General features: G+C 44.9%; 56 protein-coding genes (1 of these 56 running past the window's edge). 26 read left to right on the plus strand and 30 right to left on the minus strand.

Features of this window, described 5'->3' with window-relative positions; all coding sequences use genetic code 11:
* Window positions 1-463 precede the first annotated feature (463 nt).
* Window positions 464-2,137: an FAD-binding protein gene (locus QZZ36_RS07205; RefSeq protein ID WP_295079100.1), complete on the plus strand. Its 1,674-nt coding sequence runs from the start codon at window positions 464-466 to the stop codon at window positions 2,135-2,137.
* Window positions 2,138-2,224: 87 nt separating this feature from the next.
* On the opposite strand, the gene QZZ36_RS07210 is transcribed toward QZZ36_RS07205, so the two are convergent.
* The 5 genes from QZZ36_RS07210 to QZZ36_RS07230 form a co-directional block, all read right to left on the minus strand.
* On the minus strand, window positions 2,225-3,961 hold the full coding sequence (locus tag QZZ36_RS07210) for a [Fe-Fe] hydrogenase large subunit C-terminal domain-containing protein (RefSeq protein WP_295079107.1): 1,737 nt from the start codon (window positions 3,959-3,961) through the stop codon (window positions 2,225-2,227).
* Window positions 3,962-3,996: 35 nt separating this feature from the next.
* Window positions 3,997-5,094, minus strand: coding sequence for a plectin (locus QZZ36_RS07215; protein WP_295079112.1), 1,098 nt, complete (start codon window positions 5,092-5,094; stop codon window positions 3,997-3,999).
* A gap of 187 nt (window positions 5,095-5,281) precedes the next feature.
* Window positions 5,282-5,860, minus strand: coding sequence for a hypothetical protein (locus QZZ36_RS07220; protein WP_295079117.1), 579 nt, complete (start codon window positions 5,858-5,860; stop codon window positions 5,282-5,284).
* Between the two features lie 139 nt (window positions 5,861-5,999).
* The gene (locus tag QZZ36_RS07225) at window positions 6,000-7,202 is read right to left on the minus strand and encodes a GGDEF domain-containing protein (RefSeq protein WP_295079122.1); all 1,203 of its coding nucleotides are present in this window, start codon (window positions 7,200-7,202) and stop codon (window positions 6,000-6,002) included.
* 15 nt (window positions 7,203-7,217) lie between these two features.
* Window positions 7,218-8,522, minus strand: a complete 1,305-nt coding sequence (locus QZZ36_RS07230; RefSeq protein ID WP_295079125.1) for a substrate-binding domain-containing protein — start codon at window positions 8,520-8,522, stop codon at window positions 7,218-7,220.
* A gap of 509 nt (window positions 8,523-9,031) precedes the next feature.
* Here QZZ36_RS07230 and QZZ36_RS07235 point away from each other — a divergent pair.
* The 6 genes from QZZ36_RS07235 (at window position 9,032) to QZZ36_RS07260 (ending at window position 15,271) form a co-directional block, all read left to right on the plus strand.
* Window positions 9,032-10,072, plus strand: a complete 1,041-nt coding sequence (locus QZZ36_RS07235; protein ID WP_295079128.1) for a leucine-rich repeat domain-containing protein — start codon at window positions 9,032-9,034, stop codon at window positions 10,070-10,072.
* 20 nt (window positions 10,073-10,092) lie between these two features.
* Window positions 10,093-11,436, plus strand: a complete 1,344-nt coding sequence (locus QZZ36_RS07240; RefSeq protein ID WP_295079130.1) for a serine/threonine-protein kinase — start codon at window positions 10,093-10,095, stop codon at window positions 11,434-11,436.
* 44 nt (window positions 11,437-11,480) lie between these two features.
* Window positions 11,481-12,356: a VWA domain-containing protein gene (locus tag QZZ36_RS07245; RefSeq protein WP_295079133.1), complete on the plus strand. Its 876-nt coding sequence runs from the start codon at window positions 11,481-11,483 to the stop codon at window positions 12,354-12,356.
* 35 nt (window positions 12,357-12,391) lie between these two features.
* Window positions 12,392-13,306, plus strand: a complete 915-nt coding sequence (locus QZZ36_RS07250; protein WP_295079136.1) for a PP2C family serine/threonine-protein phosphatase — start codon at window positions 12,392-12,394, stop codon at window positions 13,304-13,306.
* 63 nt (window positions 13,307-13,369) lie between these two features.
* Window positions 13,370-14,530 carry a proline-rich domain-containing protein gene (locus QZZ36_RS07255; RefSeq protein WP_295079139.1) on the plus strand — a complete coding sequence of 387 codons (1,161 nt, stop codon included), beginning with the start codon at window positions 13,370-13,372 and terminating at the stop codon, window positions 14,528-14,530.
* Window positions 14,531-14,734: 204 nt separating this feature from the next.
* A complete protein-coding gene (locus QZZ36_RS07260) occupies window positions 14,735-15,271 on the plus strand; it encodes a hypothetical protein (RefSeq protein WP_295079142.1) in 537 nt (178 codons plus the stop codon).
* A 334-nt stretch (window positions 15,272-15,605) separates the two neighbouring features.
* Here QZZ36_RS07260 and QZZ36_RS07265 read toward each other — a convergent pair whose 3' ends face one another.
* Window positions 15,606-16,571 carry a glycosyltransferase gene (locus QZZ36_RS07265; protein WP_295079145.1) on the minus strand — a complete coding sequence of 322 codons (966 nt, stop codon included), beginning with the start codon at window positions 16,569-16,571 and terminating at the stop codon, window positions 15,606-15,608.
* A gap of 345 nt (window positions 16,572-16,916) precedes the next feature.
* On the opposite strand from QZZ36_RS07265, the gene QZZ36_RS07270 reads away from it, so the two are divergent.
* A complete protein-coding gene (locus QZZ36_RS07270) occupies window positions 16,917-17,624 on the plus strand; it encodes a LytTR family DNA-binding domain-containing protein (protein WP_295079148.1) in 708 nt (235 codons plus the stop codon).
* On the plus strand, window positions 17,624-18,901 hold the full coding sequence (locus QZZ36_RS07275) for a sensor histidine kinase (RefSeq protein WP_295079151.1): 1,278 nt from the start codon (window positions 17,624-17,626) through the stop codon (window positions 18,899-18,901). The genes QZZ36_RS07270 and QZZ36_RS07275 overlap by 1 nt, the downstream gene beginning before the upstream one ends.
* Window positions 18,902-19,164: 263 nt before the next feature.
* On the opposite strand, the gene QZZ36_RS07280 is transcribed toward QZZ36_RS07275, so the two are convergent.
* From QZZ36_RS07280 to QZZ36_RS07295, 4 genes are all read right to left on the minus strand, one after another.
* Window positions 19,165-20,676: a DUF4173 domain-containing protein gene (locus tag QZZ36_RS07280; RefSeq protein ID WP_295079155.1), complete on the minus strand. Its 1,512-nt coding sequence runs from the start codon at window positions 20,674-20,676 to the stop codon at window positions 19,165-19,167.
* A 28-nt stretch (window positions 20,677-20,704) separates the two neighbouring features.
* Window positions 20,705-21,001, minus strand: a complete 297-nt coding sequence (locus tag QZZ36_RS07285) for a hypothetical protein (RefSeq protein WP_295079158.1) — start codon at window positions 20,999-21,001, stop codon at window positions 20,705-20,707.
* A 131-nt stretch (window positions 21,002-21,132) separates the two neighbouring features.
* Window positions 21,133-21,339 carry a helix-turn-helix transcriptional regulator gene (locus QZZ36_RS07290; protein ID WP_295079161.1) on the minus strand — a complete coding sequence of 69 codons (207 nt, stop codon included), beginning with the start codon at window positions 21,337-21,339 and terminating at the stop codon, window positions 21,133-21,135.
* A gap of 14 nt (window positions 21,340-21,353) precedes the next feature.
* Window positions 21,354-21,821 carry a DUF2975 domain-containing protein gene (locus QZZ36_RS07295; RefSeq protein ID WP_295079164.1) on the minus strand — a complete coding sequence of 156 codons (468 nt, stop codon included), beginning with the start codon at window positions 21,819-21,821 and terminating at the stop codon, window positions 21,354-21,356.
* Between the two features lie 212 nt (window positions 21,822-22,033).
* Between QZZ36_RS07295 and QZZ36_RS07300 the strand changes: the two genes are divergently transcribed.
* Window positions 22,034-22,612, plus strand: coding sequence for a sigma-70 family RNA polymerase sigma factor (locus tag QZZ36_RS07300; protein WP_295079167.1), 579 nt, complete (start codon window positions 22,034-22,036; stop codon window positions 22,610-22,612).
* Window positions 22,609-23,955, plus strand: coding sequence for a hypothetical protein (locus tag QZZ36_RS07305; RefSeq protein ID WP_295079170.1), 1,347 nt, complete (start codon window positions 22,609-22,611; stop codon window positions 23,953-23,955). The genes QZZ36_RS07300 and QZZ36_RS07305 overlap by 4 nt, the downstream gene beginning before the upstream one ends.
* A gap of 67 nt (window positions 23,956-24,022) precedes the next feature.
* Here the strand turns inward: QZZ36_RS07305 and QZZ36_RS07310 are convergent, their stop codons facing one another.
* Window positions 24,023-25,216, minus strand: coding sequence for a glycoside hydrolase family 5 protein (locus QZZ36_RS07310; RefSeq protein WP_295079173.1), 1,194 nt, complete (start codon window positions 25,214-25,216; stop codon window positions 24,023-24,025).
* Window positions 25,217-25,449: 233 nt separating this feature from the next.
* On the opposite strand from QZZ36_RS07310, the gene QZZ36_RS07315 reads away from it, so the two are divergent.
* Both QZZ36_RS07315 and QZZ36_RS07320 read left to right on the plus strand, forming a co-directional pair.
* On the plus strand, window positions 25,450-26,553 hold the full coding sequence (locus tag QZZ36_RS07315; protein ID WP_295079177.1) for a metallophosphoesterase: 1,104 nt from the start codon (window positions 25,450-25,452) through the stop codon (window positions 26,551-26,553).
* A 262-nt stretch (window positions 26,554-26,815) separates the two neighbouring features.
* Window positions 26,816-27,256 carry a hypothetical protein gene (locus QZZ36_RS07320; RefSeq protein WP_295079180.1) on the plus strand — a complete coding sequence of 147 codons (441 nt, stop codon included), beginning with the start codon at window positions 26,816-26,818 and terminating at the stop codon, window positions 27,254-27,256.
* 301 nt (window positions 27,257-27,557) lie between these two features.
* Here QZZ36_RS07320 and QZZ36_RS07325 read toward each other — a convergent pair whose 3' ends face one another.
* The 6 genes from QZZ36_RS07325 to QZZ36_RS07350 all read right to left on the minus strand — a co-directional run bounded on the left by QZZ36_RS07325 (window position 27,558) and on the right by QZZ36_RS07350 (window position 32,192).
* On the minus strand, window positions 27,558-28,304 hold the full coding sequence (locus QZZ36_RS07325; protein ID WP_295079183.1) for an exodeoxyribonuclease III: 747 nt from the start codon (window positions 28,302-28,304) through the stop codon (window positions 27,558-27,560).
* A gap of 107 nt (window positions 28,305-28,411) precedes the next feature.
* Entirely contained in the window at window positions 28,412-29,794 is a 1,383-nt protein-coding gene (locus QZZ36_RS07330) for a hypothetical protein (protein ID WP_295079186.1), read from the minus strand.
* Complete coding sequence (locus QZZ36_RS07335; protein WP_295079189.1) at window positions 29,781-30,278, minus strand: RNA polymerase sigma factor; 498 nt, start codon at window positions 30,276-30,278, stop codon at window positions 29,781-29,783. Before QZZ36_RS07335 ends, QZZ36_RS07330 begins: the two co-directional genes overlap by 14 nt.
* A 185-nt stretch (window positions 30,279-30,463) precedes the next feature.
* The gene (gene trxA / locus QZZ36_RS07340) at window positions 30,464-30,784 is read right to left on the minus strand and encodes a thioredoxin (RefSeq protein WP_295079192.1); all 321 of its coding nucleotides are present in this window, start codon (window positions 30,782-30,784) and stop codon (window positions 30,464-30,466) included.
* 25 nt (window positions 30,785-30,809) lie between these two features.
* Window positions 30,810-31,013 carry a ferredoxin-thioredoxin reductase catalytic domain-containing protein gene (locus tag QZZ36_RS07345; protein WP_295079195.1) on the minus strand — a complete coding sequence of 68 codons (204 nt, stop codon included), beginning with the start codon at window positions 31,011-31,013 and terminating at the stop codon, window positions 30,810-30,812.
* A gap of 21 nt (window positions 31,014-31,034) precedes the next feature.
* Window positions 31,035-32,192 carry an FprA family A-type flavoprotein gene (locus QZZ36_RS07350; RefSeq protein ID WP_295079198.1) on the minus strand — a complete coding sequence of 386 codons (1,158 nt, stop codon included), beginning with the start codon at window positions 32,190-32,192 and terminating at the stop codon, window positions 31,035-31,037.
* A gap of 395 nt (window positions 32,193-32,587) precedes the next feature.
* Between QZZ36_RS07350 and QZZ36_RS07355 the strand changes: the two genes are divergently transcribed.
* On the plus strand, window positions 32,588-32,689 hold the full coding sequence (locus tag QZZ36_RS07355) for a DUF3789 domain-containing protein (protein WP_295079236.1): 102 nt from the start codon (window positions 32,588-32,590) through the stop codon (window positions 32,687-32,689).
* A 192-nt stretch (window positions 32,690-32,881) separates the two neighbouring features.
* On the opposite strand, the gene serS is transcribed toward QZZ36_RS07355, so the two are convergent.
* The 12 genes from serS to rpmH form a co-directional block, all read right to left on the minus strand.
* On the minus strand, window positions 32,882-34,174 hold the full coding sequence (serS, locus tag QZZ36_RS07360) for a serine--tRNA ligase (RefSeq protein WP_295079239.1): 1,293 nt from the start codon (window positions 34,172-34,174) through the stop codon (window positions 32,882-32,884).
* Between the two features lie 11 nt (window positions 34,175-34,185).
* Window positions 34,186-35,040, minus strand: coding sequence for a ParB/RepB/Spo0J family partition protein (locus QZZ36_RS07365; RefSeq protein WP_295079241.1), 855 nt, complete (start codon window positions 35,038-35,040; stop codon window positions 34,186-34,188).
* Between the two features lie 17 nt (window positions 35,041-35,057).
* A complete protein-coding gene (locus QZZ36_RS07370; RefSeq protein ID WP_295079244.1) occupies window positions 35,058-35,885 on the minus strand; it encodes an AAA family ATPase in 828 nt (275 codons plus the stop codon).
* A gap of 156 nt (window positions 35,886-36,041) precedes the next feature.
* A complete protein-coding gene (locus tag QZZ36_RS07375; protein WP_295079246.1) occupies window positions 36,042-36,857 on the minus strand; it encodes a ParB/RepB/Spo0J family partition protein in 816 nt (271 codons plus the stop codon).
* A 118-nt stretch (window positions 36,858-36,975) separates the two neighbouring features.
* On the minus strand, window positions 36,976-37,680 hold the full coding sequence (gene rsmG, locus QZZ36_RS07380) for a 16S rRNA (guanine(527)-N(7))-methyltransferase RsmG (protein WP_295079249.1): 705 nt from the start codon (window positions 37,678-37,680) through the stop codon (window positions 36,976-36,978).
* 1 nt (window position 37,681) lies between these two features.
* The gene (gene mnmG, locus QZZ36_RS07385; protein WP_295079252.1) at window positions 37,682-39,559 is read right to left on the minus strand and encodes a tRNA uridine-5-carboxymethylaminomethyl(34) synthesis enzyme MnmG; all 1,878 of its coding nucleotides are present in this window, start codon (window positions 39,557-39,559) and stop codon (window positions 37,682-37,684) included.
* 33 nt (window positions 39,560-39,592) lie between these two features.
* On the minus strand, window positions 39,593-40,954 hold the full coding sequence (gene mnmE / locus QZZ36_RS07390; RefSeq protein ID WP_295079255.1) for a tRNA uridine-5-carboxymethylaminomethyl(34) synthesis GTPase MnmE: 1,362 nt from the start codon (window positions 40,952-40,954) through the stop codon (window positions 39,593-39,595).
* A 54-nt stretch (window positions 40,955-41,008) separates the two neighbouring features.
* A complete protein-coding gene (gene jag / locus QZZ36_RS07395) occupies window positions 41,009-42,085 on the minus strand; it encodes an RNA-binding cell elongation regulator Jag/EloR (RefSeq protein ID WP_295079258.1) in 1,077 nt (358 codons plus the stop codon).
* Between the two features lie 21 nt (window positions 42,086-42,106).
* Complete coding sequence (locus QZZ36_RS07400; protein WP_295079261.1) at window positions 42,107-43,246, minus strand: YidC/Oxa1 family membrane protein insertase; 1,140 nt, start codon at window positions 43,244-43,246, stop codon at window positions 42,107-42,109.
* A gap of 17 nt (window positions 43,247-43,263) precedes the next feature.
* A complete protein-coding gene (gene yidD / locus QZZ36_RS07405; protein ID WP_295079264.1) occupies window positions 43,264-43,542 on the minus strand; it encodes a membrane protein insertion efficiency factor YidD in 279 nt (92 codons plus the stop codon).
* A complete protein-coding gene (gene rnpA / locus QZZ36_RS07410; RefSeq protein ID WP_295079267.1) occupies window positions 43,539-43,907 on the minus strand; it encodes a ribonuclease P protein component in 369 nt (122 codons plus the stop codon). The genes yidD and rnpA overlap by 4 nt, the downstream gene beginning before the upstream one ends.
* Window positions 43,908-43,973: 66 nt before the next feature.
* Window positions 43,974-44,108, minus strand: coding sequence for a 50S ribosomal protein L34 (rpmH, locus tag QZZ36_RS07415; RefSeq protein ID WP_009986162.1), 135 nt, complete (start codon window positions 44,106-44,108; stop codon window positions 43,974-43,976).
* Window positions 44,109-44,643: 535 nt separating this feature from the next.
* Between rpmH and dnaA the strand changes: the two genes are divergently transcribed.
* From dnaA to QZZ36_RS07460, 9 genes are all read left to right on the plus strand, one after another.
* A complete protein-coding gene (gene dnaA, locus QZZ36_RS07420; RefSeq protein WP_295079270.1) occupies window positions 44,644-46,014 on the plus strand; it encodes a chromosomal replication initiator protein DnaA in 1,371 nt (456 codons plus the stop codon).
* Between the two features lie 459 nt (window positions 46,015-46,473).
* The gene (dnaN, locus tag QZZ36_RS07425) at window positions 46,474-47,577 is read left to right on the plus strand and encodes a DNA polymerase III subunit beta (protein WP_295079274.1); all 1,104 of its coding nucleotides are present in this window, start codon (window positions 46,474-46,476) and stop codon (window positions 47,575-47,577) included.
* A 30-nt stretch (window positions 47,578-47,607) separates the two neighbouring features.
* On the plus strand, window positions 47,608-47,817 hold the full coding sequence (locus QZZ36_RS07430; RefSeq protein ID WP_295079276.1) for an RNA-binding S4 domain-containing protein: 210 nt from the start codon (window positions 47,608-47,610) through the stop codon (window positions 47,815-47,817).
* Window positions 47,814-48,962 carry a DNA replication and repair protein RecF gene (gene recF / locus QZZ36_RS07435; protein ID WP_295079279.1) on the plus strand — a complete coding sequence of 383 codons (1,149 nt, stop codon included), beginning with the start codon at window positions 47,814-47,816 and terminating at the stop codon, window positions 48,960-48,962. Before QZZ36_RS07430 ends, recF begins: the two co-directional genes overlap by 4 nt.
* A complete protein-coding gene (gene remB, locus QZZ36_RS07440; protein WP_295079282.1) occupies window positions 48,940-49,200 on the plus strand; it encodes an extracellular matrix regulator RemB in 261 nt (86 codons plus the stop codon). The genes recF and remB overlap by 23 nt, the downstream gene beginning before the upstream one ends.
* Before the next feature lie 94 nt (window positions 49,201-49,294).
* Complete coding sequence (gene gyrB, locus QZZ36_RS07445; protein ID WP_295079285.1) at window positions 49,295-51,226, plus strand: DNA topoisomerase (ATP-hydrolyzing) subunit B; 1,932 nt, start codon at window positions 49,295-49,297, stop codon at window positions 51,224-51,226.
* Between the two features lie 11 nt (window positions 51,227-51,237).
* Window positions 51,238-51,810, plus strand: coding sequence for a YcxB family protein (locus tag QZZ36_RS07450; protein ID WP_295079288.1), 573 nt, complete (start codon window positions 51,238-51,240; stop codon window positions 51,808-51,810).
* 38 nt (window positions 51,811-51,848) lie between these two features.
* On the plus strand, window positions 51,849-54,479 hold the full coding sequence (gyrA, locus tag QZZ36_RS07455) for a DNA gyrase subunit A (RefSeq protein ID WP_295079291.1): 2,631 nt from the start codon (window positions 51,849-51,851) through the stop codon (window positions 54,477-54,479).
* 198 nt (window positions 54,480-54,677) lie between these two features.
* Window positions 54,678-55,412 carry a metallophosphoesterase gene (locus QZZ36_RS07460; protein ID WP_295079293.1) on the plus strand — a complete coding sequence of 245 codons (735 nt, stop codon included), beginning with the start codon at window positions 54,678-54,680 and terminating at the stop codon, window positions 55,410-55,412.
* Between the two features lies 1 nt (window position 55,413).
* Here the strand turns inward: QZZ36_RS07460 and QZZ36_RS07465 are convergent, their stop codons facing one another.
* Window positions 55,414-56,028, minus strand: coding sequence for a manganese efflux pump (locus tag QZZ36_RS07465; protein WP_295079296.1), 615 nt, complete (start codon window positions 56,026-56,028; stop codon window positions 55,414-55,416).
* 296 nt (window positions 56,029-56,324) lie between these two features.
* On the opposite strand from QZZ36_RS07465, the gene QZZ36_RS07470 reads away from it, so the two are divergent.
* The 3 genes in view from QZZ36_RS07470 to QZZ36_RS07480 are tightly spaced (at most 3 nt apart) and all read left to right on the plus strand, a layout consistent with a single transcriptional unit that may run on beyond the window.
* Complete coding sequence (locus tag QZZ36_RS07470; RefSeq protein WP_295079298.1) at window positions 56,325-57,128, plus strand: sugar phosphate isomerase/epimerase; 804 nt, start codon at window positions 56,325-56,327, stop codon at window positions 57,126-57,128.
* Entirely contained in the window at window positions 57,125-57,616 is a 492-nt protein-coding gene (gene nrdR / locus QZZ36_RS07475; RefSeq protein WP_295079301.1) for a transcriptional regulator NrdR, read from the plus strand. The genes QZZ36_RS07470 and nrdR overlap by 4 nt, the downstream gene beginning before the upstream one ends.
* A 3-nt stretch (window positions 57,617-57,619) precedes the next feature.
* Window positions 57,620-57,671, plus strand: partial view of a DUF4870 domain-containing protein gene (locus QZZ36_RS07480; RefSeq protein ID WP_295079304.1) — the 5' portion only. It continues 320 nt past the right edge of the window; only the first 52 of its 372 coding nucleotides appear in the window; the start codon lies at window positions 57,620-57,622; the stop codon falls past the right edge of the window.

Raw genomic sequence — 57,671 nt, forward strand, 5'->3', positions numbered from 1 at the left:
CCTCGTGTCTGCTGGTCAGCAGCGTTTACAGCTGAAGCTGCCGGTAAGCTTGCTGCTATCACAAATGCAGAAACCGCACCGCTGACTGCTCTTTTAATGTTTTTCAAACTCAAAATAATCACTCCTCATAAATAAATTTTTTGTTTCCATTCTCTGACTTGTTATTTTTTTGCTTTCCTCCTTTGGATAAAAATAGGATAAAAAATCCCACATTCCCGTTCTGTATCTATTCTTTTCACTTAAAAATGTACACCATTTGTAAAGATTTGTAAAGATTATACAGACAAGAGAGCAATTTTTGTTCACAAAAACGCAATAAACGACAAATCATTTCTTTAAAAATAATCTGATAAATGTTTTTCATAATGCTTCACGCCGACCTTGACAACGTAATAATAATGTCATATAATATTTATATACCGACGCAGACGAACCTACAATGACAGAAAGGACATTTTCAGCAATGGAAAAATACAACGAGATCAAAAAACTTGAAAACAACCATGCACCAGACGGACTTACCTGCTCAGAAGTAATGGATTCATGCTGTGAGCTGGGCGATATCACTCCCGGACAGATACTTGACTTCGACATCGTTGTCGTCGGAGCCGGTGCGGCTGGCGTTCCTGCTGCCGGCTGGGCGGCTGAACTCGGCGCGAAAACTGCTCTTCTGCAAAAGGAACCGACTGTGGTCTCCCAGGGCAACTGCGGCTCAGCCATAATCAAATCACGCTCTACCGAAGCCGGTATCGCTAAATGGATACATCATACAAACAGTCTCTGCGACTGGCGCGCGGATACGAAACAGCTCCGTGCCTACGCCGAATACTCCGAGGAAGCAATGATATGGTTCCTGAACCGCGCGGGTCTCACCTCTGAAACAGAATACGGCGACGGAAGCAGAGTTGACGACAATAATAACAGCGCAAAGCTCCTCAACGACGGAGACAGGCTCTGCGCTTTTAAAAGCACCAGCGGCGACTTCACAGGGCTCTGGAGAGAGCGCGGCAATACCTACGACTACGGCAGCGAGCACTGCTATTTCTGGGCTCCGTGGATAGGTCCCAAGCCGCTCAACGTCAGCAATGCCCTGCAGAACGCCCTCAATAATATACAGTCTCAGCACAGCGATCTTGAGGTATTCTACTCCACTCCCGCTGTAAAGCTTGTAATGGACGGAAACAGGGTCGCGGGAGTTATTGGCAGGGATCACGACGGGAAATACATTCAGTTCAACGCCGCAAAGGCTGTTATCCTCGCAACAGGCGACTACACCAACAACCCCTCGATGGTGAAGCGCTGGTGTCCGGATATAGCTGATTTTGACAAGAAGCAGTTCGGCAAGACCGGTGACGGTCATATCCTTGCCATAAGCGCGGGAGCCGAAATGGATAATCTCGGTCATACCAAGATGATGCACGATTTCGACTCCGCCCTCATGTTTGAGGAGCCCTTCCTTTACCTGAATATGAACGGTGAACGCTTCACGAATGAGTATACCGGCTTTGTTTATATGGGAAATATCCTGAAATATCAGCCGAAATACAAGGGCTTCATGCTCGACAGCAACCATAATGACGGCTCAAAGGGCTGGTACTGCGCTGTATACGACTCCGATTACGTTAACTGGAGCAGCGATGAATTCGTTGCCGGCATGGTGCCGCCATTCGTTATGGAGAAGTTCATACCCGGCGCTGTTGATGAGCCTCAGGGCGTTTTCAGGAACCTCATCGACCTCCACAGGTGCGATACCCTTGAAGAGCTGGCAAAGGAACTCGATATACCCTATGATAATATGAAAGCTTCCGTAGACAGGTACAATGAGCTATGCGAAAAGGGCTGCGATACCGACTTCGGAAAGCCTGCGAAGTATATGCATAAGATAGAAAAAGCTCCCTTCTGGGGAGCAAGGAAGCATATCCGTGTTTCCGCGGAGGTGTCGGGAGTGAAAGCCAATGAGAACGGACAGGTCCTCGGCAGGGACGGCAAGCCGATAGCCGGACTTTACTGCGCAGGAAACCTCGGCGGTCAGTTCTACGGCGGCGCTGATTATCCATTCCATCAGACCGGTCTTTCACTGGGAAGGTGCTACACCTTCGGCATGATAGCCGCAAGACACGCCCTCGGCAGGCTGTAAGAGCCTGGACACTCAAGCTAAAAAAAGCCATAGTATTCTGATAAGATTCAGAAATACTATGGCTTATTATTTTTATATCAGCAGATATTACTTGCTTTCCTCGCCCTTCTTAACACCGGGAACATCGGAAATATCCACCTTTTCAGTCTGTCCTGCCTTGACAAGTACAGCGTTTATATCGCCTACAAGTGAAATAATGTCGTTTATAGACTTGTTGATAGTCTCCGAGCTCTCATTTGTAGTGGTCACGTTGTCATCAAGAGCGCTGAATGCGTTGATCGTGGTCTCAAGTATAGAAGTAAGCTGCGATACGCTGTCAGCGTCCATTGTGGAGTTGTCGTTACAGAAGGATACTACATTCTCAAGCAGATCCTTTACAACAGCAGCCCTCTCGCTGGTAGCTGATGTGGATTCGCCGATATTCTGCATATTATCGGTGATCTTTGAAACATTGTCCTTCAGCTTGTCTGAAAGCGCGAGCACCTCCTCGGTGATCTCAGCAAGCTGTTCGTTCTGTCTGTTGAGAGCAGAATGCCTTGCGATAAGTACCGATTTAGCGTGTACGATACAGTTATCGGGAGTATTGAGACCTCTGTATATAGCCGTAGCCATATCGCGGCAGGTATTGTATCCGCAGGCATGGCAGTCGTACTTTCTGTCCTCTTCCGTATGCATACCCATTTTCTCGAAGATAGGATCGAGCTGAGCGATATTCGGAACAGGTGACGGCATAGAGGGCTTGTAGTTTCTGAGGAAATCTGCGATACGGAGCTCGTCATCGAACTTCTTGAAGAGCTTGTCATCGCCACGACCCATGATACCTGTTGACTTGCGGCGGCTCTTTGCCTCAGTCTCGATAGCTCTCGTTGTAGCCATAACATCGAATACCGTCTGATTAGTACCGGAAGCGGGTCCGATATTACAGCCGAATTCACATGAAAGCACGTCGAATACCTTCGGGTGCTTGGATTCGGGCATCTTTCCGTACATATCTATCTCGCCGAAAACCTTGTGTACGCCTTCGGAATTTGTGATATTGACTTCCGGATCGTGCATCCAGATATTGTCTCTGAGTCCGCCGGGACGTGAGTATATAGAACCGAGCTGTCCCTGCATATCATCGAATTTATACTCGAAGGACTCCGATGTATCAATAGGTATGATTATATCGTTCCTGTCGAAGTATTCAAGAAGCTTCTTTATGGTTACGTTATACTTTACGAGGCCTGTTTCCTTGGTCTCATATGACTCTGCGATACACGGTGAGATAACTGCGATAGGATTGTTTCTGCGCAGATACTTCTGTATGTATATGGCGCTGCAGGCGATAGGACTGTGTATGGGAGAAAGGTTCTGCAGGAGCTTTGGCTGATATATCTCGATATACTTTACTATAGCGGCACAGGGCTGCGTGATGATATTGCCTATCTTGTCCTGTTCAAGAGTCCTTACATGAGCCCATGTACAGATATCCGCACCGAGTGAAACGTCGAATATGGTACATCCCTGCTTCTTGAACCAGTCAAGAACGCCCTTCCACTTTGTGGGAAGAATGGTCTTGAGAGCCGGAGAAGCCATAATGATGATCTTTTCCTTTGAAAGATCCGTTATACACTCATCAGTATCGTCTATATAGTCTCTTGCACCATGATTGCATTTCTTTACACATTCACCGCAGGCAATGCACTTGTTGTTGTTTACCATAGTGATGAAACGTCCGTCCTCAAGCTGCTTGGTCATATTGGCTTCGGGAGCGGGACATTCTCTTACACAGGCATTGCAGCCTACGCATTTTTCAGGTTTTACAATGATCAATTCACTCATAATTATAAAAACTCCTTATGACATTCTGTATCTTATCAGGACTTGTTCTTTCCGATAGAATTAGCCTTTGCCGCAAGAGCTGCCAGATCTACCTTGCCGCTCTTCTTCTCGCCGCCTTCAGGCTTTTCGTCATTATTCTTCTGTTCTTTTTCTGCTGCATCCTTTGTGTCATTATCCTTCTGGTCACTATCAGCTGCATCATCTTTCTTTGCGCCGCCTATGGACTCAGCCATTTGCTTGAGCTTGTCGAGCTCCTCCTGCTTTTTGCGCTTATCCTCATCGTTTTTCATCTTTTCGGAAAGCGATACAGGCTTTTCGGGCAGCTCAGGCTCAAACTTCTCAGGGAGCTTGAATACGGGGATACCGCCTTCTTTAATAGTATTTTCAGTCCTGTTAAGGCACTCGTCCGCTTCGATCAGCCTGCTGAGGCCCTCCTTGCGGAAGCCTTCAAGAGCGTCGCGCACCAGTCCCATATGTCTTTTAATGGAATTGACATTTTCAAGCACGGTAGCTCTCAGGTTGTTTGAAGCGACATTCATCTGCTCCGCTTCGTTCTTTGCCTCGGCTATCTTTTCCGCGGCAGTTCTCTCAGCCTCATATATTATCTGCTCCGCCTCGACGTTTGCGTCAGAAACTATATCCTCGGCGAGCTTTTTTGTCTTGAACTCGATCTCTGCAGCCTTTGACTTTGCAGCCCCCTCCAGCATAGCCGATGACTTCTGAGCCTCTATGAAGACATTGCTCAGAGCCATTGCTTCGTCCTGTGCCATAAGAGCGGCACATTTTGACTCTGACACCTTCAGCTTGTCCTTCAGGTCAGCTATCTCATCCTTCAATGACTTTATTTCCACCATCAGATTACTGTTTTCGTCATCTGTTGCCTTCAGCTTGAGATTAAGAGTATTATTCTGAACCTGTATCTGTGTCAGTTTTGCACGTTCTTCCGCAAGCACGGATTCAAGTGCCTTTTCCTGATCCGTACCCTTTTTGTATGCTTCATGCAAGAGCTTTGTTTCTCTCAGTTCGTTCCTGAGGTCATGCACCTGCTCGTTAAGTGATTCGATCCTTCTGACAACGGCTTCTTTTTCATAGCCGCCGAAAGTCACCGTTTTTATAAATCTTGGTTCAGCCATATCTTATATCCTCCTTATAAATACCCGACAGCAGACGCTGTTACGCGGCAGACCACACCTATCGAGTATTGATACATAATTATTATACACTAAAATCAGAATATAGTCAATAAAAAAACTGCACAAAAAACAGGGCGGTTTTATGTAAAGCGCCCAATCTATTGTGCAGTAAAGCTGTTTTATGATATTACCATTCGTTCTCGCTGTCAGCGATGAGCTTTTTGACCTCCTCGTTCTCATAGAGACCGAGATCGAAAAGTCTGTCAGCCTGTTTGCTGGTAATTTTTCCCTGATCCGTAAACACGAACTGTCCGTGATGCTGCTCCGTACCGTTCCACGAGTCTATTACCTGGAGCCAGCCGCGTCTGTCCAGCTCTGTTTCGGGATATTTTGAGTCGGGATAGAATTTCTCGACTATCATTCTTGCGCATTTGCTGTGGTTGGTGAATGCGCATGAGTAGGTATCGCCGTCAGGTGATATCCAGCCCAGCTTGAAGTCCGGCGAGTTCTTCTCAAACATTTCCTCCAGCTCCAACGGCTGGTCCTTGTCGGATTCTATTATCCTGATAAAGCCGTAATCGTTTTCCCGGAAGTGGTAATATCCGCCTCTTCCGTCAAAGACCACAGGAAGCTGTTCCTCTTCGATTATACCTTCAAAGCCGGTGCCTTCCAGGGCTTCGAGAGTATCCACATAGCGGTAGCAGTATGAACCCGTCGATGATTTATACACCGCGAATTTCTTTTTCTTCTTTTTGCTTTTCTTCACCCTGACACCTGCCTTTACATATCATTAAGGTATATTTTATCACAGTTTCTACTATTTGTCAATGCATAACGGTTTTTTCTGCGATTTGCCATAAAAACAGGCGGCTGTCAATACTGACAGCCGCCATAATATCACAATATTACATATTCATAACATTGTTTATCATATTTCCGCCGTTCATCTTAGCGTTTCTCATTGCTGTATCGAGTTTAACGAGCAGTGAGTTTACGTTGAGACAGTCGCCGGGGAGGTAATGATATACAGCACCGGAGCAAGGAAGCTGAACATTGAGGTTGAGCACCTCGAACGGGCTGCTCATTACACGCTGGATGTTCTGAGCAATACCAACAGCCTGGCTCTCGGAGATATTCTTATTGAATACGAAGCAGAACTCATTACCTGTGATGTTGTAGATCTCGGCAACGTCGCCGAACTCTTCCTTGAGCTTTTCAGCAACGGCTGCAAGATACTCATCACCGAAGTCGTAGCCGTAAGTATCATTGATACTTCTGAAGTTATCCATATCGAATACTGCGATCTGGAATCTTCCGGTCTCAAGTCTGTCGCTGATATCGTTATCAAGAGCGTAACGGTTCTTCATACCTGTAAGCACGTTTGTAACAGCGAGGTCGCTTGCCTTCTGACGTGTATTCTTGAGCTTAGCGTCAACCTCGGCGAGACGCATCTCACGCTCTTCGAGTTCAGCTCTTGCCTTCTTGGCTCTGCGTGCGAACAGCCAGATGGCGAGCATGGATATGAGCCAGATGACAAGCATCAGGGTCATGAGGATGTAAGCCTTGATAGCATTCTGTCTCTGGAGTATTCCGGTATCCTTTCCGACGATCGCGATAGTAGCCGTGATCATTTCAGAAGCTGTTACCTGAAGAGGATACAGATCCTGTTTGAGTGTCTCAGACATTGAAGTCTGGTCACCGCTCTCTACCTGGCTGGTACCAAGGCTCTCAAGTCTTGTTCTGAAAGTAGCGATAACCTGCTTAGCGTACTGGAAACGGTTGTAAGCGGCGTCTGATAAGCCGTCAACGCTCTCAAACTGTTTCTCTGCAGCATTGATGTTAGCATAGAAACGCTCTGTATCACTGATTATCTCAAGAGGATTGTCAAAGAGGTTTGCAGCAAGACCTACTGTATTCTTGTTTACTTCGGCAAGCTGACTGTTGATCATATTAAGTGCTCTTGTAGCCTGCTGTGTAGTCCTCGAAGTATTTGTGTTGTTTCGGTATATACTTTCAACAAGCAGGGTATTCAGAATGTACATGATCGTAACAAGGATAGCCGCAAAAATATAACCTGTCGAGGTACTCTTTTTCTTATTCTTTGCCATAACTTCGCACCTCCATTACTTATTTACAGCTTCTGGGTAAAGAATGAGCTGAACAAATTCATCATTCATATTGCTGGCTGATACAAAGGTAACTCCTGTATCCAGGTGGTGTGTTACCTGTGTGCCGCCGATAAGGTCAGCAGCAAACTTAACGCCAACGTAACCCATAACGTAAGGATTCTGAACAACAACGCCGTAAAGAACGCCTGATCTGATGTAGGTGAGCTCTTCTTCATCAGAGTTGAAGCCTACAACGAGTATCTTGCCTGATATGCCGAGATCATTGATAGCGTCGCATATACCAAGTGTTGTTACTGTATTTGTACCGAACATGATGGAGATATTCTCATTTGAGGCAATAAGATTCTTAGCCTCAGCCTTTGCCTGCTCTCTGTCAGAGCACTGATTGCCGATGATGAAGTTCTTTTCGATATTCTTGCGGATACGTTCATCAGCAGCTTCCTTTTCCTGATCCTTCGCAACTGCTTCCTTCTCAGCGTCTGTGAGCTCAGCTTCCTGAGCGTCTCCGCCAGCTGCAGCAGCATCTCCTCCTGCAGCAGCAGCGTCTCCGCCGTATGCGGCAGCGTCGTCTCCGCCATAAGCAGCAGCATCTCCACCGTATGCGGCAGCGTCGTCTCCGCCGTATGCAGCAGCATCTCCGCCGCCCATCATAGCAGCATACGGATTAGCCTCAGGGAACTCAACTCCCATAGTTCTTCCGATAGATCTCTTGAGAGTATCTGTAAAGCCTTCGATACGCTCCTGAGCGGTCGAAGCGGTATGGCCGATTATAGCGACCTTTCCTATCTCGTCAAGATTCTTGTCCTTATCGCGCCAGCCCTTTACAGCATTTCTTGCCGCTGCCACACCGCCGTTCATGTCGGACGAATTTATAAGAGAAAGTGATATCGGATTCATTGAATCCTGCTGGATGTCTGAATTGATGGAAATGACCTTGATACCTGCATCGGCAGCCTTCTGAAGAGCATCATTGAGGTCTGTCTGACTATTCGGCGCAATAACTATAGCCTTTGCCTTGTCTCTTACAGCTCTCTGGATACTTGCGATCTGAGACGCATAATCATTATCATTTGTCGCTGTGTCATAAACGATACCATAGCCGAGTTCTCTTCCTGCGGCTTCAGCGCCCTTCTTTACGTCATCCCAGAAGCTGAGCTGCTGCTTTGCGATTACATAGATCGTACCGCCGCCCTGCTGTTGCTGACCTCTCTGGCCGCAGCCCCCGCTTAACAGCACAGCAACAGAAAGTGCGCAAGCTGCAAAGCTTCTGAAAACGCTTTTTTTCTTGTTTCTGTTCATTATATCGAACCTCCTTAAATCAATTAGACCTGTTACTGCCGCCGGATATCCGCCAGTGTAAACTTATACCTATTTCTTGCTACTCAGGCATACGGCACTACCCCTTACAAGCCTTCGATTGATATCCATAATTCATTTTATCACATTTCTTTAGAAATTTCAACAGCTTTTTGTAAATCAGTACCTTACGTGATAAACAAAATTAATCAAAAAAATCTATGCATTTTAATCAATTTTATACCTGCGGTTTATTTCAAACCACTCTTTACATGGATTGGCAAGACCAATAATGACAATAATATTTTTTGCCGATATTACGCTCTGTTATGAACTTAAAAATTTTGCACAAATACTGCTAACGATTTTTGTAAAAGATAATTCAATTTTGTATAAGCCCCCTTTTTTCCCTTGACATCAATGTGGAAAAGTGTTATACTAATCGTGATAACAATATAAATACGCATATTTTATATTTGCGCTGCTATATTCTTATGTCAGGAGGAGAAACCATGCAATGCGAAAAATGCAACGCACCACTTGACCCGAAGCTGTCTGCCTGCCCCGGTTGCGGAGCACCTGTTCCGCAGAATATCGAGGGTTTTGAGAATACAATGGAATTCCAGCATGAGCTTCGTGCAATCGTAGTTAATGACGGAACACGCGCCGTAGCCAATAAAGATAGATTTATCGGTCTTCTCAGCGACCATATTCCGGATTACGACAAGGAAAGACGTCTTCTTATTAATATGTACAAAACCGGTGTCTTCAGAATGCTTCTCGAAGACGAGAACAGGGAAATATCCATAATGAAAGCCAAGAGCTTCATGCTGGGCGACCTGTTCCTGTCAGACAACGCTTCGGAATTCGTTATCGCCTGCTTTACATACCTTCTCGGCTGGCCTTACGAATCCCACCTCAAAGTTATTGACGACGACGAGGACGCAGATAAGAAGGAAGATAATGTCAGAAAGAAGCCGGTGGATATCAACGAGATGATTTTCATGCCGCGTAACGCTCTGAGATACAGACTCAGCGGCAATATCGTCATACCGGACGGATATACCAAGCTTGAAGCCTTCTGTTTCGATAAATTCGGCTCGCTCAGAACTATCAAGCTCCCCTCTACTCTCCTTGCTATCGGTGAGTATTGCTTCTCATCATGCAAGCGCCTGAGAGGTCTTGAGCTGCCGGAAGGTCTGAGAATAATCAAGCAGGGTGCGTTCAGTCAATGCTCCAACCTCGTGGTAGTAAAGATACCCGACGGCGTTCTCGAAATAGAGGACAGCACCTTCTCTTTCTGTACAAGCCTCGAAGTTATTGAAATACCCCCAAGTGTCAGCAGTATCGGCGCGGAAGCATTCTCAGGCTGCGATAAGCTCAGAAAGCTCTTCCTCCCCGAAAGCATCAAGTTCATAGATGCAAACGCTTTCTCATACTGCCCCAACTTAGTGATATACTGCATCGAGAATTCATACGTTCATAAGTACTGTTTAGCCACTGGAATAAGGTTTGTCCTCGTGACCTCGGCTGAAGAATATGAGCTTGACTAACAAGGAAAGGATGAGATCATATGATAGAGCTTGAAATAGGTCAGGAGGTCGAGATGGAGTTCGGCGGCAAAGCCAAGGTCCTCAGCGTCATCGGCAGCGGCGGTCAGGGTATTGTTTACCTCGTCCGCTTCAACGGTCAGAAATGGGCGCTCAAATGGTACGACATCAATAAGATGTCCAAGCCTGCCGCATTCCGCAAAAACCTCCAGAATAACATAAACGACGGCCCGCCCAGCAATAAGTTCCTCTGGCCGAAATATCTCACCAAGGAAGCGGAGGACGGTACATTCGGTTATATCATGGAGCTGAAGCCCGAAGGCTTCGACTCATTCGTTGATATACTGAATACCTATAAGCTGGAGATCGACCCGCTTACGGGACGCGGTGTGAAACGTCCCGTTAAATTCAATACCCTCAGCGCTATGGTGACCTGCGTCATCAATATAGTAAACGCTTTCCGACAGCTCCACCGTGCAGGTAAGAGCTATCAGGACCTTAACGACGGAGGCTTCTTCATCAATGTGAATACAGGTGCCGTCCTCGTCTGCGACTGTGATAACATCGCTCCTGACGGAAGCAACTTCGGTATAGGCGGTAAGCCCGGATATATGGCTCCCGAAGTCGTAAGAGGAATCGCCAAGCCGAATGTACAGACTGATAAATACTCTCTTGCAGTTGTCCTCTTCAAGCTCCTCTTCAGAGGAGACCCCATGGAGGGCGAAAAGGTCGTAAGGGATGTATGTCTTACAGAATCGTCAGAGCTCAAGCACTACGGTCAGAACGCAGTGTTCGTATATGACCCCAACGACGATTCAAACCGCCCCGTAAGAGGCATCCACGATAATATCATCAAATTCTGGAGGATCTATCCCGATTATATCAAGGACGCTTTCATTCGCTCCTTCACTACCGGTGTTACAGATCCTACAAAGCGTATCATCGAGAACGAATGGCAAAAGCTGTTCATACGCCTCAGATCAGAAATCATACAGTGCGGCTGCGGAAGAACAAACTTCAGTTCAATGTTCATCCAGCATAACGAAAAGACATTCAAGTGCCCGAAATGCGGAATGGAATTCGTTACCATCGGTTTCAGCAACCGTGACTACCGCACACCTCTCTATCTCGGATGTAAGTTCTACACCTGCGAGATAGTTCCCGAATCCGATGACTTTACGTCCGTTGCGGGCGAGCTTGTCGAGAATAAGGTCAAGCAGGGAGTCCTCGGAATCAAGAACTGCTCCGACAGACAATGGAAGGCAAAAATGCCTGACGGAGCATTTTACGATATCGCTCCCGGTAAGGGCTTCCCTGTATGGCAGGGGCTCGAGATCGATTTCGGCGAAGTTAAAGCACAGATCTAATCTGCTTTGCCAGAGCAGTAATACTGAAAGGATGTATGTAAATTATGAGCAATGAACGTTTTACAGAACCCGAAGCAAATGAGAACATCAATGTTACTCCTTCGGACGATTTGAATAATAATGCATCTGTATCTTCAGCTCCTGAAACTGACGACAGCATTCTCGATTTTGACGACGATCCCCTTAGCGCTACAAGCGTTTCCAAAAAGAGCCTTGTAGTATTCTTCCTGATAGATACTTCAGGAAGTATGAAAGGTAAGAAAATGGGCGAGCTCAATACCGTTATGGAAGAGCTTATCCCGGAGATACGCAGAGTCGGCGAAGCTGATACAGATGTTAAAGTCGCTGTCCTTACCTTCTCTACAGAAGTAAGATGGATGTATGCCAATCCTATCCCGATAGAAGACTTCGAGTGGGCAAGACTCCGCGCAAGCGGCGTTACAAGCATGGGCGCTGCTTTCAAGGAGCTCAACCACAGAATGTCAAGAAACAGCTTCCTCAATTCACCTTCACTCTCATTCGCTCCCGTTATATTCCTTATGACAGACGGATATCCCTCCGACGACTATAAGGAGGGACTCAGAGAGCTCCAGACAAACAGCTGGTACAAGTTCGGCCTCAAAGCCGCTCTCGGTATCGGTCAGGAAGCAAATGACAATATCCTCGCCGAATTCACAGGCTCGAAGGATACCGTCGTTCACGCCTACTCAGGCGGTCAGCTCGCTCAGATGATAAAGATTATCGCCGTAACATCAGCTCAGATCGGTAGTAAGAGTATGACACTCTCTGATGATACAGGTCAGGAGCTTGGCGAAGAAAACGTATTTGCCGCTAAGCAGAAGCTCCTCGGTCAGCAGATCCAGGAACTCGTAAGCACAACAAGCGACGGCGACGACGTACCATTCGATACAGGCTGGTAATAAGACAATATATTCCTGAGGAGGACTGAAATAATATGTTCAACGGCTTCAGCCATTCGGTAATGGGCGCCAGTCATGAAAAAACAAACCTGGTCTGCCAGGACAGCTCTGCTTTCAAAATAGGAGATCATTATGCTGTCGCTGTCGTTGCCGACGGACACGGAAGCAAAAAGCACTTCAGAAGTCACTTTGGTTCCAAATTTGCTGTCGAAGCAGCTATAGAGGCTATCGACAGATACTATGAGGACCGCGAGGCTCTGGAAGCTAACCTTCCCGAGTATCATAAACTCATCTTAAAAAATATCGAGAAGCAGATCATCTCAAACTGGAATGTAAGAATCGAAAAACACCTTGCGGAAAATCCTGTTACCAAAGAGGAAAAAAGCAGGTTCACAGAAGAAGAGTTCGAGGCTATACTGCCGGAATCCTATTACGGCTCTACTCTCGTCGTTGCTGTCGCAGGCGATAATTATACCTTCGGCGTGCAGATCGGCGACGGAAGTCTCGTGGCTATCTTCGAGGACGGCAAGGCTGTTATGCCAATGGAATATAATGAGGCTGCACCTGCCAACGTAACTGCTTCTGTGTGCAATTCAAACGCTGCAGGTATGTTCAGCAGCTTCTATGTACCGAATAAAAAGCTGATAGCTCTTTACGGTTCCACAGACGGACTCTATACCTCCTTCGGCAGTGAGTACGACTTCCTCGATTACCATACAATTATCACAAGTCAGCTCATAAACCTTGAAACCTTCAAGAATGTCATAAAGAACAATCTCAGCAAGAGATCACACTTCGGTACAGAGGACGATATATCCCTCTCCTGTATCTACGACGCCGATCTCCTGAGAGAAAAGCTAAATCTTATAAATGAGCGCGTCGCTGAAAACAAACAGGCGGCAGCAGACAGAAAAACAGCAGCCCTCAGCAAACAGGTAGAGGTCGAATAACCTCTGTTTACAGGCTCAAACGCATTTACTGCGTTCAATAAATATAGAAAAGTGGTGTTTTTTATGGAAATAGGCTCATTATACAACACAGCCAAAAACTTTGCGGAAACATTAAAGCAGAAAAGGCCTGAGCTTACGCAGTATGATGCATGTCTCTGCCTTATCATCGCCGATACCGGAGATATCTTTTCCGGTGTATCCACTGTATCCATAAACGAAGGCGCAGTTGAGGACGTCTCCGCCGCAAAGGTGGCAGTAATGTCCATAATTACCGCAAAGCGCGTTATCGCTAAACAGCTCATCGTTATCTCTCTCGACGATTACAGCTATTTCAGACCGGACGACGACGCTCTCGGTCTGCTTGTAAATTCAAGCGTTGACAACAGCAGCTGTCAGGTAGTTCTCTCTCCTGATGAACAGGTCTCCGCGGCAACTCTCGTTCCCGCTTCGGAAGCTCCTGATTTCCTCAGCGGCTACGACGAAGCTGATTTCGGCGCTCCGGCTGAATTCGCAAGTGGTATAGACGTAGATTCCGCTAATCCGTTCAACAATGAGACAAGCACTCAGGACGGCGCTCCCAACTCTCTCTATGAGAATACAGAAGCTGCTCAGCAGCAGGGCGCAAGCGGCTTCCCGAATATAACTCCTAATCAGCAGCACGGCTACCCGCAGCAGGGTTATCCTCAGGGCGGCTACCCGCAGCAGGGCTATCCACAGGGCGGTTATCCCCAGCAGGGCTATCCTCAGCCCGGTTACCCCCAGCAGGGCTACCCACAGGGCGGTTATCCCCAGCAGGGTTACCCACAGGGCGGTTATCCCCAGCAGGGTTACGCTCATGGCGGCTATCCGCAGCAGGGCTATCCACAGGGCGGTTATCCCCAGCAGGGCTATCCTCAGCAGGGAGGCTTCCCACAGGGCGGCATGAACGCTGCTCCTTACAGGCAGGGATACACAGGTCAGTCGGTACACGGCGGAAATATGAGAACAAACACCTATCAGCAGTCACAGAGCGTAAGCGTTACTCTTACCTCAAAGCCCGGCGGCGAGAGCGCATTCAAGAAGCGCCTCAACAGCTTCCTTGGCGATGACGAAGGCGGTTCATATTCTGCTTCCTCAGCTTCCTCAGAAAATTCCGGCGACGCAGGTATGTCTAAAGAAGATATGCTCAAGCAGGCAAAAGACAGAAAAAAGATCGCTAAAGCTAATCTTAACTTAAAAAAATAAGTCCTGAACTGCTTTCATAAGTTTCACAGGAAGCGTTCTTTTAAGCTTGACATTAATTAACAAAGTTTAGGGTATTGATTTTTCCGCAAATCTATGGTATAATGTACTTATGTCATTGCGGCAATTATACGGACCATAAGCTTTGAACGGACTCTGCGCCCCGTGCGCAGGATAATATATTTCGCGTTAAGGAAAGGGATAGCTATGAATTATTTGCTCAATATTGATGAAGCGGTTGACCGAAAATTTCTTGTAACCAAAGCTATGCGCGGTCAGGCTGAGGTCGGTACTATCATACACGTTATGGATGCCGAACAGCAGGGACAGGCTGTTATAGTTTATTACAGAGTTACAAGATACAATGAGAAGTTCCACGATTATCAGGACTATACAGCAAAGTTTGAAAATCTTTCTGCGTTCTGTAAGTGGTGTCAGCCTGACAACTTCATCGCTCGTAACTATGAATGCTTCAGTATAAGAGATATACAGCACTACATAAAGATCAAAAACAGAAACTTTGCTTCATTCTGTCTCCCGATCATTCTGATAGCTGCAATTATCATATGGGCATTTGCTCTGTTTATGTTCAAGGAAAAGCTCATTATCGGAATAATAATCGGTGCTGCCCTTACTCTTCTGGCTCTCATCGGAGCTGTTTATCTGCTCAAGGTGCAGAAGAAAAAGGAAAAAATGCGCCTGTACCGTAAGGTCAGTGCAGGCTGGGGCGTCGTTTTTGAATAAACTTCCCCTTTTCAACCGTAAAACATTATGCTTCATCACATAATAACACTTTACGCAATCTCCCTTATAACAAAGAAGTAATTTACGCCCCTTTAAGACAGCTTAAAGGGGCGTTTGAGCATTTATACAGCCGTCCGTATGAAAAGTATCACGGACGGCTGTATTTAATTTATAATGCAAAAAAGCTCCGCAGCAAAGCTCATGACCTGCTGTACGGAGCAATGTTAGAGAGGTAAAAGTCTGAGGAAGAGCTCCTCAGACTTTTACTAATGAAGAATACTAACCCCATGAACACAGGGAAGGGAACAGAGGAGGTTGTATTGGGGGGAAAGCGTCAGTTATTGACTTCCGCAAGGGACTTCTTCCCTGCGTTGCGCTCAAGATGCTTGTACACCTCAAGCCAGATATTTCTGCTTGGTTCCGCTTTGTTAAGGCGTTCTCTGCGGACAGGATCGAAAAAGCTCCTGAACTGTGCGAGCTCATCAAGGAACCTGTCGTTATATTTGTTAAGCATAGTATCGAGATTGTTTTTCCACTCACAATAGCGTTTGCTGTCGTACTGTTCCTTCTCGTAAAGATGAAGCACCGCGACCTGAGGATTGTATACTATCTCAACGCCGTTCTTCATCATTCGGTATCCGAATTCCCAGTCCTCTATCTCCTGTCCGAGAAATTCCTCATCAAGTCCGCCGTAGCGCATGATACATTCCATCGGTACTGAAAGATTCGAGGTCTTGGTAAATATCATCTTATAATGTACTTTATCAAAATCATAGCAGTAAGGCTCAAGCATTTTCAGCCTGATATCCTTTATGTAATAATAGCTCTTACCCTTTTCGAGCCCGTATTTCTCCGGCTCTGTGAGCCAGTAGCGTATACCGCTGCGGAAAAGCTCATTATTCTCAGGAATGAACTTTTCATTGTCCTCAAATACCTGCTTCGTAAGACCAAACTGAATGACCGGTCTGCCAAGTTTCCTGTAGGTATTGAAGTGTCCTGAGATAAAGTTCCTGTCAGCTATCTCATCACCGTTTATAAATATGACAAGCTCACCGGAAGCACTTCTTATGCCAAGATTTCTTGCCTTGCCTACACTGCCGTCATAAAAAGGCACATATTTTACATTGAGCCTTGACGACGTATTCTTTGAGATAAGGTCGCAGAAGCTGTCCTGCTTACCGTAGTTTACAAAGATAAGCTCATAGTCGCTCTTGCTGAAATCCTGACTTTCGAGTGAATGAAATAACCGCAAAGCTCTTTCAGTAGAAAAAGCATAAGGAATTATTATGCTGCACTTCATGTTATTTCACTGTCTCCTTTTTCAAATATCCCCCATCACGCATATCGGCGCACCTTCTCACAGAGGAGGTGCATACCTTGCGCAACTATGTTATATTATAGTATACTGGTTGGATAAATGCAACATAAAATTCGCAAAGTGTAAATTTTTGGCGTGAAATGCTCCTTTTTGTTCATAAGTTATTCATTTTATTATTTAAATTTGTTCAAAACCGATTGACAAATTATGAATTGTATAGTATAATAAAATAGCAAAGATATGTCCGAGCGGCTGTAGTATGTCCCAAATTCACGAAATATACTCAGCTGCATATTTTTTCTATGACAGTGAAAGGGGGCACGGTCTGTGAATATAGCTATATGCGACGATGAGCCAAAGTGTATATCCAGAGTCAAGGAAGACCTGTGCCTGCTCCAGTCACATGAGAACGAGTACTCCTTCGATGAATTCAGCAGCGGCAAGGAGCTTCTCGCCGACTTCACGAAGGGCAAGTATGCCATAATCGTCCTTGATATCGAAATGCAGGGGCTCAACGGACTTGAGACCGCCGAATTCCTGCGAAATATCGACGATAAAGTAATAATCATCTTCCTGACGAGCTATGAGAAATTTGCCTGTCAGGGCTATGCTGTCCGCGCTTTCAGGTATATCCTGAAAAATCAGCCGCGCTCCGTCTATATGAAACAGCTCGACGACGCTGTCCGCGAATATTACCGCAATACACGGTATATCTTCGCCTCCGACGGAGAAAAAACGGAAAAGCTCTCTACCGATGACGTATTTTTTATCGAGGTGTTCTCACATAAGCTGCTCATTCACTCAAAAAACGGCGACTACTTCACCAAGGGCACTCTGTCCGAGCTCGAAAAGCAGCTTGCCGACCTCATGTTCGTAAGACTCGACAAGAGCAGCCTCGTTAATATCGCCAATATCGACTATATTAGAAAAAATGAGCTGATACTGGTCAACGGCACTACCCTTTTCGCAAGCCGGAACCATATAAAAAACATAAAGCAGTGCTTTATGGATTACAGCAGAAGCAGGTGGAGCTGATGAAAACCTCACAGATCATCATTGAGACCATAAACTGTCTTTTTTATTCAGCTATCATATCCTTCTTCCTGTACAAGATAATGAAGAACGAATGCAGATATCCTGCTGTATTCATGCTCATTCCCACATTCATAGGCTTTATTATATCCCTTTCCCTCGGATTCCTGAAAATGTATCCTCAGTGGGTAAAGCTGCCGGTGATCTTTACTACCATGTTCATAACCTCTGTGGTGATGTTCAGGAGCAAACTGCGGAATATCGTTTTCTACTGCCTGATATTCGTAGTCATTATACTTACCTCGGAACTGCTGCCGGCAGGCGCTCTTATGCTGATGAACATAGGTACTCCGGAAGTGACGCTGTGCTCCGGCGCGGGACGTTATATAAGTCTGGCTTGCTCGAAGATGTTCTGTTTCTGGTTCGCTATATATATCGCAGAGTACCTGAAACCCAAACAGCGGGATATCCCGCTGAAGAACTGGCTTCTCATAATATTCATGCCGCTGATAAGCCTCGTTTTTCTCGACGGTATCTTCATTTCTTCCGACCTTGCCCCGCAGAGGACAGTCGTATACCTTGTATCAGTTGTCGGTATCCTGCTCCTGAATATATTTATGTTCGACTTCTTCGACACATACTCAAATACTATCAAGCTCCAGCTCATGGAGCAGAGACTCCAGTCCGAAGAGGAAAACTACAAGCTCATAGAGGAGAAGTATACCGAGATACGCCGTCTGAGACACGATATCGGAAATCAGCTCTCAGCCGCAAAGATAATGTTCAGTCAGGGTGAGACCCCGAAAGCGATGGAACACCTTGACAAGCTTTATTCCTCGCTTAATTCAGCCGGCGGAATATGCTATACCGGAATATCCTCTATCGACGCTATCGTAAACATGAAATGGGATCATGCTGTCCTGCTCGGTCTCACTTTTTCCTGCAAGGTAGTATTCCCCGATAAGATAAATACCGATGAGCTCCTTCTCTGCCGTATAATAGCAAACCTTCTCGATAACGCCATAGAGGGCGCGGAAAGCAGCTCTGTAAACGATAAGTTCGTATATATATCACTTATACAGAACAACAAGAAGCTGCGCATCTGTGTTATGAATTCATCAGACGAGGTAGATACCGAGAACCTCACCACCAAGAAAAAGGGCTACGGCCACGGTATTGGTGTAAGCAGCGTTACTGAGGCTGTAAAGCAGCTTGACGGCATACTCTCATTCAAATGGGAGAAGGATATCTTCACAGCCGATATCATGATAGAATACTGAAGCAGAGGCTTCTCCTGATATATTAACAAATCGTGAACAGACATAACATTTCACGAAAATGTAGCTACATTTCACGCATAAGTCTTGATTTAAAGAGGATTATAATATAATATGAGTAGTAGTCTGCTCCGTCTGAAAGCAGACTCGCATCCACGGCTCCTTGCCGTGGATACTCCGCTTATATAATACTATACTTCTCTTTATTTGCTACATTAATCTCATATCCGAAAATACCGGACCTGTTTTCAGGTCCGGTATTTTTTTCATTTAGTCTTACTGCTGAGAACAGCTGATGAAAGATTGTAGTTCCCGAATCTGTCGAACGGGCTGTATTCTTCCGAATACTCCGATATATCTTCAGCTGTCAGCGCTCCCTCATCGTATGCGGCAAGCAGTCCGTCAGCAGACATTCCCAGTATCGCGTCCCTGTCAAGCTCCTCAAGGTGTCCGGTATTGTACATAACTATGTTGTATTTTGCTATAACAGCCTCAGGACGCGAGAAGCAGAGGACCGCAAACATCAGCGTGAATACCGCCGAAAAATACTTTGCAAACTTCATATCATACCTGAACTGCTTTATTATTATCAGCACAAACACTAAAGCAAGCAGCACCATGAACCAGCTTGTGTATACTCTCAGCTCGGTGAGTCCGTAATTAGCAATGTACATCACCATTTTGCTCATCGCCGTTGCGATAAGTATAAGTGTAAATACGCTGAGGACTATACTGTATACTTTAAGTGCCGCCGGCTTTTCCCTGCCTGCTTTCTTTGAAAGGAGGCTTATGCCGCAGAGCACCGCCAGATTTATCACAGCTACCGCACACAGCTCAAAGAATCCCTGTCTTGCATAGTCGGCATAGGTAAATCCGTCAGGGAGCGAGCCGGAGAACGCCGAGAGGAAGTAGTTCGCCTGAGAAATAAAGAACAGCACATAGAGTATACACAGAGGCGTAACGGCTGTATACATCACGAGGTTGCTGACAAAGCGGATACTGCCCAGCTTCTGTACACAGTTCTCTTCCACAAGTGGTTTTATCTGACTGCGATGGGTATTTGAATACAGCATACCAAAAAGGTACATTGAAAACGGGACAGCAAAAATAAGCTGTTCTATTATGTCACACATTTCGAGACTGAAAACCTTTTCGTAAATCCCACCGAGAATATTCATAAGACCATCGTCGGCAGACATCAGCAGAGCCGCTACTATAGCCGTTACCGGCACCGTTATGAGCAGTCCCGTGAGAATATACTTCACATTCGAGCCAGCCCTTGTCTTTGAGAGACTATCCTGAGTTACAACCCACTGCTTTCCGAAATGGGATAAAGGATACTCGAACAGAGCCTTGCACATAGCAAAGGGAAGATACCTCTCGACTTCCCTGTTCCCCGCCGAGACTGAGTATACCAGATAAGCTCCCGCGCCGAGTATGAATAAAACGGCAAGATCCTTGATAAAGTTGTTTGCAGTAATTGAAAACACAAGGCTGAATATGTAAAGAACCGCCGCATGGAACCTGTTGAAGCGCGTAAAGCTGCAGCCTCTCTTTTTCATGTAAACTATTGCTCCGGTAATGACCGCGAACATCAGTCCCGTAGTCAGGAAGCCCATTGCGTTGAATACCACATATCTCATAATGAAGAACGCGGCTGTAAACGCGAATACCGAAAGCACTACCTCTGCCTTTGAGTATTCAGGTTTTTCCCTGACCTTTTCCACGGTCTGCGGTATATATGTGGTCTGCACTTCGTCATAAACATTGTTATTCATTATCTTCTCTCCTTTTTTATATTTATTGTCACGCACCTGCTATGAGGAAAAAGTCGATGCCATACAGGAGGAGTGCGATCTGTACCGCCCTGTATACCGCCATTATCGCTCCCACACTTCCCGGCGTGAACTCGTCCTTATAGTAAAGCCGCCGGAAGCCTATAGGAAGTATCGCCGTAACAAAAGCTATAACGCCTGCGATATTAAGAAATCCGCTGCCTCCTGCACAGAGCACTGAGCACACGAGGAAATTCAACACACACAGCGCTATGTCAAGATTGTAGGTATATTTAAGTTCACGCCCTGCCGCTGCCGTCTTTTTCATAACATTACCTCCTTTGATTTGCTTACTATAAATATGTGTATAGTAAGTATTGTACCTGTCACGATGTCCGGAGACCTTCCGGCTCCTGTTTATATTATTACCCCTGTATCATGGCTCCCCGGCACTTCTGCTCACTCTCTCTTATACTCCAGTATATCTCCCGGCTGGCAGTCCAGCTCGTCGCATATTTTCTCAAGGGTAGAGAAGCGGACAGCCTTTGCCTTGCCTGTTTTGAGAATGGAAAGATTAGCGGTAGTAATGCCCACCTTTTCGGCAAGCTCCTGCGAGGACATTTTCCGCTTTGCCATCATAACGTCAAGATTTACTATAATCGGCATGGAAAACACCTCCGTCATATGGTAAAGTCGTTTTCCGACTTTATTTCTACTGCCTTTTCAAATACATTTTTGAGTACGCGCATGATAAGCCCGAACATGAGCGCACACATTCCGAAGAATATGAATATGGAGCTCCACAGCCCGAATATCATCATAACGACTCCCACGCCCATGCATATCCACGATATACGTCTGAGACAGGCGGTGTTCCTGTTGGTGAAGACCTCTTCCCTGCTGATGTTCCGCAGAAGGATATGCAGATTCCACAGCGCCCCCAGTGCCAGCACGTCGCATACATATAAAGTAACACACATCGGTACGAACATGGTGCTCCTGTCGAAAACGCTGTTTGCTTCCACCGACATTTCGTATTCATACCACTCGGCTATAGCCGGTATAAAAAAGGCGGTTATTAACGCTGCTATTGCCGCAGCTACGGTAAGAATACGCGATAAAATAAGAGATTTATCCTTGTTCCACATAAATACGCTCTCCTTTGTCATTGTTTTACTGTAACTATAGTATAGCACACAAAATATCATTTGTCAATAGAAAATTATCGTTTTTCAATAATTTTTTTCTGTTTTACAAAAAGCTTGCTATTTTTCGCAAAAAATGTTAGAATAATATGTCTGAAATAAGGGCTATGTTTCGATTATACTTACGAATGCATTCAATAAAGGAGGAGTTCCAGATGACAGAAAATGAACTGCGTCTGCTTATGTCAGAATCAGTGCAAAAATGTCACAGAGCGATCTTTGATAATTACTGTAATTATGTATACGCCATTGTTATGAATGTTCTGCGAAACAGCGGTTCACGCGAGGATATAGAAGACTGCGTCAGCGATGTTTTTTTGAAAATATACAAGCGGCTCGATAAGGATACTGACTTTTCAGGGGATATCAAAGGCTTTATCGCCGCTATATCACGTAACACAGCGATCGACGCTTACCGCAGTCTCAATCTGAAAAATATACGGAGCATTTCAATAGACGACGATGACACTAAAGAGTTCAGCTCAGATGAGAGAATCGTGGAAAATGCGGAAAAACAAGAACAATCCAGCATTATCCTGAAAAAGATAAAAGAGCTGGGCGAACCCGATTCTACTATAATAATACAGCAATACTATTACAATCGGACTGCTAAGGAAATATCACAAAGCATTTCAATGACAGCCTCAGCCGTGCAGAAACGCAGCAGCCGCGCAAAGCAGAAGCTTAAAACGCTGCTTGCCGAAGCAGGTATAGGCAGGGAGGGATTGATATGAATAAAAATGATCTTTTCATGAAGTTGGACGATATGGATATAGACAGGATCGCTCAGGACTTCCCCGTACTCAGTGACGATGAGAAGGAGAGAATATTTGCTATGAGTGAAAGAAAGTACAACATAGAAAACAACTTGAATGCAGCTACAGATAATGATATTGATGAGGAAGCTGTAAGCGGTGTTGAACGATACAAGCGTCCAGCATGGTATAAATACGCCAGCGCGGCTGCCGCACTGGTACTGATGATAGGAGGTCTCTCAGGCAGCTTTATGATAATCAGCCGCAACAGCAGAATGAATCACTCCAACGAGGTACCCACTACATCAGCAACAGGTGAAGCAGCAACAAATAATACAACAACTGCTGTCACCGGAACAACTACGGATACAACAACAGAACCGACCACGGTACCTTCAGAGGAATCAAAAGATGCTATTGCCCTTGATCTCACAGACAGATTTGCAGATGTATGCGGCAAATTCTACTACCATGTAGCTTATGATCCAAATGATGTTAAGAGCTTCGATATCTACGGCACTATGACCGACTTCGCGAGAGTTACCGAGCCCGGATTCACTTCACCGGATGACTTCATGAACGCATTAAAGGAAATATGTACTGAGGATTTCTATAATGATCTTGTAGAAAACGGAGGCACCGGATACAGTACAGGAGATTTCAACTTTAAACTGGATTTCTTCCCGTCGATGTTCTTCGATCATAACGACTACAGTCAGTACGAAAACGGCGACACCGTGGATATTCTCGGAGAATTCGACAGCAATACCTCAGTTTATATAGAATACAGAGGCGGTCTTTACGTATGTACGAGAAATGTAAAAGATGATTATCAGACATACAGCGATCAGCCGGCAATAACCGAAAACGGAGACGAAACATTTTCTGCTGTAAGATGCGGACTGTACAGCCCTATCTGTAGTGCGACAAATTCAAAGGCAGGCAATCCGCTCACATTCTCATTTGAGAAAGAAGACGGCAAATGGAAAATAAGCGGTATAACTGAAGACGGCAATATCGATCTTAATGCCGAAAGAGCAGTAGAATACTACTTTAAAAATGTCGATGCCAAATATAAAAATATGGACCTTAACGTCGACTATATTCCATATGAAGATGTCGATATCATCAGCCACAATTATAACTACGGATTTACTGTACATTATATAGTAAAAGATAACGCAAACGGTAAACCCGTACTCGACTTTACAGCAGATGTTACCACGGTAACAGACAAATATGATATAAATACAGGAAAGCCCGACTATCACTTATCTGTCGGATTCAATTATGAAAATGTAGAAATAAAGGAAATCAACTGATAAATTGCAATGCCCCAAAAAACAACGGCGTGATAAATTTCTTTATCACGCCGTTGCTGTTTTACCCTTATCCTGTATACCTGTCGATATATGCGCTTCGTCCCGACATGGGATCCTTGTTCTTCACGCCGCATACTATAGCCTCGATAAGTTCAGGCTGTGTCTGTGTGAGCTTGCGGCGGTCAAAAAGTCCGAAGCCGTTGGGACCGTTGTAGCCATTGTCCCAGTAAACCGGAACTATACCGTTTATTGCGGCAGTTCCGGCAAAAAAACCGTCATAATAAGCGCGGTTCTCCGCTATCCTGTCAGGAAGCACCGAATGTTCAAAGGTCTTGTCGATACAGCCGAACTCCCCTATAACTACAGGGATACCCCTATCGACATATCTTTCCCTGAGCATTGAGAGCTGAGCCTTTATATGCTCCTCCTCGCCCCAGTCCGCGTCGTATATAGGGTCTATATTTGCCGCTTCTATTATTTCCTGTCCTTTTTCGCCCCAAAGGAATATCTTTTTCATATTGTCGCCGCAGTACTCCCACGGATCATAGCAGTGCACCGAAAGCATGAGCCTTCCCTCGGAGGCGGTATTTCCGCTGTCATCAGGGAACCTGAAGCCGTAATTCCCGCAGGTATATTTTATATCCGTATTCCAGCCGGCGACAAGAAGCCAGCGGTGTGTATTGCAGCCTCCGGCGCTGCGGACAGTATCCACGAATATCTGATCGTAGTCGTTTATATTCTCATAGTATTCCGGTACAGGATCATGGTATATCCCGTCGAATACCTCATTCATGCACTCAAATATAAGATGCTCGTCATAGTCCGCGAAACGCAGCGCTACCTGCCGCCATACAGCCGCGAACTTTTCCTTTACATATTTCTGATCCTCACTGTCACAGAGTAGCCAGCCTCCGTTTATAGTGTGGTAACCGTCGCCGTGCATATTTATTATAACGAACATTCCCCTGTTATAGCAGTAATCAACTACCTCTGCTATACGTTCGAGCCATTCATCATTTATCTTATAGCCGTTGCTGTCATCTATCTTGCCCAGATAGGATATCGGTATCCTTACAGTCTCAAATCCTGCCTCAGCGACAGTGTCGACCATTTCCTGAGAAGCCTTGGGATTGCCCCATACGGTCTCGTCGGGGATCCCGCCGAAATTTGCCTCAAGAGTATTTCCGTAGTTCCAGCCTGCGCCCATTTTTTCCGCTATCTCAGCAGCGGATATACTGATATCCCCGATTCCTGCGCTCATGCCGCACCCCCTTTTACTGACCAAAAACAAACATTACACCTAAAAATCTTACACATATTATATCATACATATACGCTGATTTCAACCATATATATAACAGAGAAGATTATTTGCAACAAAAAAGCTGCTTTTTTATCCATAGCTTGACATCTTCCCTTAAAACTGATATATTTAAATTAGACACTATATAAAAAACGATATGATAGCACAGCCATATCTCAGGGGGAAACAATATGTTCTGGCTCTTACTTTTTCTGATACTGCTGCTGATGTGCATAGGCGGCGCTTTTTATCTTATAACGCGGTTTCACCGCTTCAGCTTCATTAAAAGGCTGAGCGAAAAGCACAGGAAGCTCTCCTGGCTTGCAAGCATCCTGCCGCTGGGCGGTATCGCCTGTTTCGGCTTCATAAATTTTTACAGTGTCATCGTGATAATGCTTCATCTCATAATATTCTGGCTTATCGCCGACCTTATCGCGCACATAGCAGGAAAGATCACAAAAAAAGAACGCCGGTACAGCATCGAGGGCATATACGTGATACTTTTCACGGCGCTATACCTTTGCATAGGCTGGTACAACGCGCACCATGTTGTTCCTAAGCACTATATCATAAATACCGATAAAGCCATATCAGGCGGAAGTCTGCGCATAGTCGGATTTGCAGACTCACATATCGGTATCACTCTCGACGGAGACGGCATGACAAGGGAAATAAAGCGTATGCAGGAGGAATCTCCCGATATCGTAGTGATCGCAGGAGATTTCGTTGACGACGACTCCAGACGTGACGATATGATAAAAGCCTGCAAGGCTCTCGGAAAGCTTGATACCACTTACGGAGTTTACTTCGTCAGCGGCAACCACGATCAGGGCTATATGCAGGGATACCGCGACTTCTCTCTTGAAGACATGTATGCGGAGCTCAAAAAGAATAATGTGACCATACTTGAGGACGAAGCCGTAATGGTAACGGATAATTTCGCAATAACAGGCAGGCGGGACAAGCACGACGAGTCCCGAAAGGATATTGCCGAGCTTACAAAGGATATCGCTCCCGATGTGTACACACTCGTGCTGGATCACCAGCCAAACGACTATGACAAAGAGGCTGCGGCAAAGGTTGACCTTGTGTACTCGGGACACACTCACGGCGGTCATATATGGCCCTCGGGATATATCGGCCTTTGGATAAAGGCAAACGATTTCGTATACGGCCATACGGTCCGCGGAAATACAGATTTTATCGTGACTTCGGGAATTTCGGGCTGGGCTATACCATTCAAGACAGGTACTGTTTCCGAGTACAACGTTATCGACATCACAGGTAAGGAGTGAGCTTATGAACAATATCGCAGTTGCAAACGAGGCAATAAAAATAACTGCCGAAGGCTTCTATGAAAAGGACGGAAAGCGGGTGGAGCTGCCAATGAAACTATCAATGGAAAAAATTTAACTGATATTTTTTTAAGCAATTATTATATTGATGAAAATGGCATACATTATACTCTTGAAATACCGAATATAGTAACTAAAGAAGAAAGTGAGGCTTTGGTGTATGCTTTTGTAACATATATTCAAAATGGAAAGGAAAAAGAAGATGAAAGGTAAAGCTATATTTCTTTTAATACTAGTACTATTTTTAGGAACAGGTTACTTGATCAATTATCAGCGTGAAAAAACAAAAAAAGAAAATACTCGCATTATTACAACTGAAATGGGAGATGAATTTATCATCACTACAGATGATATACTTGGAAAAACTAGGTTGTCAAACAAAAATAGCAACTTTTCATGGAGAATACAATATTATAAGCCTGATGATAATATATTACTTTTATGTGATACAGAAAACGTTACGATATACTCTTTGAGTAACTTTAAATTCTGTAAAGTCAAAAAGTATGATAAATTTATTTCTTTAGAAAGCTATAATGAAGACAGCACTGATATATATAAATATTTAAAAGAAATAAATGAAAATGATAAAGAGGCAAGCGTCTATTTAAAAGATTATTTAAAAAATCTAAAAAATAGTTGATCAAATGTGGATTTAGTATTCATTTGGTCTTAGTACTGCATATACATAATTCTTTGACTATATAAAAGCCGATACATAATGTATCGGCTTTATTTACTATTCGGTTTGGCGCGTGTTTGTTCCGCTAAGAGAAACGCACAGTGTGCGCCCGTTTGGAGATTAACGTTATTCATGCGGGCGATGTTGAGGTGTTTACGGGCGAACGATGTTCGCCCCTACATGGGTTCATGTTATTTGTTTCGTAAGGCGTGGGCGGATAATATCCGCCCATACTACTCACTACTTTCTACTCACTACTCACTCATTCAACGGTAAGCATCACAGGACAGTGGTCGCTGCCCATTACATCTGTAAGTATCTCGGAGTTTTTCACCCGCTCCATAAACCTGTCTGAGACCACGAAATAGTCTATGCGCCAGCCTGCGTTCTTTTCACGGGCCTTGAAGCGGTAAGACCACCATGAGTATGTAACAGTATCGGGATACAGTCTGCGGAATGTATCCGTAAAGCCTGCGCCGAGAAGCTCCGTGAACTTGCCTCTCTCCTCGTCGGAAAAGCCTGCGTTGCCGCGGTTGGTCTTGGGATTTTTCAGGTCTATATCTTCGTGAGCTACGTTGAGGTCACCGCAGTAGACAACAGGCTTCTTTTTGTCAAGCTCCGAGAGATAAGCCCTCATATCGTCCTCAAATTCCATTCGGTAGTCGATACGTTTCAGGCCGTCCTGAGCGTTTGGCACATAGCAGCAGACGAAATAGAAGTCCTCGTACTCACAGGTTATAACACGACCCTCGTCAAGATGAGTGCCATTTATGCCATAGGTGACAGAAATCGGCTCTGTCTTGCTGAATACGGCAGTTCCTGAGTAGCCTTTCTTTACGGCGCTGTGAAAGTATATGTGATAGCCCTCCGGCGTGAAATCCGCCTGATCGGGCTGCATTTTTGTCTCCTGCAAGCAGAATATATCAGCGTCCGCAGCCTTGAAGAAGTCCTCAAAGCCCTTCTGCAAACAAGCGCGGAAGCCGTTGACGTTCCATGATATGAGCTTCATTGTTATACCTCCGGAAAAAATTTCTCCGCAGCCATACCGACTGCGGAGACTTTCTTATATTATAGCATAGTTTTTTATAAATAGCAACTTTCTATCGTTCATTTGGCTTATTCGCCCTGTATCTCTTCAAAGCTTTCCATGAAACCGTCAACTATCTTCCGAAACTCCGGGATATCGCTTTCATTTTTCAGCTTATAGCACGAAAATGAATTGTTTGCAGGGATAAGAACTCCCTTACGCTCGATCATGCATTTCTTCACAGTTAACACACCATCAATTCCGAATTCGACCTTTGAACAGCTCTCCCACTCCAGAGAAGCGACCTTTTCCTTAAAGCTTTCAAAGTCACTTTCATCAAAGCTATAGAATTTGCTTTTGTGCTCTGCTTCGTCAAAATACTGCGCTTCATTGTCGGAGTCATCAGCAAATGCATTCCTTATATCTTCCTCAGAAACAGCTTCTCCGAATTCCTTTTTTATAAGGTGCTTTCTCAGAACAGCATTGTAGGCTTCAAGGTCGCTGTCGTTTTTAAGCTTGTATGTCCTTCCGCTGCTGAACTGCATATAGCCGTCCTCTGCTGCAACAAAACCAAAATCATAGCTGTTTACATCGCCGCTTCTTATAGGCGCTCTTTCCCATTCAAACGCCATGAGCTCGTTTGCAAATTCTTCTCTGCCTGTAAGAGTATATTCTTCCTGCCTGTTTTCGTCTGCTATATAGTAGTACGCTTTGTCGTATGGGTTGTTCTTGAAGCCGTTGCTTATCTCGTTTTCGAGCTCCTTATGCGTAACTCTGTCAAATATCTCAATAGTCTCCCCGTCAACATACATATTCAGGATATCATGAAAGACCTTATCGCCGTCGGTAAAGCAGTGGTAGGTTTCCCGTTCATCATCTTTTACAGTCTTGCCCTTATCATTCTGTCGCAGTATATAACAGCCGTTATCATACAGTTCAAAGGCAAAGCAGTAATCATTTAATTCACCTGTCCTGCAATCGAAGTATAATTTGATACCTCTCAGTGTTGAGGTGAAGTCCTCTTTTTCTATCTCAGCTGACATATTGAACTTGTCCATGTAATCAAAGAACTTTTCTGTATCAACATTTTCCTTGGTGAAGATATTGCCGCTTTGATCTTCCCATAAGACGATATCCGTATTGAAATATGCTTTATTTGCTTTCATAAAATCGTATATTGAAGCATATTGTACTGATTTTGATATATTTGTACCTTCTTCTGTTTTATTGTTCATACGTGCAAGCTGATATGCTCCGCCGCCAACAGCTCCGCATACAAGGGCGAATGACGCCGCTATTGCCGCTATCCTGCCACGGTACTGTCTTCCTGTGATAACGTCCGTACCGCTTACGCTGTCACCGTACTCATGCATTTCAAGCACAGGTGAGCTGAGCTTTTCCTGCATACGGCTGCGGAACTCGCCGCTGCACTTTATCTTGCGGAGAAAGCCGTTATACTCATCTCGTTTCATATATGAAACCCTCCCTTTCAAGCTCTGTCCTTAGTTTTTTTCTTCCGCGCTGCAAAAGCGAGCTGACCGTATTTTCGTTCTTTCCCATAAGCGAAGCTATCTCCTTTACGGTGTATTCCTCATAGTAATAAAGGAATATCACCGCTGCGTACTTTCCGGGGAGCTTTGCTATCATATCTCTTATCTCACTGTCTCTCGGAGTAAATTCGCAGCTGAGAGTATTTGCGAGCTCATCGTCAAGGGGAGAATTTCTCAGTATACGGGCGCTTTTTCTGTAGTTTCTGCAGCGGTTTATGGCTGACCTAAGCAGCCATGCTTTAAGGTGTTCGTCACTGTCGAAGCTCTGCGGCTTTGCATGGAGGGTCAGAAAGACCTCCTGCGTTATGTCCTCTGCTTCCTGATAGCTTCCTGTCATGGCAAAGGCAGTCCGCAGAACAGTGTCGCCGAATTTATTGAATGCGTACAGCGCTGAATTATCATTCATGGTATTCCTCCTTTCCTCAGAAGCGTCGCTTCACTAATATATACAATCGTGGAGAGCATTTCCGTGCAATTTGCAAAAAATTTATAGGGGCGGATATTATCCGCCCGAAATGTAGGGAACGGCGCCCACGCTGTGCGCCCCTAAAACAGTAAAGCTCACCGACTTTCATCAGTGAGCTTTGATAATTACTTTAATCCTACTAATTTGAGAATATCTTCCTTTGGACGAAGTCCGACAGCCTGTTCTGCAAGCTTGCCGTCCCTGACTACCGCCAGCATAGGTATGCTCTCAACTCTGAAAGCTGACGCAAGTTCGGGCTGCTCGTCAACATTTACCTTGCCGACCTTCAGCCTGCCTTTGTATTCGTCAGCGATCTGTTCGATTATCGGGCCAAGTGCCATACAGGGTCCGCACCACATTGCCCAGAAATCGAGAAGAACGGGTGTATCCCTGTACTGGAGCACTTCCCTCTGAAAGTTTTCTTTTGTTATAACTACTTCATTCATACTGAACCTCCTGTCCGGAACACCTTTAGTCTTCCAGTGATTTATAATACAGCATACAGTGACAGAAACCTTCAAAATCCGGATCTGCTATCTGGTCGCGGAACTCCTTGCACATACACTTGTTTTCAGGAGTCTTTGCCAGTCTGCACGGACAGTAGCCGTCCTTCTGCTTCAGACCTTCCTTTATTCTGTCAACTACTTCTTTGTCGGGATTGAGTGTAATCTTCACGCTTAGTCCCCCTTTGGATCATTATTTCATCAGCTCGTCCGCAAGCGCCTCTATCTCAGCGATATTTGCAGCCTTTACAGCTGATTTGAGCGTTACTGTAGTATCGGTGAATGTGATATTCTTCGACTTCTCGAACATTGCCTTTATCGTCTTAGCCGCAACCGGAGCCCAGCTTCCGTTCTCGATGATACCGATAGTGCGGTTCTGATAGTTTCTCTCGGTGAGGTCGAGAATAAAATGCTTCATGAACGGGAATATATCGGCGTTATAGGTAGTTGTAGCTATGACAAGCTTTCCGTAGCGGAATGCGTCCTCAACTGATTCAGCCATATCCTCTCTCGCCAGGTCCGCAATTGCGACCTTAGGACAGCCCTTAGCTTCGAGCTTTTCCTTGAGAAGCTCCGCAGCCTTCTTTGTGTTGCCGTATACGGAAGTATAAGCAATGAATATACCCTCAGACTCAACGCCGTAGCTTGACCATGTATTGTAAAGTCCGAGATAATAGCCGAGATTTTCATTTAAAACAGGTCCGTGGAGAGGGCATATAGTCTGTATATCAAGCGCTCCTGCCTTTTTCAGTACAGCCTGTACCTGCATCCCGTACTTTCCTACGATACCGAAGTAGTAGCGGCGAGCCTCGCAAGCCCAGTCCTCGTCAGTGTCGAGAGCGCCGAACTTTCCGAAAGCGTCGGCAGAGAAAAGTACCTTATCTGTGCTGTCGTAGGTGAACATTACCTCCGGCCAGTGTACCATGGGAGCAAATACAAAGCTGAGCTCATGCTTGCCGAGTGAGAGCTTCTCCCCTTCCTTGACCTCAAGCTTGTTTGCTATAGCAAGTCCCTCGAAGAAATTCTCTATCATGCCGAAAGTCTTTGCGTTGCCTACAACGGTAGTATCCGGATACTTTTCGAGGAAACTTTTAAGATTTGCGGAGTGGTCGGGCTCCATATGCTGAACTATGATATAATCAGGCTTGCGGTCTGCAAGGACCTCTGTGATATTATCGAGCCATTCAGATGTGAACCTGCCGTCAACGGTGTCAAAAACAGCTGTTTTCTCATCAGAGATGATGTATGAGTTGTAAGCCATGCCGTTGGGTACATCGTACTGTCCTTCAAAAAGGTCTACTTCATGATCGTCCACACCTATATAGTATATATCATTTGTTATTTTATTCATTGGTAAATACCTCATTTCTTGATTTATGGGATCATTATATCATATAAGCGAAGCTTTATGATATAATTGCCCGATTGCAGGGAGCAAATCTCTGATTTGCGTATCTGCAAGGGCATTTGATCAAATATAATAAATGTATTTGCATTTATTATACCATAAATACAAGTCGATGAAAAGTGATATTTGCAACAAATTTAAAGATTTTTCCTATAGTATGTCTGTTTGAGGCGGAAATATCCATGCTCCATGATGATTATAAAAAGAAAAAACGCACATAATAATATCAGCTTAAATAAAAAAGAGTGATAGAATGATAAGTTTTATTTTAGGTTCATTGTTTGGTGGACGGAGTGTCTCTGCTCCCGTCATACGCTATTCAAGTAAAGGAGAGATCTATGCTTAATTTTCTGTTAGGCGGTATGTTCGGCGGAACGATAGGCGTTGTAACGATGTGCCTCTGTACAGCGGCAAAGTGGGGCGACGAGCATATTAATTAGCCTTTAGCTTGTAGGAGCTGCCTTTGGCAGCCCGTGCCTTACACAATAAATAACAAGAACGCGCTGTATGGACGCCCAGTGGGCGTCCGCCTTGATTTGTCATTATACCAACGGACGACCAATGGTCGTCCCTACATAAACATCATCATACAAAAAAGCGGTACAGATAAACTGTACCGCTTTAGATCACTCTTACTTCTTTTCAGGAACTTTTATGATGTCCTTGCGCATATAAGACTGGAGAGCCTTTGGTATACGGATAGAACCGTCCTCGTTGAGATTGTTTTCGAGGAATGCGATAAGCATTCTCGGAGGAGCAACAACTGTATTATTGAGCGTATGCGCAAAATACTTGCTGCCGTCCTCAGCCTTTACTCTGATACCAAGACGTCTTGCCTGTGCGTCGCCGAGATTTGAGCAGCTTCCCACCTCGAAATATTTCTTCTGACGGGGCGACCATGCCTCTACATCTATAGACTTTACCTTCAGGTCCGCAAGGTCTCCAGAACAGCATTCAAGAGTACGTACAGGTATATCAAGTGTGCGGAAGAACTCAACTGTATAGCTGTAGAGCTTGTGGAACCAGTCCATAGACTCCTCAGGTTTACAGACGACTACCATTTCCTGCTTTTCAAACTGGTGTATACGGTATACGCCGCGCTCCTCAATACCGTGAGCGCCTACCTCCTTACGGAAGCAGGGAGAATAGCTTGTGAGAGTTTTCGGGAGCTCCTCCTCAGGAACTATGGTATCAATGAACTTGCCTATCATAGAATGCTCGGAAGTACCGATAAGGTAGAGGTCCTCCCCTTCTATCTTGTACATCATGCCTTCCATTTCAGCGAAGCTCATAACGCCTGTAACGACGTTGCTTCTTATCATAAACGGAGGAATATAGTATGTGAAACCCTTGTCTATCATGAAGTCTCTTGCGTAAGAGAGTATGCAGCTCTGGAGCTGTGCAATATCGCCGCAGAGATAGTAGAAGCCGTTGCCGCTGGTCTTGCGCGCGCTGTCGATGTCGATACCGTTGACCTTTTCCATTATATCAACGTGGTAAGGCACCTCAAATGCGGGAACAGCAGGCTCGCCGAAACGCTCTACCTCTACGTTCTCCGTATCGTCCTTGCCTATCGGAACTGTCTCGTCGATAATGTTCGGGATAACAAGCATGATCTCGCGGATATCAGCTTCAAGCTTTAATTCGAGCTGCTCCTTTTCTTCGAGCTCCTTGCCCATTGCAGTAACCTCAGCCTTTACCTTTTCAGCCTCTTCCTTCTGACCGTTCTTCATAAGTCCGCCGATCTCTTTGCTCTTTACATTACGTGTGTTTCTGAGATTGTCGCAGGCTACCTTGGTCTCTCTGTACTGCTTGTCCAGTTCAATTACCTTGTCAACAAGCTCCAGCTTGTCGTCCTGAAACTTCTTCTTTATGTTTTCCTTAACGAGTTCCGGATTGGTTCTTATAAGCTTAATGTCTATCATATTTATTCTCCTTAGTCCTCTTTCGCAAGCTTTTCAGCCAGCGCAGCGAGGTCATTTTTGTCATAGAATTCAAGAACGAGCACTCCCTTGTTCTTTCCGTAATCGACTTTGACTTTTCTGCCAAGGCGCTCGTTTAGCGAGAGTTCCATTTCTTTAAAATAATTATCAATTTTCTTGTTTGACTTCTCAGCGGAAGCCTCTTCACTATGTTCCGCAGATTTCTGCGCAGCCTTTTCAACCTGACGGACAGTCAGTCCGCCGTCAGCAGCTCTGAGAGCCGTTGCAATGAGCATTTCCTCGTCCTCAAAGCCAAGCAGCGCTCTTGCGTGACCTGCGGAGATATCCCCGTTTTCTACCATTTTCAGCACTCTGTCCGGCAGAGAAAGTATTCTCACCGCATTTGCGACCGCTGAACGGGATCGTCCTACCATCTTTGCTACCTTTTCCTGTGTCATGCCGTACTTCTCGATAAGATCGCTGTAGCCGGCAGCTTCTTCAACAGGATTGAGATTTTCACGCTGAAGGTTCTCAATGATCGCGATCTGCATTGTTTCGAGATCACTGAGTTCCCGGATCGTGACAGGAACTTCTTCAAGGCCTGCCATTCTTGCGGCACGCCATCTTCTCTCGCCTGCTACTATCTGATATCCTCCGGATTTTATCGGACGAACAAGTATAGGCTGAAGCATACCGTGTTCACGGATAGAATCCGCAAGAGCAGTTATCGCCTCGTCGCTGAACGCCTTACGGGGCTGATCTCTGTTAGGTTCCAATTCAGCAGTGCGCAGGGTCTTTTTCACCTGTACTTCAGTGGCATTGTCACTGAAAAGTGAATCAAAGCCCATGCCTAAACCACCTTTTGCCATAGTTCAAACCTCATTCGTCAAGACGAACGTTTTCCTTTCTTATTTTTTCTGAATGAAAATATCTTTTTCTTTTTCGGGAGCTCCAGCGGTTCGCCAAGCATCTCATGGCACACCAGTTCATATGCCTCAGAACCCTTTGAGGTCTTGTCGTAGTACATTACCGGTTTTCCGTGGCTGGGAGCTTCCGAGATACGCACATTTCTCGGCACCTTTGTCCTGAAAATCTTGTCCGGGAAGTATTTCTCGACTTCTGTAACAACATCATTGGCGACATTAAGTCTGCCGTCGAACATAGTAAAGAGAATTCCCTCGATCTCAAGCGCCGGATTATAATTATTTTTAACTATTTTAATAGTGTTTACCAGCTGAGAAAGACCTTCAAGAGCATAAAACTCCGCAAGCATTGGCACGATAATACTGTCACAGGCAACAAGTCCGTTTATGGTGATAGTTCCAAGCGCAGGCGGACAGTCTATGAATATGTAATCGTAATCGTCCTTGCAGGTCAGCACCTGCATTTTCAGGCGGTTAACTCTGTTCTCATACTCAACGAGCTCGATCTCGCAGCCCGCAAGAGCTTCAGTAGCAGGCACGATAGAAACATTTTCAAACTCAGTTGGGATAACAGCCTCCTGGATCCGGGCTTTTCCTGTTAAAACGTCATAAGCAGAAACGCTGACGGACTTTTTCTTTATTCCGAAGCCCGTTGTTGTATTACCCTGCGGATCGACATCGATACAAAGCACCCGGAAGCCCCTTGAACCCAGATATGCCGCGATATTTATAACGGTTGTTGTTTTTCCTACGCCACCTTTCTGGTTGGCAACAGCGATTATCTTGCCCATAATATCTTCCTTTCAAGAATTACTTATATTATTATACCACTTTTTGATTCTAATGTAAATATAAAACAAAGAAATTTTTGAAAAATGTTTCACGTGAAACATACGCACAAAAAAACACATGAAACATATGAAATGTTTCATGTGAAACAATTTATATCAATTTTTCTTTTGTATCGGAATCCTTACGCGGTACTCAATATAGTCCTCGCTCTGAATTTTCTTGGAATCCGCAGATATTCCGGCTGCCTGCATAGTCTCGACAGCCTTATTTATCGTGTTGACAAACATCTTTACATTCTGAAACACCACAGAACGCTTCTTATAACTTGCTCTGTTGCGCTGATTACCGATAAATTCGTCGATAAGTCGTTCAGAGCGCTCAACATTAAGATTATTCCTGATTATCTTATCAAGAATAAACAATCTGTCCTCGGAACTGCCAAGTCTGAGAAGAGACCTCGCATGGCGCTCTGTCAGTCCGTACTGTATAATAAGGGATCGTTCCTTTTCAGTAAGTCTCAGAAGCCTGAGCTTATTTGCAATAGTGCTCTGAGCACGTCCAAGTTTAGCTGCGGCAATTTCCTGTGTCATACCATAATCAGCAATAAGCTTTTCAATTGCGGAAGCTTCGTCGAAAAAAGAAAGATCCTGTCGCTGTATATTCTCAACGAGCGCTAAAACTGCCGAATGTCTGTCGCTGACTTCGTGAACAATACAAGGTACCACAGGAAATCCACACATTTTTGCAGCTCTGAGACGGCGTTCGCCGGTGATAAGCTCGTATTTGAAACCTTTTTTTCGTACAGAAATTGGCTGTAAAATACCATTCTGGGCAATTGATTCGGCAAGGGGAGTTATATCTTCGCTGAAATCCGACCTCGGTTGATTTGGATTCGGGATAATATCATCAACTGAGATCTCTACTACCTTATTTATAAGCTTTTCCTTTGCAATATTTAAAAATCCTGCCATATTATGACCTCCATTAAAGTTGATATCATAATTTTAGCACTGCCGGGAAATATTTTCTATAAAAAAAATCCGCCGTTTATTGATAAAACGACGGATAACCAGACATTATTTTTGATTATCAAAGCTGTTTCTTTTTAATCTGACTGCTGTTTCTGGGGTATTTTGGCGGAGTCTGCGATATTTTCTTTACAGTAACGATCTTGCGTTTCTCACCAAAAAGCTCATAGTCCGTGATCTGTTCGATCTTACCGCCAAGCAGTTTTACCGCATTTTCGCCTTCACTGAGATCTTCGTTAGGTCCCTTCATTGAAATAAACCTGCCGCCAACTCTGACAAAAGGGATACAATATTCACTTAAAAGTGAGAGATTGGCAACCGCACGTGCGCAGGAAAAGTCAAACGTTTCGCGGTATTCAGGCTTTTTCGCAATATCTTCAGCTCTTCCGTGTATCATCTCAGCTTCGATATCAAGCCTGTCACAAAGCTGAGCAAGGAATTCGATACGTTTATTCAGACTGTCAAGCAATGTGAGCTTTATATCATTTCTGAAAAGTTTAAGCGGAACAGAAGGGAAGCCGGCACCCGTTCCAATGTCGATAATACTGGAATCAATCGAAATATCGACATATTTGGACAAGAGAATACTGTCAATAAAATGCTTGCGTAGAATCTCAACAGGCTCTGAAATTGCCGTGAGATTCACCTTTTCATTGTATTCTATCAGAAAATCAGCGTATATACAAAGCTTGTCATACAACTCTCTTGTCAGTTCAAGTCCCGAAGCCTCAAACTGAGAGCAACATAGTTCAAAATCAGGAAGCATATCATTCTCCCTTCTCATGCATGAGCCAAACAGCAAGCATAGAAATATCAGCGGGTGATACTCCGGATATTCTCGAAGCCTGTCCGATTGAAAGCGGCTTGATCTTATTCATCTTCTCGACAGCTTCAAGCCTGAGGCCGTAAATAAGGCTGTAGTCCATATCCTTCGGAAGCTTCTTTGATTCCATTTTTCTCATCTGTTCTATCTGAAGAAGCTGTTTCTGTATGTAGCCTTCATATTTAATCTGGAGCTCGACCTGTTCCGCAACATCAGCAGGCAGCTCCGGACGATCAGGGTCGAACTCCGCAAGATCGTTATAAAAAAGCTGCGGACGCCTTATAAGGTCGGACATTTTACAACCGGTAGCAAGCGGGGAAGTACAACGCTCCTCAAGAAAAGAGTTTATCTCATTTGTCGGCGAAATATTGAGCTTTGACACTCTTTCAATCTCCTCAGAAGTGAGTTTTTCCTTTTCGATGAGCGCGTCGAAGCGCTCCTGAGAGATGAGACCGAGCTTGTAACCGACAGGAGTAAGCCTTTGATCAGCATTATCCTGGCGCAGAATAAGCCTGTATTCGCTGCGTGAAGTCATCATTCTATAAGGGTCAGAACAGCCCTTTGTAACAAGATCGTCCACAAGAGTTCCTATATAGGAGCTTGCACGGTCAAGAATCATCGGCTCTTTGCCTTTAATCTTCAGAGCAGCGTTAATACCGGCAACGATACCCTGTGCAGCAGCCTCCTCATAGCCTGAGCTTCCGTTGAACTGTCCAGCACCGTAAAGTCCCTCGATATTCTTGAATTCAAGAGTAGGGAGGAGCTGATTCGGATTACAGCAGTCATACTCTATCGCGTAAGCCGGTCTCATTATCTCTACGTCTTCCAGTCCGTCTATGGTTCTCAGGAAGGCAAGCTGTACGTCCTCAGGCAGTGACGATGACATTCCCTGTAAATAGTACTCTTCTGTTGACAGACCCATCGGCTCTACAAAAAGCTGATGTCTTGGCTTGTCAGAAAATCTCACTATCTTGTCCTCAATGGACGGACAATACCTTGGACCTACACCCTCTATCCTTCCTGAATATAACGGTGATCTGTCAAGGTTTGCAAGTATGACCTCATGTGTTTTACTGTTGGTATATGTCACATAACAGCTTACTTTATTATCAAGTTGTTCCGGATCAGTTTCAAATGAGAAGGGGACTATGTTCTCGTCTCCGTCCTGCCTTTCCATTATATCAAAATTAATACTTCTTTTATTTACGCGGCAGGGAGTACCTGTTTTAAATCTTCTCAATTCAACTCCGCTTTCAATAAGACTTTTTGATAATAAGTTGCTTGGCAAGGCAGAATCCGGACCACTTTCATATGAAACTTCGCCAATATGGATCTTTCCTTTAAGATATGTTCCGGTCGCAATAATCGCAGCTTTTACCTTGTATTCGGCTCCGAGCTTTGTCCTCACACCTGTTACTTTATTATTTTCTATTATAACATCAGATATCTCAGCCTGTTTTACAAAGAGATTTTTTTGTTTTTCACAAACATTTTTCATATATTTATGGTACTCAACTCTGTCCGCCTGAACTCTCAGACTGTGAACAGCAGGACCTTTTCCGCGATTCAGCATACGGCTCTGTATAAAGCATTTATCCGCAGCTTTGCCCATTTCTCCGCCCAATGCGTCGATTTCACGGACGAGATGACCCTTTGCAGTTCCGCCGATTGATGGGTTACACGGCATATTTGCAATCTGATCAAGTGATATGGTAAACATCACCGTTTTGCAGCCAAGTCTGGCGGCAGCAAGCGCTGCTTCGACACCTGCGTGACCTGCACCGACTATTGCCACATCAAATTCTCCCATTTCGTAGTTCAAAAATATCCCTCCTTTTTTGTTTCACATGAAACATTATTTGCCGACGCAGAAGCGTGAAAACACTTCATCTACCACTGCGTCCGTAATTTTTTCTCCCGTAAGCATGAGCAAAGACTGCTCAGCTTCATCTATCAGAATATTCACTGCGTCGAGCATTTCACCGATTTCAAGTGATGAAATAGCACTTTCAATACCTTCAAGAGCTTTGTCGATACACTTTTTCTGCCGCTCATTTGCGGCAGTAACAGTATCAAAATCAGCTTCATTCAATTTAAAAATGCTCTGTATCTTATCATAAAGCTCGTCTACACCGGTATTTTCCTTAGCCGAAAGATATACAATATGTTGAACTTTATCTTCAAGCAGGGAAGTGTCGATCATCTGTCCGACATCATTCTTATTTATAACGGCAACAGTTTTATTCTTATTAATTTTATTAATTAAATATAAATCGTCCTCTGTGAGCGGACAACTTCCGTCAAAGACCGCAATTACAAGTTCAGATGAAGAGATCATTTTCTCAGCCATCTCAACTCCTATGCCCTCGATAATGTCATCAGTTTCGTGGATACCGGCAGTATCCGAAAGCCTCAGAGTGATGTCGCCGATACGGACCGACTCCTCGATTATATCACGTGTTGTTCCGGCTATCTCTGTAACAATGCTTCTCTCGCAGCCGCTCAGACAGTTGAAAAGGGTAGACTTTCCGACGTTCGGACGTCCGATAATTGCCGTTGCAATTCCCTCACGAAGTATCCTGCCGCTGTCGTAGTTCTTTATCAGCGACAGCAGTTCGGCACGAACACTTTTCAGCTCCTCAGCGAGAACATCCGGACGGACTTCGGGTATATCCTCCTCAGGATAATCAGCCCACGCCGCAAGATCGCCGAGTATCTTCATAAGCTTGTCTGAGCATAGCTTCGCTTTTTTAAAGGCAGCTCCCTCACGCAGACTCTCCGCCATTTTAAGCTCCCGCTCACCCTTTGCGGAAATAATATCCATGACCGCTTCCGCCTGAGTGAGATCAAGCTTTCCGTTGAGATAGGCTCTTTTTGTGAACTCGCCGCCCTCCGCGTTGACAGCTCCGTTTTTCAGAGCAGCTCGCAGTATCTTCTTTGTGACGTAAAGTCCGCCATGGCATGAAAGCTCCGCGATATCCTCGCCTGTATAACTATGAGGAGCCCTGAACACAGTCAGGATACAGTCATCTATCCTTTCATCACCGTCATGGGCAATACCGTAAGCGCAGGTATAACCCTCCATTTCTGCAACCTTTTTACCGCCGTAAGGGGAGAATATCTTCTCCGCAACGCTTAGCGCTTCCTCGCCTGATATACGTATAACAGCTATACCTCCTACAGCATTCGGAGTTGAGATAGCGGCTATAGTCGACATTAAATCACTCCTAAAAAAACAACGGCATAAAGCCGTTGTTTCAGATATTCAGAATCAAAGCTCGATCTTTCCGTAAAGACCGCCCTGTATCTCGTCCTCAGGCTTTGGTCTCTTGTAGTCCTTCTCGAAGCTTGTTGAGAGGTTCACGCTTCTGCGCTCCATATTTACCTCTCTCTCGCGGTTCTTATTACCGCCGTTTCCGCGTCTGTTATCGCGTCTTCCGCCGTTTCCGCGGCGATTGTCGCGTCTGCCTCCGCTTCTCGGATTATTTGAAGAAATGATGATCTTTCTGTAAGGCTCTTCACCTACTGAACGTGAAGAAACGCCTTCGATATTTGAGATAGCAGAGTGGATAACTCTTCTCTCATAGGGATTCATAGGCTCAAGGGGCTGTGAACGTCCTGTTCTGAGAACAGACTTTGCGACCTTTGCAGCGAGCTGCTCAAGAGTATCCTTTCTCTTGCTCCTGTAACCGAGACAGTCGATTGTTATCCTGTAGTAGTCCTTGTCGCCCTTGTTAGCGATTATAGAGCAGAGGTACTGTATAGCGTCAAGAGTCTCACCGCGTCTGCCGATGATAGTACCGTTGTTATTGCTCTCGATATTGATAACCGCACCTGTTTCGTTCTGATAAACCTTGAACTCAACATCAACGTCCATAGCTCTGAGTATGCTTGTGATATAGTCCTTTGCAAGCTTTACCTTTGGATTTACAAGTGACTCGTCCTCAATAAGAGTGAAGTTATCAAGTGAGAACGACTCTTCCTCGATCTCTTCCGGAGCTGCTTCCGTATCTGCGGTCTTTTCTGCTGTGTCTGCCTTTGTTTCTGTTGTTACAACAGGCTTTTCTGCAACCGTAACAGTCACAGGCTCAGCCTTCTTTTCAACAGGAGCTGTTGTGGTAGTTGTAGTCTCAGGAGCCTTTGGAGCTTCCTTGGGAGCTGCAGCCTGTACAGGAGTACCGTCTGCTACTGTTGCCTTTACTTTTGCTTCTTTTGATCCGAGTCCGAAAAGACCCTTTTTGCCTTCATCAAGGATCTCAAATCTGATCTCACTGATATTTTTTCCGAACTTCTTTGCTGCAAGTTCTTTAGCCTCTTCAACGGATCTTGCTGTGAAAATTTCAGTCATACTTTATACCTCCCTGAGGACTCAGTCCTCTTCATCATTATCATCGTCATAAGAATCACCATATTTTTCAGCCATACGTCTTCTTGCTTCCTTCAGCTTATCACGGTTCTGCTTGTTCTGTTCAGAACGTGACATACCTTTATTTTTACCGGAAGAAGAATTGTTCTGATCATTGAGAGCATTCTGCTGCTCCATCATTTTCTGCATGAATGACTTCTTATTCGGATGTTTTTCTGCATAGATTTTTGCTTTTTCTTTTTCTTTTTCATTTATAACCTTTACACGCTCGGGAGAGAAGTAGCAGTTAAGCGCAAAAGTTATGATAAACATGAATACTGACTGGCATATCCAGTAAAAGCCTATACCTGCCGGAAGTCCGAACGCAAATATAACAGATATGACAGGCATTGCAAATGTCATAACGGTAATGCATCCGCCGCCGGGAGCATCTACAGGATTCTGCTTTTTCTGATACATCTGAGTGTAAACAGATATCAGGAGCTGTGAAAGACCTGCAAGGAAGGGGATAGCGAAGAGTATAACAGCTTCTTTTGTCCATGCTTCCGGGTGGAGTGAAGGAGTCTTTCCGAGATTTGCACCGAAAAGTGTGAATTTTTCATTGAACTCAGACACTTTTGAAAGGAAATTCTCACCGAGTGAAGAATACTTATCGCCGTGATTGCTGAGGTGCTCCATGGTAAGGAGCTCACATCTCATATTTCTGGTGCCGTTCTTTGCAAGCTCAGCGATGTCAGCGCCTGCAATCGAAACAGCGTCCTGTATAACATATTTTGATATATTCAGGATATGGGTTATAGGCTTGTAAATAACCTCGATAACTCCGAAGAGTATGAGCATCTGTACCAGCATAGGAAGACATGATGAAAAATTGTTTATACCTTCCTCCTGAAACAGCTTCTGCTGTTCCTCCTGGAATCTCTGTGGATTGTTTGCGAAGCTCTTTTTCAGCTTCTGCAGCTTAGGGTTAAGAAGATTTCTTCTTGCTGCGTCCTTCTGTGTCTTGTAGCTGACAGGAAAGAGCAGTATCTTTGTAACCAAAGTAAACAGTATTATCGCGATAGCATAGTTATTGCAGATCGCATAGATAAGTCTCATAAGGTAGCCGAGAGGCACGCCCATTAACGTATAAATTAAATTCAATATTCATCCCTCTTAAATCATTTGTTCTCTTCTTCACCGTAATCAGGATCGGTGAAATCATACTTTTTTACTCTGAAAGTAAATTTTTCCGGAACATGGTCTATACCGCCCATTGACCACGGATTGCAGCGGAGCAGTCTCCATGCGGCAAGAGCAGAACCTCTTATCACGCCAAAACGTTTTACAGCATTCAGAGCATAGGTGCTGCAGGTAGGGTAATATTTGCATTTAGGCGGAAAAAGCGGAGAAATGAATTTCTGATAGAACCGAATCAATATCAAAACAATATATTTCATACACGTTTATTCTTTACGTCAAAGCTTCTGAACATCTTATTTATGTCATTCACTCCGTACTTGTCCATATAGCCGCAGTACTCATCTGATTTTATACTGCATATAGCAGCTCTTGCCACTATGACGATATCCATTCCCACAGGCATATTTACCTCCGAATTACGATAAGCAAGGCGGATAAGTCTTTTGGCTCTGTTGCGGCAGACAGCATTCCCTACTTTTTTTCCTGCGGTTATACCGAGGCGGTTGAAGGGCTTGCCGTTAGGTCTGACGTATATCACAGAATATTTTGAAGCGGCATATCTACCCTTTTTATACAGGGTAAGAAAGTCCTTATTATCGTTCAATATTTCCGTATAAAGCATATTTGCACCTGCATACAGTGTCCTAACAAAAAAGACCACAAAATAAAGATTTTGTGGTCAGCCTCGTCAGTGAGTTAATCTTGCTCTGCCCTTAGATCTTCTACGAGCTAAAACCTTTCTGCCATTCTTGGTAGCCATTCTCTTCATGAAGCCGTGCTCCTTCTTTCTGTGGAGCTTCTTAGGCTGATATGTTCTTTTCATATTCAGTGTCCTCCTCTCTTCGGATCATATACAAGAGCCGTCCTAATAACAGCTCTGAGCATTTTAAATTGCGCACAGAGACACTTCGCCCTGCATTACACTAAATCATTATATATTAAAAATGCCTCTGTGTCAAGCAATTCGGGAAATTTTTTTATCCCTGTCTGTATTTTCAGTTTTTTTACCAATATATCTTAAACTTTAAGACTTGAAATTTCAACACATTGTCTGATTTTTATTTTTACGCCAAAAAATATCATTTCTGTGCTGCCGCCGGTTTTAATGACTATTTCACAATCGTTATTCAACTTTTTCACAGGCTAAGTATAGAGTTCTGTGAGACTAATTTTTTATTATTCAACACAGTTTTCAACAATATGTCAATTTACGTGTTAAAAAACCATTCATTTTTTAAATACTTGACAGTGAAATTAGCTTGCATTTCAGAGCCGTTTATGATATAATGTTCTTATATATTAAATAGGAGAGTATGGATTTTTTCTCCAATAAAACTTACAATCATTCGGAGGTTTCTATGAATTCATTCGACGAGGTTTTCGAGACAGTGAAGGGTTACTGCCTTGAAAACGGAAAAATACCAGAAATAGGTATAAAAACATGGATCGATCCGCTCGTTCCGGTTACTTTCAACGGATCTGAAGCTATTTTCAGCGTTCAGACAGATTTTCAGAAGAATATCGTCATGACTACATATAACGACATCCTTAAAGACGCTTTCTTCAATGTTCTCGGACTCAATGTCAATATCGTCATCAATGTTGAATCAGACGAGCCGGAAAAGATAAAAGTACCTACTGACGCGGAGCTCGAACAGAAACACGCAGAATTCGAGCAGTCATATAAATTCGCTAACTATGACTATACCTTCGATACCTTCATCGAGGGACGTTCAAACGAATTTGCACTTGCCTGCAGCAAATCAGTTGCGAAGAACTGCGGCTCAAAGGCAGTTCCCGATTATAATCCGCTGTTTATCTACGGTCCGTCGGGAATGGGCAAGACTCACCTTATAACAGCTATCGCAAACGAGGTAAGAAAGAATCATCCCGATTTCAATATCGTTTATGTTACCAGCGAGACCTTCGGAAGCGATCTGGTAAGCGCTCTCAACAAGAGCTCAATATCCGATTTTCACGACAAGTACAGAAACGCGGATATTCTCCTCATAGACGATATCCAGTTCTTCTCAGGAAGAGAACGTATGCAGGAGGAGTTCTTCCACACCTTCTACAAGCTGCATCAGGAGGGCAAGCAGATAGTTATCACATCTGATAAACCGCCAAAGGAGCTGCTCACCCTTGAAGAGCGTCTCCGCACACGTTTCGAGGGCGGTCTGATAGCTGATATCTCAGCTCCTGACTATGAGACAAGACTTGCTATCATAAACAGAAAATCCGAGCTTTTAGAGCTGAAAATGCCAAGTGAGGTAGCTGAATTCATGGCAAACCGCCTGAAATCAAATATCCGTCAGCTTGAAGGCGCTGTTGTACGTCTGAAGGCTCTCAATCACTTCGCAGGAAGCCCCATAACCATATCAATGGCTCAGAGCGTTATCCGCGACGTGCTCACAGACGAGCAGCCTATCCCGATCACAGTTGAGAAGATAATCTCAGAGGTATCAACAGTATACGGAGTATCTCCCGACGATCTCCGTTCAAGCAAGCGTTCGGCTCAGATATCAACTGCCCGTAAGGTAGCTATATATGTTGTCCGTGAGATAACTCAGATGCCCCTTGCTTCCATAGGTACGGAGTTCGGAGGCAGAGACCACTCAACTATAGTTTATTCGGTAACAAGCGTAACAGAGTCTATGGAAAAGGACAATAACCTCAAAAATCTTGTAAACGATATCATAAAAAATATCAAGGATAAGAGCAAGGTCTGAACTGTTTAAAAAGTTGAAAACTGCTCATTTAACACAGTTTTCAACACAATGTTTAAAACTGTGTTTGGTAAGACCAATCTGAAATTTCATGTTCATTAGTCTAACCATTTCACAGCTGCTGAAAAAATATAATTTAATTTCAACACAGTAAATATTCAACACTTAACAGGGTTGTGAAATAAAATATAAAATATTATTACAAATAATCCGTTTCCACTTTTTTCTCAACTATTTTTCAGTTTCAACTCAACATCAATAAACCCTTTGAACAAAAAATCAGACAGGTTAATGCCTGTTCCACAATTTCAAAAATTTCACAACAATGCCGTGTGGACGAGTTTAGCAGCGTATATCTTCAAAAATGGTCTGTTCCAACTTTTCCACCGACACAATAACAACAACAATATAAATATTCTTATCTTAGCTTATCATGAGTTAAGTTTCACGGAGGCATATACAATGAAGTTCATTTGCGATAAAACAGAGATCAGCGAGGCAATAGGAAATGTCTCCAGAGCGGTATCACAGAAATCGACCATACCTGCTCTTGAAGGAATAAAAGTACGTGTATCCAGAGGAAGCGTTGAGCTTACCGCATATAATCTCGAAATGGGTATACGTACTTCAATAAATGCGAATACTGAAGGAGAAGGCGAATTTGTTGTAAGCGCAAGACTTTTCAGTGAGTTTACAAGACGTATGTCGGGAGATGAGATAACTTTCGACATAGATGAAAATCTTGTTATAAGCATATCCTGCAGCGCGACAGAGTGCAGCTTCCCCGCAATGTCAGCAAGCGAGTATCCGGAGCTCCCGAAGGTCGACTCCGCAAGAAGCTTTTCAGTAAAGCAGAGCATACTCAAATCAATGATAAATATGACAAGCTATGCTGCTTCACTCAATGAGAGCAAGCCCGTTCTTACAGGCGAGCTTTTCGATATTGAGGACGGCAGCTTCAATATGGTTGCAATTGACGGTTTCAGACTGGCGATCAGGAACGAGATGACGGACTGCACGGAGAAATATCACTTTGTAGTACCGAAAAAGGCTCTTCTTGAAGTATCTACTCTTATCAAGGACGATGATGATAAGCTCTGCACAGTTTGTACTAACGACCGTCACATTATTTTTGAGATCGGAAATGTATTTGTTATATCAAGGCTTCTCGAAGGAGTATTCCACAACTACAAGCTAAGTATACCCAGCGGCTGCAAGACAGAGGTGATAATCAGCAAGAGGGATTTTTCTACCTGTCTCGAACGCTGCTCGCTGCTTATCGACGATAAGAACAAGTCGCCCATACGCTGCGAGATCGGAAACGGCGTAGTAAAGGTAAGCTGCAAAACCGGCATAGGCAAGATAAATGACGCTATTTCTGCCGATATTTCAGGAGAAACTGTTACTATCGGCTTTAACAATAAACTTATCCTCGAAGCTCTCAGAGCAGCAGAGGGAGATAAAGTGCGTATCCGTTTCAACGGCGCAATGAAGGTAATAGAGATACTTCCTCTTGAGGGAGAGAGCTTCATATTCCTGGTAATGCCGATACAGCTCAAAAACTGACGGAAAATAGCTACCGAAAGGCTGGTCATTATGGCTGATAGAATAAAGATCACAACCGAGTTCATAAAGCTTGACGCACTTCTGAAGTTTGCTTCGCTTGTGGGTTCGGGCGGAGAGGCAAAGCAGCTCATACAGGACGGAAAAGTCCTTGTAAACGGAGAAGTCTGCATTATGAGGGGCAAGAAGATACGTCCCGGAGACAGGGTCGAGCTCGGCGGACAAGAGGTAACCGTAGAGTGATAATCACCTGTGCAGACATAGACGGCTTCAAGAACCTGAAAGGTATTTTCTTTGAACCGGATCCGAAATACAATATCATAGTCGGACCAAATGCGCAGGGAAAGACCAATCTTCTTGAAGCGATGTGGATACTTTCCGGCTGCAGGAGCTTCCGCGGCTCAAAGGAAAAGGACTATATATGCCTTGACGGTGAACGTATGGGCTCAAAAATAAAGCTCCTTGACAGTATCCGCGAACAGAAGATATCCTTTGAAATGACGAAAAGTGCGTCAAATCCGAAGAATATACATCTTAACGGCGTAAAACAGAAGGGTACGAGAGCACTTTTTGACGTTTTCAAGTGCATAGCTTTTATACCGGACGATGTGGATATAATAAAGGGCTCTCCGGAAAAAAGGCGTAATTTCATAGACATGGCAGCTTCACAGCTAAACCCTGTCTTTGTGATGCACCTTAACAAGAACAATGCCATCATGAATCAGCGAAACGCTCTCCTCAAAGGCATAATGCAGGGAAATACCGACAAAAGCATACTGGAGATATGGGACAGACAGGCTTCAAAGGAAGGCGCGGTGATATCCTATATGCGCCATGAGTATATACAGAGGTTCAACGGGATATGCGGCAGACTTTACCGCACTATTTCGGGAGGAACAGAGGAGCTTGAGCTGGAATACAAGTCAAATGTCTTCAGGCATGACGACTTTGAAAATCCATGCGGCGATGAGGCATATGAGCAGTACTACAGAAAGCTTTCGGAAACTGCCGATTATGATATCAGGACGGGAAGCACCCATGCGGGTGTCAACCGTGATGAGATACTCATAAAGATAAACGGCGTCAGCGCCAAGGACTACGGTTCACAGGGACAGATAAAGAGTGCGGCTCTTGTTATGAAGCTGGCACAGGCTGAGCTTTATATGCAGAAGTCAAAGGACGCTCCAGTAATATTTCTTGACGATGTTATGGGAGAGCTTGACGAGAGCCGTCAGAGGTTCGTGTTTGATATTATAAAGGATATGCAGGTATTTATAACTACTCCGAATGAAAATGCGCTTCTTCCCGAAATAAAGGGAAAGGTCCTGCATATAAGCGGCGGGAGCATAGCGGAGGAGGAAGAAGATGTATCTTCACATAGGGAATAATTATTCGGTTGATACAAGAGATGTGGTTGGAGTTTTCGACATTGAGAACACAACTGTTGAAAAGTGTACCAAAAAGCTGCTTGAAAGAGCTGAAAAGGAACACCACTGCATATATACAACATACGAAATGCCGAAAAGCTTTATAATAACTATGAAAAACGGCAGGGAGAAGGTCTATATCTCACAGCTGTCGGCAGCAACTCTGCGGAAACGCCTTAAAGAAGGCGGCGGTTTCTGATAATGAAAAATTCCTTGAAATTTGTTCATATATCGACAATAATCCCACAAACTGGGTAAATGACATATACAACCAAAATTATTGGAGGTAAATCATGAGTCAGCAGAACAACAACTACGATGAAAACGACATACAGGTCCTTGAAGGACTGGAGGCGGTCCGCAAAAGACCCGGTATGTACATCGGTTCGACAGGTCCCGGCGGACTTCACCACCTCGTTTATGAAATAGTTGACAACTCCATAGACGAGGCTCTTGCGGGTTTCTGTACCGAGATAACTGTAGAGATACTTGAAGGCGACGTTATCCGTGTTTCCGATAACGGACGAGGTATACCCGTAGGTATACACCCTAAGGAGGGTATCTCCGCGGCTACTGTAGTTTATACCATACTCCACGCAGGCGGTAAATTCGGCGGCGGCGGATATAAGGTATCAGGCGGTCTCCACGGCGTCGGCGCTTCAGTAGTAAACGCTCTGTCAGAATGGCTGGAACTTACCGTAAAGGACGGCGAGCACGTTTACTTCCAGAAGTTCAGGCGCGGTCACTATGACGAGGAGCTCAAAGTTATAGGTGATACAAAAGAGACCGGTACTTCCGTTATGTTCAAGGCTGACGGTGAGATATTTGAAACTACCGAATACAGCTACGAGGTGCTTCTCAGAAGGCTTCGTGAACAGGCTTTCCTCAACGCAGGCATAAAGATAATATTCTCAGACAAGCGCGACAAGGATAATATAACAGGTGAAACTCTTCACTACGAGGGTGGTATACGTCAGTTCGTGGAGCATATCCACAAGACGAGAGAGCTTGAATCTATAAGCGGCGACGTTATCTATATCTCAGGAACTCAGGGCGATTCCTTCGCTGAGATAGCTCTACAGTACAACGACGGCTTCAACGAGATAATCCTCTCCTTTGCAAACAATATCCATACAAAGGACGGCGGCTCCCACGAGACCGGCTTCAAGAACGCTCTCACCAAGGTCATAAACGACTACGGTATGAAGATGGGCAAGATAAAGGACGCCAAGGATAAACTTAAAGGCGAGGATGTCCGTGAGGGACTTACAGCTATAATCTCCGTAAAGCTGACGGAGTGTGAGTTTGAGGGTCAGACAAAGGGACGTCTCGGCAATCCTGAGGTACGTCCGTTTATCGAGAAAATGGTTCAGGAAAAGCTGATGAACTTCCTGGAGGAAAATCCTGAGACCGCAAATCTCATCTTCGAGAAGAGCCTGTCAGCTCTGAAAGCCCGTGAAGCCGCAAAGCGTGCAAGAGAGGCGGAGCGTAAGAAGAACGCCTTCGGAAACGCCTCAATGCCGGAAAAGCTTGCGGACTGCTCCGAGCGCGACAACCGCTACACCGAGATATACATCGTCGAGGGAGATTCTGCGGGCGGCTCTGCAAAACAGGGACGAGACAGGCGCTATCAGGCTATACTTGCTCTCTGGGGCAAGATGCTCAACGTCGAAAAGGCTCGTATAGACAAGATATACGGCAACGACAAGCTTGAACCGGTAGTTACCGCACTCGGAACCGGTATCGGCGAGGACTTCGACATAGAAAAGCTCCGCTACGGAAAAGTAATCATCATGGCTGATGCCGATGTTGACGGTATGCACATCAGAACTCTCCTGCTGACATTCTTCTTCCGTTACATGAGACCTCTCATAACCAACGGAAACGTATATATAGCGCAGCCTCCTCTGTTCAGAGTAGAGCGCAAAAAGAAGATATACTACGCCTTCTCCGACGAGGAAAGGGATAAGTATATCGCAGAGCTTTCCGAGGACGGAAAGTACAAGGACGTTGAAGTGCAGCGTTACAAAGGTCTTGGTGAGATGGACCCCGAACAGCTGTGGGAGACCACTATGGACCCAGAACACCGCACTATCGTAAGGATAGGCATGGAGGACGCTCTAAAGGCTGACGAGACATTCAGCATACTCATGGGCGACAAGGTCGAGCCGAGACGTCTTTTCATAGAGAAAAATGCTAAATTCGCACAGGATCTCGATATATAAAGGCTGAAAACATGGAAGAAAATTACAGGCTCGAAAAGGAATACAAGGTGCCCGCGAAGCTTTTCAGCGAGGCTTACCTTGAATTCCAGAAAAAATTCGTATACCCGAAAAGCCGTATATTCACGGCATTATTCGCGGTCATTGCAGTCGCTGTTTTAATATTCGGAGCAACTGTTATGAACGACGCAACAGATAATAAGAAATATTTCACCTACCTTGCTTTTATGGCAGCCTGCGCTCTTGCGATGCGCGAATGGTATAATCCGCGTAAAAGAAGACGTAATATCACGGAGTCGGTAAGGACTCTCGGAGAGCCTGTCTACAGGATAGGCATAGCGGATAAATTCGTGGATATATCCACGGTCTCTGACGATCTTGGAGATCTTACGGAGGAGGAAAAGGAAAACGCGCTTGATGCGGATCCTCTTCCGGAAAAGACGAGACTTGAAATAAACGAGAACTTTCAGCTACTTGAATACAGCAGCTTTTTCCTGCTGATGCCGGGAAAGGAAATGCTGTACATACTTCCTAAAGATGGATTTTCGGAAGAAGAACTGAAAACGGTCAGAGAAATAAAAAAGTGACGATCACGAATTAAAATAAATTCTCTCAGGAGGAAAAAATGCTTTACACAGACAACTCAAAGGTAATAAATACCGAACTTGTCGATGAGATGGAAAATTCCATGCTCAATTATGCCATGTCGGTAATTGTTTCCAGAGCGCTCCCCGACGTAAGAGACGGTCTGAAGCCCGTACACAGAAGAATACTGTATACGCTCCATGAAAACGGACTTACTCCGGAGAAGCCGTACCGAAAATGTGCCGATACCGTAGGCGCTGTTCTGGGACGTTATCATCCTCACGGCGACGCTTCGGTATATGACGCTCTCGTAAGACTTGCGCAGGACTTCTCAATGAGATATCCTCTTGTTGACGGTCACGGAAACTTCGGCTCCATCGACGGTGACGGACCTGCGGCTTACCGTTATACCGAGGCTAAGATGGCAAAGCTCACCCTTGATATGCTCACTGATATCAACAAGGAGACTGTTGATTTCGTATCAAACTACGATGACCGTCTCAAAGAGCCTGCCGTGCTTCCTTCGAGATTCCCGAACCTGCTTGTAAACGGTTCCGTCGGTATCGCTGTAGGTATGGCAACCAATATACCTCCCCATAATCTCGGAGAGGTAATAGATGCTTTGCAGCTCCTCATAGATGACCCCGACTGCACCCTTGAACAGCTCATGGAGCACATTCAGGGACCTGATTTCCCGACAGGCGGCATAATCATGGGAAGAGCAGGTATCCGCGCAGCCTATGCCACCGGAAAGGGCAAGATAACCCTCCGCAGCCGTACACACTTTGAGGAGATAAAGGGCAGAAACTGTATCATCATTGACGAGATACCCTATATGCTCCGCAAGGAGAGGCTTCTCAAAAGTATCAACCAGCTTGCAAGAGACAAGCGCATAGAGGGACTTTACGACCTCCGCGACGAGTCCGACAAGGACGGTATGAGAGTGGTTATCGAGCTGAAAAAGGATGCTGTACCGAATATCGTTCTCAATAAGCTCTTTGCACTGACACAGCTTCAGGACACTGTAGGTATCATCATGCTGGCTCTCGTAAACAACGAGCCAAAGATACTCACACTGAAGCAGATGCTCCAGCACTACCTTGACTTCCAGGTAGATGTTATACAGAGAAGGACACGCTACGATCTCCGCAAGGCTCTCGAAAGAGCTCATATTTTACAGGGCTTCGTGCTTGCGGCAGACCATATCGACGAGGTTATAAACATCATCCGTTCCAGCGCTACTGTTCAGGAAGCAAAGGAGCGCATGATTGAGCGCTTCAAGGACGTTGATATGTCAGCTCTCCTTGACCGCGCACAGTATGACCTGACAGGACTTCACATCGAGGCTCAGACAGGTCTTTCACAGGAACAGGCTGAGGCTATCGTTCAGATGCGTCTCGGACAGCTGACAGGTCTCGAAAGACAGAAGATAACCGATGAACTCTACGGACTTCTCACAAAGATATCCGACTATGAGGATATACTCGCAGATGTAAACAGGGTTTACGCTATAATACTCGAAGATCTCAACACTATCCGCAAAAAGTTCAGCGACAAGCGTCGCACAGATATCGAAAATGTCAGCGGCGAGGTGGATATAGAGGATCTTATCCCGGAGGAGGACTGCGTGGTAACTCTCACCAACAATGGCTACATCAAGCGTATGCCGCTTACAGAGTACAAGACGCAGCACCGCGGCGGACGCGGCATCACAGGTATGAAGCAGCGTGAAGAGGATTTCGTGGAGGAAATGTTCATCTGCGGCTCTCACGACAATATCCTGTTCATATCCAACAAGGGTATCATGTACAAGCTGAAATGCTATGAAGTCCCGGACGGCTCAAAGGCTTCGAGAGGCTTCAATCTCATAAATCTGCTGCCTCTCACCGAGAATGAGAAGATAGCTGCAATGATAAAGACCACTGATTTCGGCGATGACAAGTTCATCACTATGGTCACAAAGAACGGCAAGATAAAGAGGACTAACCTCTCACTTTACAAAAACGTCCGCAAAAACGGTCTTATCGCTATAGGTCTTGACGAGGGCGATGAGATAGAGGGCGTCCGCATGACGGACGGCAGCGCTCAGCTCTTTGTCGCAACAAGGAACGGTATGGCTATCCGCCTTGAGGAAGACAAGATAAGAGCACTTTCACGTTCGGCTCACGGCGTAAGGGCTATAAAGCTCCGCGACGGAGACTATGTTGTAAGCATGGCAAGAGTGCGTGAGGGAGCTTCACTTCTCACAGTTACCGAAAACGGCTACGGCAAGAAGACCGACCTTGACAGCTACCGCATACAGAACCGCGGCGGCTACGGTCTCACAAACTACAAGGTGGATGATGTCCGCGGACACGTCTGCGGCATAAAGATAGTCGATGAAGAGGATGATATAATCCTCGTATCAAGCGACGGTATCATCATAAGGATACTCGCGAGCGATATCCGTATCATGGGACGTATCGCAAAGGGCGTCCGTGTCATGAGAGTGAACGAGGGCGCAAATGTAGTTGCCTTTACCCGTGCGGAGCACGACGACAACGCCGAGACCGAAAAGGTTGAGCAGCTCACGGAAGAGCAGATGAAGGCTGCTGAGGAAGAGGCTGCGCTTGAAGAGCAGAACGAAGTAGTTATAGAAGCAGACCCTGAGGACGATGACAGCGAGGAATAATAATTGGGTAAATAAAATTTAGGTGGTCGTTAGTAGCCGGGCATTTGCGTAATTGCCAGCCATTGCGAACGCCATAACCACAAAAATTATACCCGAATAATCTCTCGTTATTATCGCATAAGGTAAATGAAAATGTTATATATCGCTATTATTATTTTAATACTTCTCGTACTTTATTTTATCTTTGAGAACTTCTTTATGCTGACTGTAAGACGTGAAAAGCTTGGCAGCGGCATAAAGGTAGTTCATGTCTCTGACCTTCACAAAAGGAGATTCGGCACGGACAATGTCCGTCTGATAAAGAAAGTCAGGGCTGAAAAACCGGATATCATTATACTCAGCGGTGATCTCATCACAAGGAGCGAAACTGATTTTTCATCAGCGGAAGCTGTCCTCAGAGGACTTTGTGAGACAGCTCCCGTGTATATGATATACGGCAATCATGAACAGAGTATCCACAAGGAAAACAAGAGGATATTCAAAAAAATGCTTCTGAGAAACCGTCAGATACTTCTTAAAAACGGCTGTGCTGAGCTTGTCGTGAAAGGAAGGACCCTGAAGATATACGGACTTCTTGAGGATTACGGTGTTTACAAGAAAAACGGCGGCTACCGCGGACTTGATGTCATTGAAAAAAAGGATATCGACAGGCTTCTCGGACCATGTCCTGAGGGCGAGGTCCTGCTTATAGCGCATAATCCTTTCTTCGGAGAGGAATATGCGAAATGGGGCGCAAAATATACCTTCAGCGGTCATGTTCACGGTGGTTCGGTAAGGTTTTTCAGAAAGGCGCTGCTCTCTCCTGAAAGAAGATTTTTCCCGAAATACGCAAAGGGAGTATACGACTTCGGCGGCAAAAAGCTGCTGGTGTCGGCAGGTCTCGGAAAGCTGAGGCTTTTTGATCCTCCGGAGATAGTCGTGTACGAGATATGAGCTAAGCCGAGAATACGGCAAACAGTATAAGAAGCAGTCCTCCCGCCCATGAGAGATCATGGCGCAGGGAGGATATTTTTCTGCCTGTCAGGGAACCGAGCATAAGCGCTGCGGCTCCGCATATAAATGTAAAAACAGAGGCTATGGGAGCTGATATGTCGGTGCAGCCGCAGCCGAGCCCGGACGCTGCCGCGTCAAGAGAGCCTGCAACGGCAAGTACGGCGGCTTCGCCTGCGGACAGTACCTTTGAGCTGTCCATATCTGCGGCGGTATCGTCAAGGTAAAGCCTTACAAGTATTGAAGCTCCGCCCATTTTTACAGAAAAGCCGCCCCTGTCGGATATGCGCCTGATAAAGTTCCTGACTATGCTTTTTGTAATGTTAACAGCACCGAGGGCGATAAGTACGGCAGTACCTATTCTGTGGCAGGTGCCGGACGTGATATAGCCTGATATCAGGTCGGAAAGACTGAGTGAAGCAAACATAACAGCTGTTGAGAAAATGTCGATAATAAAAGCGGAGCTCAGGGGTATCCTGATACCGCTGTTGCAGCAGGCAGCTGCCGCAAGATATATGTCTATGCTTATTATGAAAGCAATAAAGAATTCTCTGAGCAAAATACACACCTCCGCATTATTATATTCATTACACTGCGCTCTTGACATAAATCATAATTTTGCGGAGCAAAATTATGATTTAGTTTAGAGTTGAGAATTGAGAGTTGTGGTGTATCGCCTGCGGCGATATAATTTAAATAATATGAGCGCAGCGAACTCATTAACTCTTAACTCTCCACTCTCAATTCTCAACTCAATCAAAATTTAGCAAAGCTAAATTTTGATTTGATTATTGACATTCGGGAAAAATCTGATTATAATAAAAATATATTGTTAAAGCGCGAGGAGGATTATTTTTGATAGCAGGTGTTTCTACAGCTTGCCTGTACCCTAAACCAATTGAGGAAGCCCTCTATGACCTTGCGCTAAACGGCGTTTCCTGCGTTGAGCTCTTTATAAATACTCATTCCGAGCTGAAAAAGAGCTTCGCTCACGGCATGGCGAATCTGCTGAAAAGATTCGATGTGAAGTGCCCGTCTGTACACCCCTTCACCTGCGAGATCGAACCGCAGATGTTCTTTTCGGAGTACGAGCGCAGGATAAATGATATGCTTGAATACTATAAACTGTATTTTCGATTTATGAATATCGTGGGAGCTGATATATTCGTCTTTCACGGCGGAAAACCGTCCTCACTCTGTACCGCGGAGCTTTACTGCGAACGCTATTCAAGGCTTTACAGACTGGGAAAGGAATTCGGTGTGACTGTTGCCGTGGAGAATGTCTCACGCTGTAAAAGCGGCTCCTCTGCGTTCATAAAGGAGATAAAGAATATGCTCGGCAGCGAGTTCGCATTTGTGCTCGATACAAAGCAGGCGCTGCGCTCAAATGAAAATCCGGTAAGCTTTCTCGACGTTGTCGGCGACAAGATCGCACACGTTCATATAAGCGATTCCGGAGAGATGGGCGACTGCCTTCTCATCGGCAGGGGCAGGTTCAATTTTAAGCAGTTCTTTGAAAAGCTTGCGGTATATAATCCGGAATGCAGCGTTGTTCTCGAACTTTACAGAAGCGGATTCAAGGGTATAAGCGATCTCATATCAAGCTATAATATACTTACACGCATGACTGAGCCTTACGGCAGGGAGCATAAACGATGAAATGTCCATACTGCGGATTTGAAGATTTAAAGGTAATAGATTCACGTCCTGTCGATGACAAGACAAAGCGCCGCCGCGAATGTGTGAGATGCGGAGAAAGATTCACTACCTATGAGGCTGTTGAAACGCCTATCCTCATGGTGGAAAAAAGAGACGGCAGCGTTCAGCTGTTCGATAAGACCAAACTGATAAACGGCATAGTCTCGGCAATAAAAAAGAGACCTGTTTCTGCTGAAAAGGTCACTGAAATAGCCAATTATGTCGAGAATTATTACGCAAACGCCCTCAGGACGACAGCGAGATCTACCGAGATAGGTGAGCTTGTGCTTGACAGACTGAGAGATATAGACCCCATATCCTATATCAGATTTGCTTCGGTATATAAAGACTTTACGGATATAGACAGCTTCGTTGCCGCTATAAGCGAATTTGACAGGAAAGATAATGATACGGAAGATGTTTCCGTAATTAATAAAACGGAGGAATGAAAAATGGAAAATTTCCTTGAAGCATTCAATGACATCAATGCACAGAATTCTTTTA

The organism is Ruminococcus sp., assembly GCF_016287535.1.
GTDB lineage: Bacteria > Bacillota > Clostridia > Oscillospirales > Ruminococcaceae > Ruminococcus.

Coding starts and splice junctions, on each gene's coding strand:
- QZZ36_RS07460 (WP_295079293.1), top strand. CDS start 54,678: ATGCTGACTGTAAGACGTGAAAAGCTTGGCAGCGGCATAAAGGTAGTT.
- rsmG (WP_295079249.1), bottom strand. CDS start 37,680: ATGCTTCCTGATTTTGAACTATGTTGCTCTCAGTTTGAGGCTTCGGGA.
- QZZ36_RS07205 (WP_295079100.1), top strand. CDS start 464: ATGGAAAAATACAACGAGATCAAAAAACTTGAAAACAACCATGCACCA.
- QZZ36_RS07350 (WP_295079198.1), bottom strand. CDS start 32,192: ATGAATAAAATAACAAATGATATATACTATATAGGTGTGGACGATCAT.
- QZZ36_RS07305 (WP_295079170.1), top strand. CDS start 22,609: ATGAATAAAAATGATCTTTTCATGAAGTTGGACGATATGGATATAGAC.
- mnmE (WP_295079255.1), bottom strand. CDS start 40,954: ATGTCGACTATAGCCGCTATCTCAACTCCGAATGCTGTAGGAGGTATA.
- remB (WP_295079282.1), top strand. CDS start 48,940: ATGTATCTTCACATAGGGAATAATTATTCGGTTGATACAAGAGATGTG.
- QZZ36_RS07365 (WP_295079241.1), bottom strand. CDS start 35,040: ATGGCAAAAGGTGGTTTAGGCATGGGCTTTGATTCACTTTTCAGTGAC.
- QZZ36_RS07315 (WP_295079177.1), top strand. CDS start 25,450: ATGTTCTGGCTCTTACTTTTTCTGATACTGCTGCTGATGTGCATAGGC.
- QZZ36_RS07375 (WP_295079246.1), bottom strand. CDS start 36,857: ATGGCAGGATTTTTAAATATTGCAAAGGAAAAGCTTATAAATAAGGTA.
- QZZ36_RS07300 (WP_295079167.1), top strand. CDS start 22,034: ATGACAGAAAATGAACTGCGTCTGCTTATGTCAGAATCAGTGCAAAAA.
- QZZ36_RS07280 (WP_295079155.1), bottom strand. CDS start 20,676: ATGAATAACAATGTTTATGACGAAGTGCAGACCACATATATACCGCAG.
- gyrA (WP_295079291.1), top strand. CDS start 51,849: ATGCTTTACACAGACAACTCAAAGGTAATAAATACCGAACTTGTCGAT.
- QZZ36_RS07250 (WP_295079136.1), top strand. CDS start 12,392: ATGTTCAACGGCTTCAGCCATTCGGTAATGGGCGCCAGTCATGAAAAA.
- nrdR (WP_295079301.1), top strand. CDS start 57,125: ATGAAATGTCCATACTGCGGATTTGAAGATTTAAAGGTAATAGATTCA.
- gyrB (WP_295079285.1), top strand. CDS start 49,295: ATGAGTCAGCAGAACAACAACTACGATGAAAACGACATACAGGTCCTT.
- QZZ36_RS07355 (WP_295079236.1), top strand. CDS start 32,588: ATGCTTAATTTTCTGTTAGGCGGTATGTTCGGCGGAACGATAGGCGTT.
- QZZ36_RS07325 (WP_295079183.1), bottom strand. CDS start 28,304: ATGAAGCTCATATCATGGAACGTCAACGGCTTCCGCGCTTGTTTGCAG.
- QZZ36_RS07240 (WP_295079130.1), top strand. CDS start 10,093: ATGATAGAGCTTGAAATAGGTCAGGAGGTCGAGATGGAGTTCGGCGGC.
- QZZ36_RS07295 (WP_295079164.1), bottom strand. CDS start 21,821: ATGTGGAACAAGGATAAATCTCTTATTTTATCGCGTATTCTTACCGTA.
- QZZ36_RS07230 (WP_295079125.1), bottom strand. CDS start 8,522: ATGAACAGAAACAAGAAAAAAAGCGTTTTCAGAAGCTTTGCAGCTTGC.
- QZZ36_RS07255 (WP_295079139.1), top strand. CDS start 13,370: ATGGAAATAGGCTCATTATACAACACAGCCAAAAACTTTGCGGAAACA.
- jag (WP_295079258.1), bottom strand. CDS start 42,085: ATGACTGAAATTTTCACAGCAAGATCCGTTGAAGAGGCTAAAGAACTT.
- QZZ36_RS07430 (WP_295079276.1), top strand. CDS start 47,608: ATGGCTGATAGAATAAAGATCACAACCGAGTTCATAAAGCTTGACGCA.
- trxA (WP_295079192.1), bottom strand. CDS start 30,784: ATGAATGAAGTAGTTATAACAAAAGAAAACTTTCAGAGGGAAGTGCTC.
- QZZ36_RS07275 (WP_295079151.1), top strand. CDS start 17,624: ATGAAAACCTCACAGATCATCATTGAGACCATAAACTGTCTTTTTTAT.
- QZZ36_RS07210 (WP_295079107.1), bottom strand. CDS start 3,961: ATGAGTGAATTGATCATTGTAAAACCTGAAAAATGCGTAGGCTGCAAT.
- QZZ36_RS07330 (WP_295079186.1), bottom strand. CDS start 29,794: ATGAAACGAGATGAGTATAACGGCTTTCTCCGCAAGATAAAGTGCAGC.
- QZZ36_RS07450 (WP_295079288.1), top strand. CDS start 51,238: ATGGAAGAAAATTACAGGCTCGAAAAGGAATACAAGGTGCCCGCGAAG.
- QZZ36_RS07215 (WP_295079112.1), bottom strand. CDS start 5,094: ATGGCTGAACCAAGATTTATAAAAACGGTGACTTTCGGCGGCTATGAA.
- dnaN (WP_295079274.1), top strand. CDS start 46,474: ATGAAGTTCATTTGCGATAAAACAGAGATCAGCGAGGCAATAGGAAAT.
- QZZ36_RS07335 (WP_295079189.1), bottom strand. CDS start 30,278: ATGAATGATAATTCAGCGCTGTACGCATTCAATAAATTCGGCGACACT.
- yidD (WP_295079264.1), bottom strand. CDS start 43,542: ATGAAATATATTGTTTTGATATTGATTCGGTTCTATCAGAAATTCATT.
- QZZ36_RS07310 (WP_295079173.1), bottom strand. CDS start 25,216: ATGAGCGCAGGAATCGGGGATATCAGTATATCCGCTGCTGAGATAGCG.
- QZZ36_RS07225 (WP_295079122.1), bottom strand. CDS start 7,202: ATGGCAAAGAATAAGAAAAAGAGTACCTCGACAGGTTATATTTTTGCG.
- QZZ36_RS07265 (WP_295079145.1), bottom strand. CDS start 16,571: ATGAAGTGCAGCATAATAATTCCTTATGCTTTTTCTACTGAAAGAGCT.
- QZZ36_RS07260 (WP_295079142.1), top strand. CDS start 14,735: ATGAATTATTTGCTCAATATTGATGAAGCGGTTGACCGAAAATTTCTT.
- QZZ36_RS07245 (WP_295079133.1), top strand. CDS start 11,481: ATGAGCAATGAACGTTTTACAGAACCCGAAGCAAATGAGAACATCAAT.
- QZZ36_RS07320 (WP_295079180.1), top strand. CDS start 26,816: ATGAAAGGTAAAGCTATATTTCTTTTAATACTAGTACTATTTTTAGGA.
- dnaA (WP_295079270.1), top strand. CDS start 44,644: ATGAATTCATTCGACGAGGTTTTCGAGACAGTGAAGGGTTACTGCCTT.
- QZZ36_RS07290 (WP_295079161.1), bottom strand. CDS start 21,339: ATGCCGATTATAGTAAATCTTGACGTTATGATGGCAAAGCGGAAAATG.
- serS (WP_295079239.1), bottom strand. CDS start 34,174: ATGATAGACATTAAGCTTATAAGAACCAATCCGGAACTCGTTAAGGAA.
- rpmH (WP_009986162.1), bottom strand. CDS start 44,108: ATGAAAAGAACATATCAGCCTAAGAAGCTCCACAGAAAGAAGGAGCAC.
- QZZ36_RS07235 (WP_295079128.1), top strand. CDS start 9,032: ATGCAATGCGAAAAATGCAACGCACCACTTGACCCGAAGCTGTCTGCC.
- QZZ36_RS07370 (WP_295079244.1), bottom strand. CDS start 35,885: ATGGGCAAGATAATCGCTGTTGCCAACCAGAAAGGTGGCGTAGGAAAA.
- QZZ36_RS07285 (WP_295079158.1), bottom strand. CDS start 21,001: ATGAAAAAGACGGCAGCGGCAGGGCGTGAACTTAAATATACCTACAAT.
- rnpA (WP_295079267.1), bottom strand. CDS start 43,907: ATGCTTTATACGGAAATATTGAACGATAATAAGGACTTTCTTACCCTG.